The sequence below is a fragment of the Sphingomonas soli NBRC 100801 genome (assembly GCF_001591025.1).
In the GTDB taxonomy this organism is placed as follows: domain Bacteria; phylum Pseudomonadota; class Alphaproteobacteria; order Sphingomonadales; family Sphingomonadaceae; genus Sphingomonas; species Sphingomonas soli.
Genome location: NZ_BCTZ01000003.1, coordinates 280591 through 333575 on the forward strand (window position 1 = coordinate 280591; position 52985 = coordinate 333575).

Annotated in this window: 66 protein-coding genes and 2 tRNA genes (2 of these 68 only partly in view); 19 read left to right on the plus strand and 49 right to left on the minus strand. The window is 63.9% G+C overall.

Features of this window, described 5'->3' with window-relative positions:
- From SSO01S_RS03070 to SSO01S_RS03085, 4 genes are all read right to left on the minus strand, one after another.
- Positions 1 to 10 carry the beginning of a hypothetical protein gene (locus tag SSO01S_RS03070; RefSeq protein ID WP_066794946.1) on the minus strand. 770 nt of this gene lie to the left of the window's left edge, so 10 of the gene's 780 nt are visible here — the first part of the coding sequence; its start codon is at positions 8 to 10; its stop codon lies off the left edge, out of view.
- Positions 11 to 403: 393 nt separating this feature from the next.
- Complete coding sequence (cysS, locus tag SSO01S_RS03075) at positions 404 to 1843, minus strand: cysteine--tRNA ligase (protein ID WP_066794953.1); 1440 nt, start codon at positions 1841 to 1843, stop codon at positions 404 to 406.
- Positions 1844 to 2219: 376 nt separating this feature from the next.
- Complete coding sequence (locus tag SSO01S_RS03080) at positions 2220 to 2483, minus strand: hypothetical protein (RefSeq protein WP_066794956.1); 264 nt, start codon at positions 2481 to 2483, stop codon at positions 2220 to 2222.
- Complete coding sequence (locus SSO01S_RS03085; protein WP_066794959.1) at positions 2480 to 2701, minus strand: hypothetical protein; 222 nt, start codon at positions 2699 to 2701, stop codon at positions 2480 to 2482. The genes SSO01S_RS03080 and SSO01S_RS03085 overlap by 4 nt, the downstream gene beginning before the upstream one ends.
- A 237-nt stretch (positions 2702 to 2938) precedes the next feature.
- Between SSO01S_RS03085 and SSO01S_RS03090 the strand changes: the two genes are divergently transcribed.
- Positions 2939 to 3337 carry a glycine zipper 2TM domain-containing protein gene (locus SSO01S_RS03090; protein ID WP_066794961.1) on the plus strand — a complete coding sequence of 133 codons (399 nt, stop codon included), beginning with the start codon at positions 2939 to 2941 and terminating at the stop codon, positions 3335 to 3337.
- A 68-nt stretch (positions 3338 to 3405) separates the two neighbouring features.
- On the opposite strand, the gene SSO01S_RS03095 is transcribed toward SSO01S_RS03090, so the two are convergent.
- A tRNA-Cys gene (locus SSO01S_RS03095) sits at positions 3406 to 3479 on the minus strand.
- Positions 3480 to 3645: 166 nt separating this feature from the next.
- On the opposite strand from SSO01S_RS03095, the gene SSO01S_RS03100 reads away from it, so the two are divergent.
- The 10 genes from SSO01S_RS03100 (at position 3646) to SSO01S_RS03145 (ending at position 17447) form a co-directional block, all read left to right on the plus strand.
- On the plus strand, positions 3646 to 4326 hold the full coding sequence (locus SSO01S_RS03100) for a protein-L-isoaspartate O-methyltransferase family protein (RefSeq protein ID WP_157073605.1): 681 nt from the start codon (positions 3646 to 3648) through the stop codon (positions 4324 to 4326).
- Positions 4327 to 4344: 18 nt separating this feature from the next.
- Positions 4345 to 5916: a TolC family outer membrane protein gene (locus SSO01S_RS03105; protein ID WP_066794964.1), complete on the plus strand. Its 1572-nt coding sequence runs from the start codon at positions 4345 to 4347 to the stop codon at positions 5914 to 5916.
- Positions 5917 to 5952: 36 nt separating this feature from the next.
- Positions 5953 to 6429 (plus strand): DUF2497 domain-containing protein, encoded by a 477-nt coding sequence (locus SSO01S_RS03110; protein WP_066794966.1) that lies wholly within the window; start codon positions 5953 to 5955, stop codon positions 6427 to 6429.
- A 144-nt stretch (positions 6430 to 6573) separates the two neighbouring features.
- A complete protein-coding gene (locus tag SSO01S_RS03115) occupies positions 6574 to 8601 on the plus strand; it encodes a S9 family peptidase (RefSeq protein WP_066794970.1) in 2028 nt (675 codons plus the stop codon).
- A gap of 485 nt (positions 8602 to 9086) precedes the next feature.
- Entirely contained in the window at positions 9087 to 11867 is a 2781-nt protein-coding gene (locus SSO01S_RS03120; RefSeq protein WP_066794973.1) for a valine--tRNA ligase, read from the plus strand.
- Between the two features lie 115 nt (positions 11868 to 11982).
- Positions 11983 to 13023, plus strand: coding sequence for a choice-of-anchor A family protein (locus SSO01S_RS03125; protein ID WP_066794977.1), 1041 nt, complete (start codon positions 11983 to 11985; stop codon positions 13021 to 13023).
- 39 nt (positions 13024 to 13062) lie between these two features.
- The gene (gene hemB, locus SSO01S_RS03130; protein ID WP_066794978.1) at positions 13063 to 14049 is read left to right on the plus strand and encodes a porphobilinogen synthase; all 987 of its coding nucleotides are present in this window, start codon (positions 13063 to 13065) and stop codon (positions 14047 to 14049) included.
- Positions 14046 to 14585, plus strand: coding sequence for a GNAT family N-acetyltransferase (locus tag SSO01S_RS03135; RefSeq protein WP_083942809.1), 540 nt, complete (start codon positions 14046 to 14048; stop codon positions 14583 to 14585). Before hemB ends, SSO01S_RS03135 begins: the two co-directional genes overlap by 4 nt.
- Positions 14582 to 15103 (plus strand): GNAT family N-acetyltransferase, encoded by a 522-nt coding sequence (locus SSO01S_RS03140; RefSeq protein WP_066794980.1) that lies wholly within the window; start codon positions 14582 to 14584, stop codon positions 15101 to 15103. Before SSO01S_RS03135 ends, SSO01S_RS03140 begins: the two co-directional genes overlap by 4 nt.
- A 58-nt stretch (positions 15104 to 15161) precedes the next feature.
- Entirely contained in the window at positions 15162 to 17447 is a 2286-nt protein-coding gene (locus SSO01S_RS03145) for a fused MFS/spermidine synthase (RefSeq protein WP_066794982.1), read from the plus strand.
- A gap of 12 nt (positions 17448 to 17459) precedes the next feature.
- On the opposite strand, the gene SSO01S_RS03150 is transcribed toward SSO01S_RS03145, so the two are convergent.
- Positions 17460 to 17951: a hypothetical protein gene (locus SSO01S_RS03150; protein ID WP_066794984.1), complete on the minus strand. Its 492-nt coding sequence runs from the start codon at positions 17949 to 17951 to the stop codon at positions 17460 to 17462.
- A gap of 84 nt (positions 17952 to 18035) precedes the next feature.
- Here SSO01S_RS03150 and SSO01S_RS03155 point away from each other — a divergent pair.
- Positions 18036 to 18112 (plus strand) — tRNA-Arg (locus tag SSO01S_RS03155).
- A gap of 111 nt (positions 18113 to 18223) precedes the next feature.
- Here SSO01S_RS03155 and SSO01S_RS03160 read toward each other — a convergent pair.
- From SSO01S_RS03160 to SSO01S_RS03175, 4 genes are all read right to left on the minus strand, one after another.
- Positions 18224 to 19045 carry an NAD-dependent epimerase/dehydratase family protein gene (locus SSO01S_RS03160; RefSeq protein ID WP_066794986.1) on the minus strand — a complete coding sequence of 274 codons (822 nt, stop codon included), beginning with the start codon at positions 19043 to 19045 and terminating at the stop codon, positions 18224 to 18226.
- Positions 19042 to 19497 carry a MarR family winged helix-turn-helix transcriptional regulator gene (locus tag SSO01S_RS03165; RefSeq protein WP_066794988.1) on the minus strand — a complete coding sequence of 152 codons (456 nt, stop codon included), beginning with the start codon at positions 19495 to 19497 and terminating at the stop codon, positions 19042 to 19044. Before SSO01S_RS03165 ends, SSO01S_RS03160 begins: the two co-directional genes overlap by 4 nt.
- Positions 19498 to 19613: 116 nt before the next feature.
- Positions 19614 to 20918 (minus strand): ATP-binding protein, encoded by a 1305-nt coding sequence (locus SSO01S_RS03170; protein WP_066794989.1) that lies wholly within the window; start codon positions 20916 to 20918, stop codon positions 19614 to 19616.
- A 73-nt stretch (positions 20919 to 20991) separates the two neighbouring features.
- The gene (locus SSO01S_RS03175; protein ID WP_066794990.1) at positions 20992 to 21204 is read right to left on the minus strand and encodes a hypothetical protein; all 213 of its coding nucleotides are present in this window, start codon (positions 21202 to 21204) and stop codon (positions 20992 to 20994) included.
- A 181-nt stretch (positions 21205 to 21385) separates the two neighbouring features.
- Between SSO01S_RS03175 and SSO01S_RS03180 the strand changes: the two genes are divergently transcribed.
- The 6 genes from SSO01S_RS03180 (at position 21386) to SSO01S_RS18055 (ending at position 24401) form a co-directional block, all read left to right on the plus strand.
- A complete protein-coding gene (locus tag SSO01S_RS03180) occupies positions 21386 to 21571 on the plus strand; it encodes a hypothetical protein (RefSeq protein ID WP_066794991.1) in 186 nt (61 codons plus the stop codon).
- Positions 21568 to 22269 (plus strand): hypothetical protein, encoded by a 702-nt coding sequence (locus SSO01S_RS03185; protein ID WP_066794993.1) that lies wholly within the window; start codon positions 21568 to 21570, stop codon positions 22267 to 22269. The genes SSO01S_RS03180 and SSO01S_RS03185 overlap by 4 nt, the downstream gene beginning before the upstream one ends.
- 118 nt (positions 22270 to 22387) lie before the next feature.
- The gene (locus SSO01S_RS03190; RefSeq protein WP_066794998.1) at positions 22388 to 22909 is read left to right on the plus strand and encodes a methyltransferase domain-containing protein; all 522 of its coding nucleotides are present in this window, start codon (positions 22388 to 22390) and stop codon (positions 22907 to 22909) included.
- 39 nt (positions 22910 to 22948) lie between these two features.
- Complete coding sequence (locus SSO01S_RS17460) at positions 22949 to 23344, plus strand: hypothetical protein (protein ID WP_157073606.1); 396 nt, start codon at positions 22949 to 22951, stop codon at positions 23342 to 23344.
- A gap of 289 nt (positions 23345 to 23633) precedes the next feature.
- Positions 23634 to 23774 (plus strand): hypothetical protein, encoded by a 141-nt coding sequence (locus SSO01S_RS17810; RefSeq protein ID WP_218000324.1) that lies wholly within the window; start codon positions 23634 to 23636, stop codon positions 23772 to 23774.
- 396 nt (positions 23775 to 24170) lie between these two features.
- A complete protein-coding gene (locus tag SSO01S_RS18055) occupies positions 24171 to 24401 on the plus strand; it encodes a DUF551 domain-containing protein (protein WP_157073607.1) in 231 nt (76 codons plus the stop codon).
- A 434-nt stretch (positions 24402 to 24835) separates the two neighbouring features.
- Here the strand turns inward: SSO01S_RS18055 and SSO01S_RS03200 are convergent, their stop codons facing one another.
- From SSO01S_RS03200 to SSO01S_RS03260, 13 genes are all read right to left on the minus strand, one after another.
- Positions 24836 to 25264 (minus strand): hypothetical protein, encoded by a 429-nt coding sequence (locus tag SSO01S_RS03200; RefSeq protein WP_066795005.1) that lies wholly within the window; start codon positions 25262 to 25264, stop codon positions 24836 to 24838.
- A complete protein-coding gene (locus SSO01S_RS03205) occupies positions 25261 to 25527 on the minus strand; it encodes a hypothetical protein (RefSeq protein ID WP_066795012.1) in 267 nt (88 codons plus the stop codon). Before SSO01S_RS03205 ends, SSO01S_RS03200 begins: the two co-directional genes overlap by 4 nt.
- The gene (locus SSO01S_RS03210) at positions 25524 to 26102 is read right to left on the minus strand and encodes a lysozyme family protein (protein WP_157073608.1); all 579 of its coding nucleotides are present in this window, start codon (positions 26100 to 26102) and stop codon (positions 25524 to 25526) included. The genes SSO01S_RS03205 and SSO01S_RS03210 overlap by 4 nt, the downstream gene beginning before the upstream one ends.
- Positions 26099 to 26515 carry a hypothetical protein gene (locus tag SSO01S_RS03215; RefSeq protein ID WP_066795015.1) on the minus strand — a complete coding sequence of 139 codons (417 nt, stop codon included), beginning with the start codon at positions 26513 to 26515 and terminating at the stop codon, positions 26099 to 26101. Before SSO01S_RS03215 ends, SSO01S_RS03210 begins: the two co-directional genes overlap by 4 nt.
- On the minus strand, positions 26515 to 28635 hold the full coding sequence (locus tag SSO01S_RS03220; protein WP_066795018.1) for a right-handed parallel beta-helix repeat-containing protein: 2121 nt from the start codon (positions 28633 to 28635) through the stop codon (positions 26515 to 26517). The genes SSO01S_RS03215 and SSO01S_RS03220 overlap by 1 nt, the downstream gene beginning before the upstream one ends.
- A complete protein-coding gene (locus SSO01S_RS03225) occupies positions 28632 to 28991 on the minus strand; it encodes a hypothetical protein (RefSeq protein WP_066795021.1) in 360 nt (119 codons plus the stop codon). The genes SSO01S_RS03220 and SSO01S_RS03225 overlap by 4 nt, the downstream gene beginning before the upstream one ends.
- Positions 28984 to 29616 (minus strand): hypothetical protein, encoded by a 633-nt coding sequence (locus SSO01S_RS03230; protein ID WP_218000325.1) that lies wholly within the window; start codon positions 29614 to 29616, stop codon positions 28984 to 28986. Before SSO01S_RS03230 ends, SSO01S_RS03225 begins: the two co-directional genes overlap by 8 nt.
- Before the next feature lie 110 nt (positions 29617 to 29726).
- On the minus strand, positions 29727 to 30824 hold the full coding sequence (locus SSO01S_RS17815) for a hypothetical protein (RefSeq protein WP_066795026.1): 1098 nt from the start codon (positions 30822 to 30824) through the stop codon (positions 29727 to 29729).
- Entirely contained in the window at positions 30821 to 32737 is a 1917-nt protein-coding gene (locus SSO01S_RS03240; RefSeq protein WP_066795028.1) for a phage tail protein, read from the minus strand. Before SSO01S_RS03240 ends, SSO01S_RS17815 begins: the two co-directional genes overlap by 4 nt.
- Complete coding sequence (locus SSO01S_RS03245) at positions 32734 to 33114, minus strand: DUF6950 family protein (RefSeq protein ID WP_066795030.1); 381 nt, start codon at positions 33112 to 33114, stop codon at positions 32734 to 32736. The genes SSO01S_RS03240 and SSO01S_RS03245 overlap by 4 nt, the downstream gene beginning before the upstream one ends.
- On the minus strand, positions 33111 to 33674 hold the full coding sequence (locus SSO01S_RS03250; RefSeq protein WP_066795032.1) for a hypothetical protein: 564 nt from the start codon (positions 33672 to 33674) through the stop codon (positions 33111 to 33113). Before SSO01S_RS03250 ends, SSO01S_RS03245 begins: the two co-directional genes overlap by 4 nt.
- A gap of 42 nt (positions 33675 to 33716) precedes the next feature.
- Positions 33717 to 34094 (minus strand): hypothetical protein, encoded by a 378-nt coding sequence (locus SSO01S_RS03255; RefSeq protein ID WP_066795034.1) that lies wholly within the window; start codon positions 34092 to 34094, stop codon positions 33717 to 33719.
- 38 nt (positions 34095 to 34132) lie between these two features.
- Entirely contained in the window at positions 34133 to 36883 is a 2751-nt protein-coding gene (locus tag SSO01S_RS03260) for a tape measure protein (protein ID WP_083942810.1), read from the minus strand.
- 72 nt (positions 36884 to 36955) lie between these two features.
- Here SSO01S_RS03260 and SSO01S_RS17475 point away from each other — a divergent pair, with 72 nt between their 5' ends.
- Complete coding sequence (locus tag SSO01S_RS17475; RefSeq protein ID WP_157073609.1) at positions 36956 to 37294, plus strand: hypothetical protein; 339 nt, start codon at positions 36956 to 36958, stop codon at positions 37292 to 37294.
- A 156-nt stretch (positions 37295 to 37450) separates the two neighbouring features.
- Here SSO01S_RS17475 and SSO01S_RS03265 read toward each other — a convergent pair whose 3' ends face one another.
- From SSO01S_RS03265 to terL, 26 genes are all read right to left on the minus strand, one after another.
- Positions 37451 to 37915: a hypothetical protein gene (locus tag SSO01S_RS03265; protein ID WP_066795040.1), complete on the minus strand. Its 465-nt coding sequence runs from the start codon at positions 37913 to 37915 to the stop codon at positions 37451 to 37453.
- Entirely contained in the window at positions 37912 to 38508 is a 597-nt protein-coding gene (locus SSO01S_RS03270) for a hypothetical protein (protein WP_066795047.1), read from the minus strand. Before SSO01S_RS03270 ends, SSO01S_RS03265 begins: the two co-directional genes overlap by 4 nt.
- Positions 38508 to 38657 carry a hypothetical protein gene (locus SSO01S_RS17480; RefSeq protein WP_157073610.1) on the minus strand — a complete coding sequence of 50 codons (150 nt, stop codon included), beginning with the start codon at positions 38655 to 38657 and terminating at the stop codon, positions 38508 to 38510. The genes SSO01S_RS03270 and SSO01S_RS17480 overlap by 1 nt, the downstream gene beginning before the upstream one ends.
- Before the next feature lie 570 nt (positions 38658 to 39227).
- The gene (locus SSO01S_RS17965) at positions 39228 to 39350 is read right to left on the minus strand and encodes a hypothetical protein (RefSeq protein ID WP_281178667.1); all 123 of its coding nucleotides are present in this window, start codon (positions 39348 to 39350) and stop codon (positions 39228 to 39230) included.
- Between the two features lie 26 nt (positions 39351 to 39376).
- Positions 39377 to 39850, minus strand: a complete 474-nt coding sequence (locus SSO01S_RS03280) for a hypothetical protein (protein WP_066795053.1) — start codon at positions 39848 to 39850, stop codon at positions 39377 to 39379.
- Positions 39850 to 40362, minus strand: coding sequence for a hypothetical protein (locus SSO01S_RS03285; RefSeq protein WP_066795055.1), 513 nt, complete (start codon positions 40360 to 40362; stop codon positions 39850 to 39852). The genes SSO01S_RS03280 and SSO01S_RS03285 overlap by 1 nt, the downstream gene beginning before the upstream one ends.
- A gap of 12 nt (positions 40363 to 40374) precedes the next feature.
- Positions 40375 to 40818 carry a phage tail protein gene (locus SSO01S_RS03290; protein WP_066795058.1) on the minus strand — a complete coding sequence of 148 codons (444 nt, stop codon included), beginning with the start codon at positions 40816 to 40818 and terminating at the stop codon, positions 40375 to 40377.
- Positions 40819 to 40859: 41 nt separating this feature from the next.
- On the minus strand, positions 40860 to 41108 hold the full coding sequence (locus SSO01S_RS03295; protein ID WP_066795063.1) for a hypothetical protein: 249 nt from the start codon (positions 41106 to 41108) through the stop codon (positions 40860 to 40862).
- A gap of 39 nt (positions 41109 to 41147) precedes the next feature.
- A complete protein-coding gene (gp17, locus tag SSO01S_RS03300; protein WP_066795066.1) occupies positions 41148 to 41576 on the minus strand; it encodes a tail completion protein gp17 in 429 nt (142 codons plus the stop codon).
- The gene (locus SSO01S_RS17675) at positions 41458 to 41721 is read right to left on the minus strand and encodes a hypothetical protein (RefSeq protein ID WP_169798298.1); all 264 of its coding nucleotides are present in this window, start codon (positions 41719 to 41721) and stop codon (positions 41458 to 41460) included. Before SSO01S_RS17675 ends, gp17 begins: the two co-directional genes overlap by 119 nt.
- Before the next feature lie 3 nt (positions 41722 to 41724).
- A complete protein-coding gene (locus SSO01S_RS03305) occupies positions 41725 to 42141 on the minus strand; it encodes an HK97 gp10 family phage protein (protein WP_218000326.1) in 417 nt (138 codons plus the stop codon).
- Positions 42142 to 42203: 62 nt separating this feature from the next.
- A complete protein-coding gene (locus SSO01S_RS17820) occupies positions 42204 to 42398 on the minus strand; it encodes a YlcI/YnfO family protein (RefSeq protein ID WP_218000327.1) in 195 nt (64 codons plus the stop codon).
- Between the two features lie 867 nt (positions 42399 to 43265).
- On the minus strand, positions 43266 to 43613 hold the full coding sequence (locus SSO01S_RS03315; protein WP_157073612.1) for a hypothetical protein: 348 nt from the start codon (positions 43611 to 43613) through the stop codon (positions 43266 to 43268).
- Positions 43614 to 43648: 35 nt separating this feature from the next.
- Complete coding sequence (locus SSO01S_RS03320; protein ID WP_066795074.1) at positions 43649 to 44032, minus strand: DUF4054 domain-containing protein; 384 nt, start codon at positions 44030 to 44032, stop codon at positions 43649 to 43651.
- A 69-nt stretch (positions 44033 to 44101) separates the two neighbouring features.
- A complete protein-coding gene (locus tag SSO01S_RS03325) occupies positions 44102 to 44422 on the minus strand; it encodes a hypothetical protein (RefSeq protein WP_066795077.1) in 321 nt (106 codons plus the stop codon).
- Positions 44422 to 45516 carry a DUF2184 domain-containing protein gene (locus SSO01S_RS03330; protein ID WP_066795080.1) on the minus strand — a complete coding sequence of 365 codons (1095 nt, stop codon included), beginning with the start codon at positions 45514 to 45516 and terminating at the stop codon, positions 44422 to 44424. The genes SSO01S_RS03325 and SSO01S_RS03330 overlap by 1 nt, the downstream gene beginning before the upstream one ends.
- Positions 45517 to 45530: 14 nt before the next feature.
- Positions 45531 to 46244, minus strand: coding sequence for a structural cement protein Gp24 (locus SSO01S_RS03335; protein WP_066795082.1), 714 nt, complete (start codon positions 46242 to 46244; stop codon positions 45531 to 45533).
- A gap of 13 nt (positions 46245 to 46257) precedes the next feature.
- Positions 46258 to 47301: a DUF2213 domain-containing protein gene (locus tag SSO01S_RS03340; RefSeq protein ID WP_169798307.1), complete on the minus strand. Its 1044-nt coding sequence runs from the start codon at positions 47299 to 47301 to the stop codon at positions 46258 to 46260.
- 106 nt (positions 47302 to 47407) lie between these two features.
- Positions 47408 to 47593, minus strand: a complete 186-nt coding sequence (locus tag SSO01S_RS17485; protein WP_218000328.1) for a hypothetical protein — start codon at positions 47591 to 47593, stop codon at positions 47408 to 47410.
- Positions 47594 to 47621: 28 nt separating this feature from the next.
- Positions 47622 to 47792 carry a hypothetical protein gene (locus SSO01S_RS17490; RefSeq protein ID WP_157073614.1) on the minus strand — a complete coding sequence of 57 codons (171 nt, stop codon included), beginning with the start codon at positions 47790 to 47792 and terminating at the stop codon, positions 47622 to 47624.
- 420 nt (positions 47793 to 48212) lie between these two features.
- Complete coding sequence (locus SSO01S_RS03345; protein ID WP_066795087.1) at positions 48213 to 48455, minus strand: hypothetical protein; 243 nt, start codon at positions 48453 to 48455, stop codon at positions 48213 to 48215.
- 23 nt (positions 48456 to 48478) lie between these two features.
- A complete protein-coding gene (locus SSO01S_RS18060; protein ID WP_083942811.1) occupies positions 48479 to 49000 on the minus strand; it encodes an HNH endonuclease signature motif containing protein in 522 nt (173 codons plus the stop codon).
- Positions 49001 to 49192: 192 nt separating this feature from the next.
- Positions 49193 to 50044 carry a phage minor head protein gene (locus SSO01S_RS03350; RefSeq protein WP_066795089.1) on the minus strand — a complete coding sequence of 284 codons (852 nt, stop codon included), beginning with the start codon at positions 50042 to 50044 and terminating at the stop codon, positions 49193 to 49195.
- Positions 50044 to 50268, minus strand: a complete 225-nt coding sequence (locus tag SSO01S_RS03355) for a hypothetical protein (RefSeq protein ID WP_066795092.1) — start codon at positions 50266 to 50268, stop codon at positions 50044 to 50046. The genes SSO01S_RS03350 and SSO01S_RS03355 overlap by 1 nt, the downstream gene beginning before the upstream one ends.
- Complete coding sequence (locus SSO01S_RS03360; protein ID WP_066795095.1) at positions 50258 to 52186, minus strand: phage portal protein; 1929 nt, start codon at positions 52184 to 52186, stop codon at positions 50258 to 50260. Before SSO01S_RS03360 ends, SSO01S_RS03355 begins: the two co-directional genes overlap by 11 nt.
- A gap of 42 nt (positions 52187 to 52228) precedes the next feature.
- On the minus strand, positions 52229 to 52985 hold the 3' portion of the coding sequence (gene terL, locus SSO01S_RS03365; protein WP_083942812.1) for a phage terminase large subunit. Its footprint extends 734 nt past the window's final position; the window shows 757 of its 1491 coding nt (coding positions 735-1491); its start codon lies off the right edge, out of view — the gene reads right to left on this strand; the stop codon is at positions 52229 to 52231.

Sequence of the window (52985 nt, forward strand, 5' to 3'; positions counted from 1 at the left end):
GGGTCTTCATGGGCATGCTCTCCGAATGGTGATCGGAGTATGTAATGCACGAGTGTCTGGATTTTATCCGGCGCGTTCCGCGGCGGAGGAATGAGACTGGTGGCGGGAACGGGGTGCGGTTTCCTCATTCCACGTCATCCCGGACCTGTTCCGGGATCCACCTCTCGGCAAACGTGGAGCAGGCGGCTCGAGCGGCGCGCGGGGTGCCTGGTGGACCCCGGCACGGGGGCCGGGGTGACGGGTAGAGGGAGGCGTTGTATCTCCTCCTTCGTCATCCCGGACCTGTTCCGCGATCCACCGCTCGGCAAGCGTGGCGCAGGCGGATCGAGCGGCGCGCAAGGTGCCTGGTGGACCCCGGCACGGGGGCCGGGGTGACGGTGTGGGGTTGGGGTGCGCGCTGGGGCTAGAGCGCGGGTTTCCAGTCCCAGCCCAGCGGATCGCCGTCCATTACCTCGACACCGGCCAGCGCGAGTTCGTCGCGGATGGCGTCGGAGCGGGCGAAATCCTTGTTGGCGCGGGCTTCCTTGCGCTCGGTCAGGCGGGCTTCGATTTCCTCGGCGGTGATGCTCGCATTTGCGGGGCGCACGCGCAGATCGCCACGGCCGATCGTCAGCAGGTTGAGCCCCAGCACCTCGTCGAAGCGGGCGAGCGCGGCCAGGCGGTCCTCGACCGAAGTGCGCTTGTCGGCGAGCAGTTCGTCGAGGATCGGCAGCGCCTTGGGCGTGTTGAGATCGTCGGACACGGCTTCGTCGAGGCGATCGAGCCAGGTCTGCGGGGCGCTGCCTTCGCCGTTCGCGCGCGCCTTGAGGTTGGCGACGGTCATGACGAGGCGCTTGAGGCGGGTGAGCGCGGCGGCGAGGTTCTCGGCTGAGAATTCGAGTTCGCTGCGATAATGCGCCTGGATGCACAGCAGGCGATAGGCGAGCGGGTGCACACCCGCGTCGATCAGCGACTGGAGCGTGGTGAAACCGCCCTTGGACTTCGACATCTTGCCGCCGCGATCGACCAGGAAGTTGTTGTGCATCCAGAAATGCGCGCCGCTGTCCGAGCAGCCGCAGAATGCCTGGTTCTGCGCGATTTCGTTGGGATGGTGGATCTCGCGGTGATCGATGCCGCCGGTGTGGATGTCGAACGGCGCGCCGAGATATTTGATGCTCATCACCGAGCATTCGAGATGCCAGCCCGGTGCACCCATGCCCCAGGGCGAATCCCATTCCATCTGGCGCTGCTCACCGGGGGGCGATTTGCGCCAGATCGCGAAATCCTGCGGATGGCGCTTGCCGGCGACGGGATCGATGCGGCCCTCGCGAACATCGTCCTGCGCGCCGGCGAGGCGGCCATAATCGGCGACCGTGCTGGTATCGAAATAGAGGCCGCTATCGAGCTCGTAGCAATGTTCGGGCGCGATCTTCTTCGCGAAGTCGATCATCTCCTCGATATGATCGGTCGCGACCGACCAGCGCGTGGGCTGGCGGATGTTGAGATCGGCGATGTTCTGCTTGAACGCGGCGGTATAATGCGCGGCGATATCCCAGATGCTCTTGGCCTGCGCCTTGGCAGCGGCCTCCATCTTGTCGTCGCCGGCATCGGCGTCGCTGGTGAGATGGCCGACATCGGTGATGTTGATGACATGGGTGAGGGCGCCCCAGCCGTTTTCTTTGGCCTTCCAGGTGAGGACGCGGCTCAGCGTGTCGGTGAAGACATAGGCGCGCAGATTGCCGAGATGGGCGTAGTTATAGACCGTCGGCCCGCACGAATAGACGCGGACGCCTCTGGCGGGATCGAGCGGCGCGAAAGCCTCGAGGCTGCGGGAAAGCGAATTGTAGAGCGTCAGCGCGGTCATGCGCGCGCAATAGCGGCTGTGCGCGGCGGTGCAAATGCGATGCTTTGGGAGCGGGGGCGGGCGGTGTGCTTGGGGCGCCCCCTCCACCACGCCCTTCGGGCGCGGTCCCCCTCCCCAGTTGGGGGAGGAATGGGTTTCGCACACCCCCGATCGTCATCCCGGCCTTGTGCCGGGATCCACCGGGTTTCGCGTGGAAGTCTTGCGGTTCTTAGCACCGCTTTCGCGGGGATGACGGGCTGCGGGCGTGGCTTCCGATCAACGCGACAGCTTTTCCTGTGTGGCGCGGTGGACCCCGGCACAAGGCCGGGGTGACGAATTGGAGGAGTTGGCGCTCCGCGTTGTTTGGGCGGCGGAGTGAGTCCCGCGCGCTCCGGGGCTATTCTTTCAAAGCGACCTGGATCATGGCGCTCCAGATTTCGGCGGGGCTGCTGCCTGCGCCCTGGCCGGCATGCACCATCGCGGGGGTTGGCTCGCGGAGGGTGCGGAGGACGGCGCGGGCGCGGTCGATCTCTTCGCTCCATACGGCATCGACCATGCCGCTGGCGCTGCTATCCTCACCCTGAGCGTTGGCGCTCAGGGCTTCGGCTGCGATCACGCGGGCGACGCGCTCGACGGGCGAAGTTACGGACAGGTCGGTCATGCGGCGAGGGGCACGCTGCAGGGGCGGTTGCGCAGCGCGCTGATCCCGGAGACGCCACCGGCGATCAGGGGCAGGGCGGTGGCGCAGAATGCGCATTCGGCGGTCATGCGCCCGAGCATCCACTGCGAATTTCCGCAGCCGGGACAATGGTTGGTTTCGTTCGGACGATAGGCGACTCGATAGCCGGAATGGGCTTGGCGGATTCCGAAATCGTACATGGGCCGTCTCCCTTACCAATCGTGGAATCAACGGGCGGGAATCGTGGTTTGTTCCGCAGACGGGTCGTAACGGGATCGGCCAAGCGTGGTTTCCGGGCGGCGAGTGGCGCGGATGCAACAGCGGACGGGCGTTAGGTGAACGTTGGCTAACAGCATCGTTCAGGATCGTTGCACCTCCGCAACCCTAGAAGCGGTCCAACGGGCACGCCCAACGGTAGGCCCCGGAGGAGAATGACGATGAAGAAGCTTTTCGCAGCCGCACTGACCGCCAGCGTCGCCCTCGCGGGGTTTTCGGCTACTCCCGCCGCCGCGCAGGACCGCTATGGCTATTCGCAATATGACAGCCGCGGCTATCAGCGCGATTATCGCCGCTACGACAATTATGACCGCCGCTATGACGATCGCGGCTATCGCAACCATCGCCGGGCCCCGCAGCGTTGCGGCAGCGGCACCACCGGCGCGATCGTCGGCGGCGTGCTGGGCGCGCTGCTCGGCGGCGAGATCGGCCGTGGCAGCGGCTATTACGACCAGCGCAGCGGCACCGGCACGATCGTCGGCGCGGGCGCAGGTGCGCTGCTGGGCCGGGAGATCGATCGCGGCAATTGCAACAACAGCCGCCGCGGCTATCGCCGCTAAGGCGCTGGGGCCGAATCGAAAAGCGCCCGCGGATTGCTCCGCGGGCGCTTTTTCGTGTCCGGCATGGATGGAGGCCCGACCGGGAATCGAACCCGGGTGCAAGGATTTGCAGTCCTCTGCGTCACCACTCCGCCATCGGGCCATCCGGGCAGGCGGCGGGGAATGCGCAGGGCACTTGCCCGCTGTCAACATTGCACTGCAAAAATTGCGGCTTACTTTGCTTGGCGAGATGGTTCGGAGGCGATACAAGCGCCGAAACCAACAAGTGTATTGCATGGCTAACACGGCTGTGCGACAACAGCGGAGTTATGATGACCCCCTCGGTTGAATCCGCGCCCGTCGAAGCTGATCGCGAGGCGATGCGCCATGCCATGGTGGCAAGCCAGCTGCGGACGAACGCAGTCAGCGACGCGCGCGTCGTTGAGGTGATGGCGCGTACGCCGCGTGAAGCGTTCCTGCCGCCCGAGCACCGCGCGATCGCCTATCGCGATACGCTGCTTCCGTTGGGCAATGGCCGCAAGCACAACAGCCCGCTGGCGACCGCGCGGCTGCTGACCGAGGCGCAGGTGCGCGCTGAAGACCATGTTCTCCTGATCGGCGCGGCGGGCGGCTATGCTGCGGCGCTGCTTTCGGGGCTGGCGGCTTCCGTGGTCGCGCTGGAGGAGGATGATTCGCTCATCGCCGTGGCGCGCGGAGCGCTGGCGGGTTTCGCCAATGTCGAGTTGGTCAGCGGCCCGCTGAACCAGGGTTGGGCGGCGAAGGCTCCCTATGACCTGATCGTAATCGACGGCGCGGTGGAACAGCTTCCCGAAGAACTGGTTTCGCAGATCAAGCCCGGCGGCCGCGCAGTCTCCGGCATGGTCGATCGGGGCGTGACCCGGCTTGCCATTGGCCATCGCACGCCGGGCGGCTTTGGCATGGTGGATTTTCTGGACATCGAGTGCGCCATTCTTCCCGGTTTCGTACGCCTACGGACCTTTCAATTCTGATTTAAGAAGACAAAGAAGATGCGATTTTCCACTCTGCTTATAGGCGCGAGCCTGACCGCGATCGCCGCGCCCGCTGCCGCGCAGACCGTGACGACGCGCGCAGGCACCGAGAAGACCGTAACGGTGACGACGTCAGCGCCGGCCCCGCAGCCGACGACGACGCTGCGCGACGCGCTGGTCGCCACGTACAACACCAATCCGGATCTGCAGGGCGAGCGCGCCACGCTGCGCGCCAATGACGAGAATGTGCCGATCGCGCGTTCGCAGGGGCTGCCCGGCGTCAGTTCGTCCGCAGGATTCAGCAACGGCATCTATGACACCGATTCGAACCCGCTGGCGCCGTCGCGCCGCGGCACGCTGGGTCTGGATGTGTCGGTGCCGCTCTATAGCGGCGGATCGGTGCGCAATTCGGTGCGCGCGGCGGAAACCCGGGTCGAGGCGGGGCGCGCCAATCTGCGCGGCGCCGAAGCCGAGATCTTCACGCAGGCGGTGACCGCCTATGTGGACGTGCTGCGCGACGAATCGATCGTGCGCCTGAACCAGCTCAACGTGCGCGCGCTGACGGTGAACCTGCAGGCGACGCGCGACCGCTTCGAAGTGGGCGACCTGACCCGCACCGACGTGGCGCAGTCCGAAGCGCGGCTGGCGCTGGCCGAGAGCCAGCTCCGCCAGGCCGAGGCGCGGCTGATCGGCAGCCGCGAGAATTATATCCGCGTGATCGGCATGCCCCCCGGCGTGCTCGCGCAGCCGCCGGCGCTGCCCAACCTGCCCGACGACGTGACCGTGGCCGAGGATACGGCGCTGGCCAACAATCCGAACCTGGAAGCCGCGCAGAAGAACCGCGACGCGACCAAGTTCGACATCGACGTCGCCAAGGCCGGGCGCCTGCCCAAGGTAAGCCTGGGCGTGGGCGGCGACTATTATAATTATCTGGGTTCGGTGCCGAATCAGGCGGCGCTACCCGCGGGCTCGCGGACGCCGGCTGACGGCTTTTCGACCACGCTCGGCGCGAACCTGACGCTGCCGCTGTTCCAGGGCGGCCGTCCGGCTGCGCAGGTTCGCCAGGCGCAGGCCCGGCGCGCGGCCGCGATCGAAGGCGTGACCTTCGCCGAACGCGGCGTGATCGCGCAGGCCCGCTCGGCCTTCGCCACCTATAAATCGGCGCTGCGCGTCATCGAATCGTCGCGCGTCGCGGTCGAGGCCAACCGGCTTTCGCTGGAAGGCGTTCGCGCCGAGAACAGCGTGGGCACGCGCACGATCCTCGACATCCTCAATGCCGAGCAGGAGTTGCTCAACGCGCAGGTCAATTATGTGACCGCCGAGCGCGACGCCTATGTCGCGGGCTTCACCCTGCTTGCAGTGATGGGCCGCGCCGAGGCGGAGGATCTGGGGCTGGAAGGCGGGCCGCTCTACGATCCGGTCGCGAATTACAAGCGCGTGCGCGGCAAGAGCTGGGACTGGAGCGATGACAAGGACCCCCAGGCGGTGGGCACCAGCACGCGCGGAACCCCGACCCAGAGCCCGGCCGTGACCGCTCCGCTGGACCCGCTGTTGCAGCGCCCGGTTGACACGACCGGTACAAATCCCTGATTGAGCGCTCCGGGGCTATTTGGGAGTAGGCACCGGATGGGGGATATCAGCACCGAGCCGTCGATGGAGGAGATCCTCTCGTCCATCAAACGCATCATCGCCGAAGAGGGCGATGCGGCGGTGGCTACGCGTACCCGCAGAGGGCGCGGCACCGGCGCACCCGCGCCGCGCGCCGACGTGGACGAAGTGCTCGAACTCAGCGATCCGGTTGCCGAAGAACTCCCTGTAATACCGCAGGAAAAGCCGATGCCAATGGGTTCGCCGACGCCGCCGGAGCCCGTGCGGGCTGCGGAGCCGATCCTTTCGGACCGCACCGCCGAAGCGACGCGCGTGCCGCTCGAGGCGCTGTCGCGGATGGTCGTGAAGCCCGACGTTCCGGGATCGGATACGCTGGAGGGCATGGTTCGCGAGATGCTCAAGCCGATGCTGAGCGAATGGCTGGACGCGAATCTGCCGCGCGTTGTCGAATCGATGGTCGCGAAGGAAATTTCGCGGATTACCGGGCGGGACTGATCACAGTCCGGCATCCCAGCGAAAGCTGGGATCTCGTGAAGCAAGAACGCCCCAGCGGCTTGAGACCCCAGCTTTCGCTGGGGTGACGGTTGGTGGCCGCTGGTGGATTGTAACTCCTGCAACCATCTGCTTTAGCTGCGGGTCATGAAGCATCTCCTCCTTGCGGGCGTTGCGCTCGCCTTCGCCGCCGTTCCCGCCACGGCCCGTGACCTCACCATCGCAGACGTGGCGCAGCTATCGCGCGTCGGCGCGCCGACCGTGTCGCCCGACGGCAAATGGCTGGTGTGGCAGCAGCGCGAGACCGACCTGACCGCCAATCGCGGGCGCTTCGACCTTTGGAAGCTCGACCTGACGAAAAAGGGCGCGGTGCCCGAGAAATTGGTGGCCGAGGCGGACGTTAACGAAACCGGCCCGCAATTCGGTGCGGATGGCCGCATCTATTTCCAATCGGACAAGGGCGGTGATGACAGCGTGCGCGCGATCGCGGTCACCGGCGGCGAGCAGGCGGTGGTCGCGACCCCCGCGGGCGGGTTCAGCGGGTTCAAGCTTTCGCCCGATGGGAAGAAGCTGCTGGTCTGGGCCGATCGCAGGCCCGGCGCGCCTACGATCGTGCCCGCGCAGGTCAAGAAGGCCGAAAACGCCGGATCGGCGCGAATCTATGACCAGCTCTTCGTGCGCCACTGGGACACATGGTCGAATGGCGAGCGCTCGCAGCTTTTCGTGCTGCCGGTTTCCAACCCGACCCAGTCGATCGCGCTCGCGCCGCAACTGATCGGCGACACCCCGTCCAAGCCCTTTGGCGGCGGCGAGGAACTGGCGTGGAGCCCGGACAGCAAGACCGTCTATTTCACCCTGCGCGAGGCGGGGCGGATCGAGGCCATCTCGACCAATCTGGATATCTTTTCCGTACCCGCCGACGGATCGGCCGCACCGGTGAACCTGACTGCGGCCAATAAGGGCATGGACAATCTCCCCACCGTTTCGCCCGATGGCAAATGGCTCGCTTATTTCTCGATGGAGCGCGCGGGCTATGAGGCCGACCGGCAGGTGCTGATGCTGCGCGACCTGACGACGGGCACGACGCGCGCGCTGACCAGGGATTGGGACCGGTCGGTGGCGAGCATCAACTGGGCACCGGACGGCAAGACGATTTATGTGACCGCGCAGGACACGCAGGAAGAGCCGATCTTCATGGTCGATCCGAAGAGCGGCAAGGTAACGCGGCTGACCCAGCAGGGCGTGGTATCGGCGGTGGTGCCTACGCGGAACGGCGTTGTTTTCAGCATGAACAGCCTGACCGCGCCCGACGATTTCTATCGGCTGAGCGGCAAGACGCAGGAGCGGCTGACCTCGGTCAACGCGGCAAAGCTGGCGGGCGTGGACTTCCCCAAGGTGGAGCGCTTCAGCTTCACCGGCGCGAACAACGATCAGGTCTGGGGCTATGTCGCCAAGCCGGCGAGCCTGAAGGACGGCGAGAAGGCTCCGGTGGCGTTCATCGTCCATGGCGGGCCGCAGGGATCGATGAACAATAGCTGGTCGTACCGGTGGAACCCTGCGGTGTTCGCGGGCGCGGGCTATGCGGTGGTGACGGTCGATTTCCACGGCTCGACCGGATACGGCCAGAAATTCACCGACGACATCCGCAACAATTGGGGGGGCTGGCCGCTGGAGGACCTCCAGAAGGGGTTGGCCGCGGCCGAGCAGAAGTTCACCTGGCTCGACGGCAACAATGCCTGCGCGCTCGGCGCTTCCTATGGCGGCTATATGATGAACTGGATCGCGGGCCAGTGGCCGGACAAGTTCAATTGCCTCGTCCAGCATGACGGCGTGTTCGATGCGCGCGCCATGGCTTACGAGACCGAGGAACTGTGGTTCGACGAATGGGAGCATGGCGGCAAGACCTATTACGAAGATCCCGCCGCCTATGAGAAATGGAACCCGGTGAACCATGTCGACAAGTGGAAGACCCCGATGCTGGTGATCACCGGCGAAAAGGACTTCCGCATCCCCTATACCCAGGGGCTGGCGAGCTTCACCGCGCTCCAGCGGCGCGAGATCCCGTCGAAGCTGGTGGTGTTCCCGGACGAGAACCACTGGGTGCTCAAGCCCAAGAACTCGATGCAATGGTATGGCGAGGTGCTGGGCTGGATGGGGAAGTGGACGGCGAAGTGAGCGTCGCGCGGGCGTCCTCGCGGCATGAGATCCCAGCTTTCGCTGGGATGACGGCGGGGTGAGGGGAGCGAAATGCTTCGTCGCCCCGGCGGAAGCTGGGGCCTCGCGCCGCAAGTGCGTCCTCGTGGCTTGAGATCCCAGCTTTCGCTGGGATGACGGATGGGGGAGGCGAAATGCTTCGTCGCCCCAGCGGAAGCTGGGGCCTCGCGCCGCAAGCGGGTCCTCGTGGCTTGAGATCCCAGCTTTCGCTGGGATGACGGGTGGGGAGGGCGAAGTGCTTCGTCGCCCCAGCGGAAGCTGGGGCCTCGCGCCGCACGTGCGTCCTTGTGGCTTGAGATCCCAGCTTTCGCTGGGATGACGGGTGGGGGAGCGAAACGCTTCGGCGCCCCAGCGGAAGCGGGTCCCCACGGGCTGAGATACCAGCTTTCGCTGGGATGGCGGTGGGTGGCTTGTGCATGTCGTGCACACCTCGCTAAAGCCGCCGCATGTCCGAGCTTCCGAAAACCTTCGACCCCGCCGAAATCGAATCCCGCTGGTATGGCCATTGGGAAGACAAGGGCCTGTTCGCGCCCGAGCGGCCGGGTGCCGATCCCTGGACCCTCGTAAATCCGCCGCCCAACGTGACGGGCAGCCTGCATATCGGCCATGCGCTCGATAACACGCTGCAGGACATTCTGGTCCGCCATGCCCGGCTGAAGGGCAAGGATGCACGCTGGGTGGTGGGCATGGACCATGCCGGCATCGCGACGCAGATGGTGGTCGAGCGCCAGCTTAACGCACAGCAACAGAAGCGCACCGATTTCACGCGCGACGAGTTCGTCGCGAAGGTCTGGGACTGGAAGGCCGAGAGCGGCGGTGCGATCATGGGCCAGCTCAAGCGGCTCGGCTGCTCGATGGATTGGGCGAACGAACGCTTCACCATGGACGAAGGCTTTTCGAAAGCCGTGCTCAAGGTGTTCGTGGATCTGTACAAGCAGGGGCTGCTCTATCGCGACAAGCGCCTGGTGAACTGGGATCCGGGCCTGGGCACCGCGATCAGCGATCTTGAGGTCGAGACGAGTGATGTGAAGGGCAGCTTCTGGCGGCTGCGCTATCCGCTGGCGGACGGCAGCGGGCATATCGAGGTGGCGACGACGCGGCCCGAGACGATGCTGGCCGATATGGCGGTGGCGGTTCATCCGGACGATGCGCGATACACGGCGCTGGTCGGCAAGCAGGTGAAGCTGCCGATCACGGGCCGCCTGATCCCGATCGTCACCGACGAACATGCCGATCCCGAGTTGGGTTCGGGCGCGGTGAAGATCACGCCGGGGCATGATTTCAACGATTTCGAAGTGGGCAAGCGCGCGGGCTTCAAGCCGGCCGAGATGCTCAACATGCTCGATGCCAAGGCGCATGTGACGCAAACCGCCGACGGGATGATCCCCGAAGAGTTGCTTGGCATGGAACGCTTTGCGGCGCGCAAGGCGGTGGTCGAGCGGCTCAAGGCCGAGGGCTATCTGATCCCGCATGTCGACAAGGATGGCGCGGAGCATGACGCCGAGCCGCGCGTGATAGCGACACCCTTTGGCGATCGTTCGGGCGTGGTGATCGAGCCGTGGCTGACCGATCAATGGTATGTCGATGCGGCGACGCTGGCCAAGCCGGCGATCGAGGCGGTGCGCTCCGGCGCGACCAAGATCGTGCCGAAGAGCTGGGAGAAGACCTATTTCAACTGGATGGAGAACATCCAGCCATGGTGCGTCTCGCGGCAGCTTTGGTGGGGGCACCGGATTCCGGCTTGGTTTGGGCCCCACACCAACAACGGCGCGTTGATCCCTTCTTTCGACACCAAGCACTTCGTGGCGAATGACGAAGCCGAACTAATCGCTCTTGCTCGCGAGTATTATGGTGATCGTGAGATTGTGGTCACGAGTCGTGACGAAGCTGCCGCCTATGCCAGCAACATAGACCAGAAGAAGGTCCTCCTCTGGCAGGACAATGACGTCCTCGATACCTGGTTCTCCTCCGCGCTCTGGCCGTTCGCGACGATGGGTTGGCCTGACGAGGGCGAATGGCGGAACCGTTATCCCAATGACGTCCTGATCTCCGGTTTCGACATCCTGTTCTTCTGGGATGCGCGGATGATGATGCAGGGTTTGCATTTCCTGAAGGAAGTGCCGTTCAAGACTTTGTATCTCCACGGTCTTGTCCGCGCGCCGGACGGGGCGAAGATGTCCAAATCGAAGGGCAATGTGGTCGATCCGCTGGGTCTGATCGACCAATATGGCGCGGATGCGCTGCGCTTCTTCATGGCGGCGATGGAAAGCCAGGGCCGCGACATCAAGATGGATGAGCGGCGTATCGAGGGATACCGCAACTTCGCGACGAAGCTGTGGAATGCGGCGCGCTTTGCCCAGTCGAACGGGATCGGCGCGAGCAGCACGATCGAGCCGCCCGCGGCGGAGCTGGCGGTCAATCGCTGGATCATCGCGGAGACGGTGGCGACCGTGCAGGCGCTCGATCTCGCGCTGGCCGACCTGCGCTTCGACGAGGCGGCGAACACGATCTACCAGTTCACCTGGAGCCGCTTCTGCGACTGGTATCTGGAGCTGATCAAGCCGGTGCTGCAGGGCGAAGGCGCGGAAGGCGCTGACGAGACGCGCGCGGTGGCAGGCTGGGTGCTCGACCAGATATTGGTGATGCTCCACCCGTTCATGCCCTTCATCACCGAAGAGCTTTGGTCGAAGATGGGAACGCGAGAGCGCGAGCTGATCGTCGCGAAGTGGCCGATGGCCGATGCGCGCGCGCTCGATCCGGAGGCGGCGAAGGAGATCGACTGGCTGATCCGGCTGGTAAGCGAGATCCGCGCGGCGCGGACCGAGCTCAACGTGCCGCCAGGGGCGCGGCTGCCCATCCATGTGCGCGATGCTTCGGCGGAGACTTCGGCGCGGCTGGTGCGTCAAACGGCGGCGCTGGCGCGGCTTGCGCGCGTCGATCAGGCCGAAGGCGAAGCCCCAGCCGGCGGGTCGCTCCAGATCGTGGTGGACGAAGCGACCTTCGTGCTGCCGATCGCGGGCGTGGTCGATCTCGAAGCCGAGCGCGTGCGCCTGACCAAGGCGATCGCGGCGGCGGAGAAGGAGCGGGATGGGCTGGCCGGGCGGCTGAACAACCCCAGCTTCGTCGAGCGGGCCAAGCCCGAGGCAGTGGAGAAGGCGCGGGCCGACCATGCGGAAAAGGCTGCCGAAGCGGAGCGCCTGTCTGCGGCTTTGAGCAGGCTTGGCTAAACGGAAACGGATGTGTCCGGCAGCGGGACGCTGGTTAACCATTTTCGCGGATTACACTGTTGCTTACACCGGTGTAAGCGGCGGTCGATTTTCAATAGATCGAGTGCCGCGTACCATGCGTATCAAGACCCTTCTCGCCATCGGCGGCGCGTGCATCGCGCTCGCCGCCAACCCGGCGTCCGCCCAGATTACCGGCGTCGATGCGTTGAAGGAGTGGAACCTGATCGTGCTGGGCGACCTCCAGTCCTCGTCCGAGGTGGAAGGGCGCACGTTCGTGGGCGGCAATCTGAGCGGCAATTCGTCCAACTACAACATCAAGGAGCCGGCGAAGTCGCAATATGGCACGCCGGGCCTCACCGTGGTCGGCAATGTCGATGGCGGGCACAAGAACCTCAACAACGGTTCGGGCGCGGTGATCGGCGGCAACGTCAATAGCGGGTTCAACCTCAACGGCGCGCCCCAGACGGTGAAGGTCGGGGGCACGATCTCGAACACCAACGTCAACCAGAACACGGTGCAGTCGGGCCTGGGCACCAGCGACCCTGCGTTCCGCATCGGCCTGGAGCAGCAGAAGAGCCTGCTGACCTCCAGCATGGGCAACCTTTCGACCGACATGAAGGGGCTGGATGCGAACAGCCAGCTCACGATCAGCGGCAATCGCGGCACGTTCAACGCGCAGCCGGACGCGAAGGGCGTCGCGGTGTTCAACATCAGCAGCGCCGATCTCGACAGGATTGGCGAGATCCAGTTCAACCTGAATGGGGCGGACACCGCGATCGTCAACGTCAGCGGCACCAATATCAACCTGAACGACAATTTCCTGGGCGGCACCAAGGGGCTTGGCGAGCACGTGATCTGGAATTTCCCGGACGCGACGACGCTCAAGTCGAGCACGGCCTGGGGCGGCTCGGTGCTGGCTCCAAATGCGGCAGCCAATACCGGGAACTATATCGAGGGATCGGCGGTGTTCGGCAGCCTTGTCCAGAACGGCGAATTCCATCTGGGCACCTATACCGGCGGGTACACCCCGCCGGGCACGCCCCCGGGCGGCGGGACGCCCACGCCGGTTCCGGAAGGCACGGTCGGCCTGTTCGCACTGGGCGCGGCCGGGCTGGTCGCGATGCGCTGGCGGCGCCGTCGCAAAGCCGCCGCCTGAGGCTTGCCTAGCCGGGCAGCGTGCCGCAAAAGCCGCGCGATGAGCCAATATCCTGCACTACGCCTTCGTCGCACCCGCGCTTCCGCGTGGAGCCGCCGGATGCATGCCGAGACCGTGCTGACCCCTGCGGACCTGATCTGGCCGCTCTTCGTGACCGAAGGCGACGCAGAGGAGCCGATCGGATCGCTTCCGGGCGTCTCGCGCTGGTCTGTGGCGGATATTGCGAAGCGGGCGAAAGAGGCCGCGGCGCTGGGCATTCCCTGTGTTGCGCTGTTTCCGAACACGCCCGCCGGGCTGCGCAGCGAGGATGGGCGCGAGGCGCTTAACCGCGATAATCTGATGTGCCGGGCGATCCGGGCGATCAAGGATGCCGTGCCGGAGATCGGCGTGCTCACCGACGTGGCGCTCGATCCATATACCGCGCACGGGCATGACGGGCTGGTCGATGCGAACGGCTATGTGCTGAATGACGCGACCGCCGAGGTGCTGGCGCAGCAGGCGCTGGTGCAGGCGGAGGCAGGATCGGATATTGTTGCTCCGAGCGACATGATGGACGGGCGGATCGGCCTGATCCGCGAGGCGCTGGAGCAGGGCGGGCACGTCAACGTGCAGATCATGGCCTACGCCGCCAAATATGCGTCTGCATTCTATGGCCCGTTCCGCGACGCCGTCGGGTCGCGCGGGCTGCTGAAGGGCGACAAGAAGACCTATCAGATGGACCCCGCCAATGCCGAGGAAGCGCTGCGCGAAGTGGCGCTCGACATCGCCGAGGGCGCAGACAGCGTGATGGTGAAGCCCGGGCTGCCCTATCTCGACATCATCCTGCGCGTGAAGAGCGAGTTCCAGGTGCCGGTGTTCGCGTATCAGGTGAGCGGCGAGTATGCGATGATCGAAGCGGCGGCCGCTGCAGGGGCGAGCGAGCGCGAAGCGCTGGTGATGGAGACGCTGATGGCGTTCAAGCGCGCGGGCTGCTCGGGCGTGCTGACCTATCATGCGCCGCTGGCGGCCAAGCTGCTGGGGGCATGAGCCAGCCCGCAGCGATCCGCACCGAACGGCTGATCCTGACGGCGCCCGAAGCGCGCCACCGGGACGCGCTGCTGCGCATGCTGAGCGATGCCGATGTGATGGCGCAGCTGGTGCGCGATCCCACGATCGAGAGCGCGCGGGCCAGCCTCGACCGGCATGAAGGCTATCGTGCGCAGGGGCTGGGCTTCTGGGCGGTGGAGCATGACGGCGCGGTGATCGGGCTGTGCGGCCTCAAGCCCGGAGCAGAGGACCTGCCGATCCGCGGCGAACTGGAGATCGGCTGGATCTTCGACAAGCCTTATTGGGGCAAGGGGCTGGCCGGAGAGGCCGCGCGGGCCGCGCTCGACTGGTCGTGGGCCAACCGCCCCGAGAAGCGCGTCGTGGCGATCACCAGTTCGGAACATGCCGGCAGCCGCGCGCTGATGGTGCGGCTCGGGATGCGGCATCTGGCCGATATGGATTTCGAGCATCCGCTATATGCGGCCGACGATCCGATGCGCCGCACCGTTGTCTATGCCGTGGATCGCCCGGCATGATTCAGAGCGAGCGGTTGATCCTGCGCGGTTGGGAAGATCGCGACCGCGAACCCTTTCATGCCATGGGGCAGGACGAGCGCGTAATGGCGACGCTGGGGCCGCTGCTGTGGCGGGAGGAAACCGACGCACTGATCGATCGCTTCCAGGGCATATTGGCCGCGAATGGCTTCACCTTCTGGGCGATGGAGCGGCGCACGGACGGCGCGTTCCTGGGCTTTTGCGGGCTCAAGCCCGGCGCGGCCGATACGCCGATCGAAGGCGAGGTCGAGATCGGCTGGCGGCTCGCCTTCGAGCATTGGGGGCAGGGTTATGCGCGCGAGGCGGCGCAGGCGAGTCTCGACTGGGCGTGGGCGAACGGCGTCGAGTCGGTCGCCGCGATCACGCATAATGGCAATGTGCGCAGCTGGGGCCTGATGGAGCGGCTGGGCATGACCCGCTGCCCAGAAGATGATTTCAATCATCCGCTGGCGATCGACCGGCTGAAGCCGCACGTCACCTACCGAATCAGGAAGCCTTGACGTTCATCGCGGGGCAAGCCAGCGCGGCTAAGCCTTAAGGGCGGGGGAGTATTTGCGCATGATCGACGAACGCGAAGCCGAGGCCCCACCCCGTAACCGGCTTCACTGGCTGTTCGTCGTCGCGATCCTGACCGGGTCCTTCCTGCTCTTCCTGGTCCAGCCGATGGTGGCGCGGATGGCGCTTCCCAAGCTCGGCGGCGCGCCGGCGGTGTGGAACTCGGCCATGCTGGTCTATCAGGCGCTGCTGCTGGGCGGATATGCCTATGCGCACTGGCTGGGGCGGGTACCGCCCCGGATGCAGGCATGGATCCATCTGGGCGTGCTCGCGGTTGCCGCCTTCTGGCTTCCCATCGGGCTGATTGCGATGGACCTGCCCGCCGATGCCGAGCCGGCATTTTGGGTACCGTGGCTGTTCGGTGCTTCGATCGGGCCGCTTTTCTTCGCGATCTCGGCCCAGGCGCCGTTGCTCCAGCGCTGGTACAGCGTGGCGACGGGGGGGCGCGACCCGTATGCGCTTTATGCGGCATCGAACATCGGCAGCTTTGGCGGGCTGATAGCCTATCCCGTGCTGGTCGAGCCTGGCTTCGCGCTGAAGGGGCAAAGCTGGCTGTGGACCATCGGCTATGTGCTGGTCTTCCTGCTGATCGCGGGCTGCGCAACCATGTTGCCGCGCGGTGCGGCAGGGGAGAAGCACGTTCCGCACGACAGCGCACCCCCGTCGCGGTTGCGGGTGCTGCACTGGATCGCGCTCGCCTTTGTGCCGTCTGGCCTGATGCTGGCGACCACCACGTTCCTGACCACCGATATTGTCGCGGTGCCGATGCTGTGGGCGCTTCCGCTGGGCCTGTATCTGCTGAGCTTCTCGGTCGCGTTTTCGGACAACCGCACCTTCCCCGATCTGCTCGCCAAGTTCGCGCCGGTGACGATCCTGATGTTCGGCGCGACGATGATCGCGGGGCATCAGGGCCTTGCTTACATGAACGCGCTGATCGGGCTGCTGCTGCTGTTCATGGTGGCGATCTCCTGCCACGCGCGAATGTATGAGCTGCGGCCCGCGCCGGATCGGCTGACGGGCTTTTATCTGGCGATGTCGGTGGGGGGCGCGCTGGGCGGCGTCTTTTCCGGACTGCTCGCGCCGATTATCTTTGACTGGACCTATGAATATCCGCTGCTGATCCTGGCGGCAGGTGCGCTGGTGCCGCAAATATTCCTGGTCCCGGCGATCGGCCGTCTGTGGCGCGGCACGCCGCAGCAGGTGCGGATGAAGTTCTTCGCGGCTGCTCTGGCGGTGATGCTGATCGGGTGGATCGGCATCACGAACCCAGGCGGCATGCTCGGCGAAAAGCACGAGCAGATCGCGTTCCTGGCAGTGGCGGTGATCGGCCTTCTCGCGACCGGGAAGCGCGCCCCCTACATGGTGGCGCTGGCGGGTGCCCTGTTCCTGTTTGGCGGGTATCGTTCGATCCAGATGTCGCTCAGCGACGCGCGTACCCGCAGCTATTTCGGCGTCTATACCGTCACCGATTCGCGCGAAGAGCGCACGCTTGCGCACGGCACCACCGTCCACGGCGTGCAGCTGAAGGGAGAACGCTCGCGCCAGCCCACCACCTACTATGTCGCGGGATCGGGCGTGGGGCAGGCGATGCTGGCTGCGCCGGAGCTATATGGGCCAGCCGCGCGTATCGGCGTGGTCGGGCTGGGGAGCGGTACGCTCGCCTGTTACGCGCAGCCAGGCCAGAGCTGGCGCTTCTATGAGATCGACCCTGAGGTTGTTTCGCTGGCGCGAGATTCGGGCAAGTTCACCTTCATTCCGCAATGCCTGCCCGATGCGCGGATCATCATCGGTGATGCCCGGTTGCGAATCGCGCAGGCGCCCGCCAACGAGTTCGACCTGCTGGCGCTGGACGCTTTCTCGTCCGATGCGGTGCCGATGCACCTTTTGACGCGCGAGGCCTTTGCCACCTATGGCCGCGCGCTAAGCCCCAAGGGGCTGTTGCTCGTCCATATCTCCAACCGCTTCATGGCGCTGGCGCCGATCGTTGCGGCGGCGGCGCGCGACGGCGGCTGGCACGCGATGCGGATGTCGTACACGCCGGATCAGGAGTTTGTCGCCACGGCAACGCTCGACGGCAAGACCGCGATCGAGCAGCAGGACATGGACGCGGGCAGCGAATCGGAATGGATCGTACTGACGCGCGACCGGGGCACGCTGGACAAATTGGTGATGCGCGGGGGTGGCTGGCGGCGGATGAAGCCCTATCCGGGCTTTACGCCCTGGACTGACGACTATGCCTCTGTGCTGCCCGTCATGCGCGCGCTACACCCGTCGCTGCGGAACGATTAGGGCCGCTTTCGGCTAGGCGCCCGCCAGCGCCGCTTCGAGCGCTCCCGAGCGATCCTGCTGCGCGGTCGACAGCGCCTCTGCGCGCGCTATCGCGGCATCGAGCGCGGGATAAGGTGGCAGCCCGGCCACGCCGCGATCGATTGCCATCTCCTCCAGGTCAGAAAGAAGGGTGAGCGCCGGTGCGCGCAGCGTATCGAGCGTGGAGAGCGCCGCCTGCGCGTCGAGCCAGCGTTCCGACCCCTCGGGCAGGCCGCGCGCCACGGCGATCTTCGCCTCGGCATCCTGCGCGCCGGCATTGAACGCCGCAGCCAGCGAATCGAGCTGCCCGACCAGATCGGCGATCTTCTTGTCGAGCGCCGCGTCCGGCGTCGCCACCGGCACCGGGCGCACCGGCTCGGCAAGGCTTTGCGATTCGGCCGCGCGGGGCAGCAACGAGGGGTGGCGCGTGGCGCTCTGGGTGCAGCCTGCAAGGGCGGCAAGGGCGATCAGGACAAGGCTGCGCATGCCCGTTCGTCTATGCCCATGCAAAAGGTCGCGCAACGGGGTTGCACTATCCGATTTCCGCTTCTAATGACGCCCCTCCAATGCGCGCCCGTAGCTCAGCTGGATAGAGCATCAGACTACGAATCTGAGGGTCGGACGTTCGAATCGTTCCGGGCGCGCCAATTGGAAAACAAAACCCCCGCCGGGCAAATCGCCCGGCGGGGGTTTTGTTTTATGGCCAATGCGCTGTGCGACATAGCGGAACGCTTCCCCGGTACCGCGCGGCCGGGACGCTAGAAAATGTTCTGCATTTTCGCGTGGTGAACGGTGGGAATGGTCGGGTAGAAACCCAGACTACGCGCCCGGCTATTGTCCATATGAAGGTGCCATGGGTTGGGCAGAGGCTCCGACGATGGTTGCATTTCCACGCCAATCAGTTCGAACAGCTCGAAAAATGAGGTCGGGGCATCGTCGGAAATATTGACGACATGACCGTCCAGTGCGCCCGCAAGCGCGAGGTTTGCCGCCGTTGCGATGTCGCGGTGGTGGACCAGGCTCATACGGGCGGCGGGGTGGAATGCTGCCTGGCCGGAGGCGACATATCGCGGGAGCGATTCCAGATGACCGTCCGCCTCGCCATAGACGAAGCCGAATCGCAGAATTGACCAATTCAGCCCGCTTTGACGGAGTTCGCGCTCGGCTGCGAGCTTGCTGGCGGGGTAGGCGAGCTGGGGATCCACCGGATCATCCTCCCGCCCGGGACGCGGCGCGTTCCTGGCGTAAATGTTGCTGGTGCTCGCCATGATAAAGCGCGCCGCTGGAGCATGCTCCTTTGCGGCATGGATCAGGTGGCGGGTTCCGTCGAGATTGGCTCTCCAGATCGCGTCGTTATCGGGGGTTCGAAACAACGCCGCCAGATGAAGAATTGCGGAAACACCCTGCACCGCGCTGACCAGCGAAGCGGGATCGGCCAGATCGCCATACGCGGCCTCGACCCCTGGCGGCGCGCTTTTTCCCCGACGCATAAGGGTGCGGCAGTTCCATCCCGCCTCTAGCAATCGTGGAAGCAGCCGTGTTCCCACGAGGCCCGTCGCACCGGTCACCAAGATCGTCATGTCCGATCTCCTTTCAATGAGAGGTTGGTCAAACGTTCGGTGGCGATGCTGAGCACGCGAATGGCGGCGGCGATGTCGGCTTCGGGGATCTCTCCAAAGGCTGTTGCGTGGATCAGCGTCTCAAAGTTGGGAAGTTGGTCCCAGAGTGCTTTTCCCGCGTCTGTCATTTGCAACATCTTGCGGCGCGCATCCCGCTCCACCGGAACTTGCTCGACAAGGCCTTTACGGACCAATTCGCGGATGATGACGCTCAGCGTCGCCCGCTCGACTTGCAACAGGTCGACCAGATCGCGCTGCATCATGGGCCCGCTCAGCGCGAGATGATGCAGGACAAACCATTGTGTTGAGCCGATATCATGGGCCCGTAGTGCGGCGTCCATGACGGCGCGGCCAGCGAAGTAGCAGCGCTTGGTGAGGCTTGCGAGCAAGCTATGATCATGTTTGTTAGGCATCAAACAAAGATGTTTGGTCCCTAACAAAGAGTCAAGCGCCCAACGAGGCAATGCAAAGCAGAACCCCCGCAGGGCGCTTTGCCCGGCGGGGTTCGGCTTTCTGGTCTTCCCGGAGATCAGGCGGTGGGCGGATTTGCCGGCAGGATCACCGTGACGCGCAGGCCGCCGATCGGCGAGCGGCTGGCTTCGATGCGGCCGTGATGCGCTTCCACGATGGCGCGCGCGGTGGCGAGGCCCAGGCCGGACGCTGCGGCTGATTCCTCCGGGCGGCTCGAGCTGCGGTAAAATGGCTCGAACAGCCGCTGCGCCAGCATCACGTCGATTCCCGGGGCATTATCGTCGATGATCAGGCGCCACGCATCGCGCGAGCTTTCCAGGCCGAGCACGATTCGGCCGTTGCGCGGCGTATAGCGCAGCGAATTATCGATGAGCGCGCCGAACAATTGCTCGATCCGCGCGCCATCCCACTTCACCAGGATCGTATATTCGGGAAGCGTGCTGGTCTCCAGGCGGACATGCAGCCCCTCGGCGCGCGTCTTGTGGGTCCAGATCGCATTGTGGATCAGCGCGCGGGGATCGACCTGTTCAAACGTAACCGGCAGGCGGCCGAGATCGGCGAGGGCGATGGCGCTCAGATCCTCGGCCATATGAATCAGCCGGTGCGTGTCTTCCTCGATGCCGGTGAGGAGTTCGGGCGGGAGTGGCGGCTCGACCTTGCAGAGTTCGATGAAATGCTCGCCCATATTCTCGGCGGGGCGCTTGAGCTCGTCGGAGATCGAGACGAGCCAGGTGCGGCGTGCGGTTTCGAGGCGATTGAACTGGCTGGCGATGCGATGGAGGTTGCGCATCGTGGCCACCGTTTCGGGTGGGCCCTCCTCTTCGAACTCGATTTCGTGATCGCCGTGCACGACTTCGCGGCTGAGCCGATAGAGCTCAAGCTGCGGCTTGGTCCAGCGTCGCGCGAAGACATAGGCCGCGACCAGCATCGCGGTGAATAGCGCGAACACGATCAAGCCGATGCCGCCATATTGGATCGCGAGATAGCGCCGGTCGGCGTCGGTCAACTGCGCCGGGCTGACAAGGCGGGCAGTCGCGATCGTGCGGCCTTCCACCTGGACCGGGCGCTCCATAATGGGGGCGCCGCCGGGGCCTGCGATCAACTGGCCCTCTGCGTTCACCAGTGCGACGCGGCCGCCAAGACGCTGCGGATCCAGCTCATTGACCAGTTGATCGAGCGGACGGCCAGCGCGGGCCGCCTGCGCGGCGGCGAGCGCGAATCCCTCCAGCCGGTCGCGGTCGCGCGCTTCCACCTGGAATGCGCTGGTCTGATGCAGGAACAGCACCAGCGCGCCGCCTGGCACCACCGAGACAAGCAGTGCCTGCGCGGCGAGTGTCGTGAAAATTCCCGGAAACAGGCGCAAAATCTACTCCCCATCGCCCATTGGGCCGCCCATCAACCGGGTAGCGCCCCGCGTGACCCGGCACAATCGCGGATCATTCCACAACATCGAAGCTGTCCAAAATCCTGCCCCCTGCCATGAACACCGCAATCGGGCACAATGCGAAGAACACGAGTCCCAGCGTGCCTGGATAGAGCTTCATGTAATGCACCCCCCGCTCGGTGGCACCGACGGCCAGGCCATAGATGATCAGATAGGCCTCGAACTTGGTCTTGATCGTGAAGAGGCGGGTTATGCGAGAGAACATGCGCGAGTGTTACGCAAGCGCCGGGCCAATCGCAGATTCGCGCGATTCCGCGTTAACCGGGATGGTTACCTGTAAATTTACCCGACGGCACGGTTTTCCGCCGTTTCTTGTCGCTGGGTGTGGAAAACGCGCGTCCAAACGCACTGAGGGCGCGGGCTGATTGGAAAACCGGGGTGGGGCTGTGACGGTCGCTTTGGACGTGGAGCGGCTGCTCCTGACGGCTGCCCGTAGGCACGCCCTCGCAGACGAGCATGAGGCCAAGGCCGTCGAGATTATCGAGGCTGGCGATCCTGCGCTGGTTGAGCGCGCTGCGGCCCATTTCACGATTGCAGCCAGCCTGCGCGGCCGGGCCAGGTTCGTCTCGTGATGGCGCTCGTCTATCACGGCACCCCTCTGTCGCCACGCGAGGCGCTTATCGCAGCGGGCGCACGCGCATATTGCGTCAGCTTCTTCCGCCCCGATAGCGTCAATGACGTGGAGGCAATCGCGCCCTTCATCATGTACGACAACGGGGCGTTTTCCTACTGGATGCAGGCTGTTCGCGCGGGCGTAGATCCGATGGACGCCGGCCGCTTGGATTGGACCCCGTATTATGAATGGCTGGCTGATCGCCTATTTCGTCCTGGTCGCTGGGCCGTTGTCCCTGATCGTCCCGCGGCACCTTCGCAGATTAACGATGGCCTCCTCAACGAATGGCCGTTCGGAACGTCTCGCGGCGCGCCTGTTTGGCATATGGACGGGCCTCTGGATCGTCTCGCTCGCCTATGTGAGCGGTTTGATCGCGTCTGCCTTGGCTGGATAGGCGACACGAAGCGAGAGCCGGTGGGTTGCGATGCCTACCGCCGGCGCATGGACGAAGTGGCCGCCCTTATGGGCAATAGCTGGCACCCATTGCACATGCTGCGCGGCGTCGCAGTCGGCGGGGACTATCCGTTCCTGAGCTGTGACAGCACCAGCCTTGCCCAGAACCACCATCGCTATCGCCTGCGCCTGTTCGCCGGGACCGCCGACGAATGGTCGGGCGTGCGCGCTTACGCCGACAAGCTCGAAAGGCTCGCAGCATGACCGCTGTCCCCATCATGACGCCCGCTTCTCTCAGAGGCGGGGTGAAGTGGAAAACTTCTGACGCGCCCATGGCTCTCCCTCCCCAGGCCACTGGGCGCGGTTTCGCGCGGGGGGATTTGTGAGCCACTGGGAGGCAGCCAAAGGCGCGTCCGACGAATGGTACACGCCGGCCTATATTTTCGACGCGCTGGGCGAAATGTTCGACATGGACGTTGCAGCACCACGCCTGATCCCCTCGTGGGTTGGCGACAGGCTGGTTTGCCAAAACCCAAAAGGCGATCGCCGCTGGCTTTGGAAGGACAGCCTTGAATCTTCATGGAACGGCTTCATCTGGATGAACCCGCCATTCGGTGGGCGCAACTCTGTGGTTCCTTGGCTCGATAAATTCTTCGCACACGGCAACGGCATCGCACTCACGCCGGATCGTACGTCGGCAGGCTGGTTTCAAGGCGCATGGGCGCGCGCCGATCTGGCGCTGTTCATGCCTAAGGTCCGGTTCATCCGGCCCGATGGCTCGACAGGGGACCAGCCAAGCAATGGTACATGCCTTTGGGCGGCTGGCGAGCGCGCGTGCACCGCTCTTCGTCGCGCGGCGCCTGCGCTCGGTATTCTCGCTGCCCCCGTGAAAGCAGCAGCCTAACCCTCCCTCCGGCATTGGCCGCGCTTGGGAGGGGAATGAATGAAGGAGAATGATGTGAGCCGCTTCTCAGACTTGCCCGTGGATGAGCTTGAGCGGCGGCGCCTCAAGTCGATTGGCGTGATGGAAGAGCGGGCTCGCAGTGATTTCGAGCGCCACTATCAAGAGCGATGCGACCGCTTTTACTGGGGACATGGGCGATGCTGCGCGGGATGCGATCATTGGTCTAGCGAAGCCGGTGATTTCGGAGAGTGCATGTCTGCACCACCAGTTTCCGGGGCAGATGTAGTGCGTAGCTTGGGTTTCACCTTTTGCAGCTACACACCGCCACCAGGGCAGCCATTCACGAAGCGCGACCACGTGTGTGGGGCGTTCAAAGACGACTTCGATTGGCAAACTCTTGATCCTGAATATCGCCAGCGGATCGGTGCGCCATGACCGCGCAAGTCGATGAGCGCGCGGAGCGCTGAGACCGCTCGCGGGCTCAGTCCCGCAGGGACGCCAGCGCGGTGCCCGTCAGGGCATGCGTCCGAACCCCCAACCCTAGCCTTCGGGCTATGAAGCTGTAGGATATGGGAATGAGTGGATTAGCCAATCAGTGCGTTATGCTGTTTGCGCCGTCATTGGCGTTCGTCGGTCTGATAATGATCGGGATATTTGTCGCTGGGTTTAGCCTGGGAACCCTCTATCGATCGCATCGCTACAATCGCCGCGACGCAGGCGATACATGACCCGCGCCGGCGAGAAGCTTTACGGAGATTGGAACCGCCAGATGAACCGAGAGGGTGTATTATCCTCGCGCCGGTTCTGGATTGGGCTCGGGGTGATGCTGGCGGTTATGGCTGCTGTGTTTGGGGTGGTGGGTTAGTCGCCGCCCCAGCCTTCGATCGCGTCATAGTATGGAAATGCCATTCCCGTTCTCCTGTTGCTCCAATCGAACTATTCGGAAACTCCGAATAGTTGCTCCATGGGGAGCGATGCTGCGGCGGCCAAATCGGCGATCTTGCCTATCTCTCGAAGTGCCCAGGGGCCCTTATCAACAAGCAACGCCGCAGCACCAGTGCTATCAACCGTTACGCGGACCAGTCGTCGGGCTCTCCCAATCTCTGGCAACCGGGGCGGATTTTCCCGGCCTCTTACTTCCGCGCTCGCAAAGCATTGACCAACTGCGACGGATGCGCCCGCCGGAAGGTTGCCTGACAGCCCCGCACAATATGCCAGAAGCCCGCTCGACTCGCAACCGAAAACATGGTAGCCGGGGTGCATGGCTGACTGGCAACCAATCGACACCGCACCAACGTGGCAGCCTGAGCAGGGTGCTAATATCGCGCTTGGGAGACCGGAAGTTATCCTCGGCTGGGCAGGGTCGACGACAGTTCTTCTGGGGTATTGGCACCCCGATAGAAAAGGCGGCGGTTCTTGGGAGACTTGCGGGACGGGCTTAGTTGCGGCGCATCCTACACATTGGATGCCGATGCCTGTGCCACCGGCCTAACCCGGCCCACAACTACTCCATCAACCACTGCTTAGCTCTCGCCTCACTCCACAGAGGCCGAAATACCGGGGAACAGTAGTAGAACCTGTTCCACCCCTTGCACCCCGGCGAGATCCGGCAAGCACACCGCCGATCGATAAGCGAGTAATCCCGCCCCAGCGCGTCACACAGTGCTGCTATGTCCAGATCCCGGAAGCCGCATGACTTGGTGCAGAGCGCGCGGACCTCAGTGCCATGATCGAGCATTGCGCCGAGGGTCAGGGTCCATGCGGGGAAGCGAGTCGGCATCTGGCATGGGTAGAACGAAAGCGGAACGCGGGGCTAGCTACTTCGGCCAGCTCTCGACCAGCAAGCGGCGCTTGCGCTCACACGCAGCCAGCGCGATATCGCCTTCACGGATAGCACTCTCAGCCTGTGCAGCCGTCAGAGGCCCATCAGGGAGCGGGGAGGGCCTGCACGGCTCCAGCGCCACGCTCGGCGGCGCTGGTATCGTCGCCGGCAAAGAGAGCTTCCCGGTCCCTCCGCACGCCGTCAACGCGATCGGTAGCAAGGCAGGGAGCAGCACCAGCAGGGGTTTCAGCATATCGGGTCACCGTTTCGCGGGAGTGGAGGATGATGGGCTCGGCGGCGGCGGCGCGGGCGGCATAGTCCGCTGTTGCTTCCGCCAAGCGCTTTTCGTTCGCGGCGTATTGTTCGGCGGCTGCGACCTTGGCGCGTTCAATAAGCGCGACCTGCTGGAGATAGCGCTTTTCCCAATGCCGGGCATTGCCCCACTGGATAAGCGCGAAGATCAGCGCTGCCCCTACGCCAAGCAGCCACCATTTGCCGCGCATGAAATCGAGGGCGGCGCCGAGGGGGATCATGGCTGCACCGGTTCCACGCTCACCGGATCGTTCGGGGTGCCAGTGGGCCGCGTGTCCGTATCCTTGGCCTTTCCGCCCGAGCTGGAGCCGAGCCAGAAGCCAAACGCCAGCACGGCGAAGCTCTTCCATGTGCCGATCACATCGCCCTTGAGCGCGGGGTCACCGGACGCCACCGCCCAGACGCTGAAAACCATGTAGCCGAGAATCGCCGCCACACTGGCCGAGACTACGATGCGCTGGTGCGGGATGATCGGACCCGTCATGCCCAGCCCCCGTCACGCAATGCGCGCTCGAACCACTGCGCGTAATCCTCGATCAAGTCGGCCTTGTCGCGGCCGTTGATGATCGTGCGCGCGTCCATGTATTGCTTGCGGGTCGCGACGCCCTTGCTCGGCAGCACGTCGCGCAACCTGACGCCGGTGAACCAACCCTCCTCCATCCCGCGCCGCATGATCTTCGCGGCGATAGCGGGCTCCATGGCGGCGTCGGCATCGGCAAGCAGGCGTCCGCCGAGCCCGAGCTTTTCATCGGCGCGCTTGTAGTTCGGTTCCCAGGTGAGCTGCACGTAGCCCCGGCCATACCAAGGCCAGTAACGGAGGTGCTTCTTGCGCCAATCCTCGGACAGCCAATAGGCCTCGCGGACGGGCTGCATCGTTCGCGCCGTCTCATGCCATGCCGTTGCCAGCATATAGGCGGCGTGCGCGAGAGGGGAGCCCTCTGCGGCTTGCAGGACTTCGGTGAAGCCCTCCACCTGCACCGTCTTGAGCGGGCCGCATCGGGCGGGATTGCGCACGGTGCAGAAGAAGCTGGCCGCGTCGAATACTGCTGCACGGGTCATTGTGCCCCTCCCAATGGTGCGGCTGCGATGATCGCCTTCTCTTGCGCCTCTGCCATCTCCATCGCCGCCAGTTCGGTGCGGATCGATACCAATGCCACCTTCCGGCGCGCGGCAGGCATGTCGAACAGATGCAACAGCGCGTAGATCATCGTGCGCTGGTTCTTGTTCACGTGCCGATGCACGCCCAATTCGGCGTCACAGCGCGCCCGCTCTTTTTCGAGGTCGCCTTCCAGCTTCTCGACGCGCGATTCCAGACGGTTGACCAGAGCGAGGGCAACGTCGTCGGTCTGCTTCCGCTTTCCGCGCGAGTGGTCCAGCCACGTCTTAAGCATGCCCCCGATGCCAGCGGTGCCGACAAGCGCCATGATGCCCGACACGATCCAAAAGACGTTCGAGTACATGAGTGCGGGCATCACAGGATGACCGTTCCGCTGACCGTGTTGCCGGTCGGGTTCTCCACGTCCTTTGTCTTGAGGACGTTTCCGATGACGACGGCACCGGCGTTCGCGGTCAGGCCCAATGTCTGCAACCAGGCGTCTCGCACGATATTGCGGGTTACGATCAGCTCCGGGGTCGTCGTGCCTGTGAAGAGCATGGCATAGCGCGAGCTGCTGCCGACGCTGTTGTAGAACAGGTTGTCCTCGACGGTCACCTTGTCGGACCTCACGACGACGCCGATGAATTCGGCGTCCGAATCCGCGCCGACATGCACGGCGTTGCGCGCGATGCTGAAGCCGCTGACCGGGATGCTTGTGAAATCGACATTTATTGCGCGGTAGACCTGGTTGACGAGGACGTTGTCTTCCACCTCAAGCCCAGAATAGCCTGCGGCGTCGTCGGTGAAGTTGATGCCGAAGAGACCGCCGGTTACGGTGTTGCGATTGAAGCTATTGCCGGCGTACGCGGTGCTGGCGATAAACCGGACTGCCACAACGCTGGTACCGACTGTGATGCGGTTACGCGAAAACGAACTGTTGGTTGCCGCACCGATAGTCATCTGGCCGAAAATCGTGTTCTCGCTGAAGTCGGTGCCCAGCATCCCGGCGACCTCCACCCTCGCATCGAGCGTGTTGCGCATCACCTTGAGGTTTGCCGCTCCAGCCTCCTGCGAGATGGCCAGGGCGTAGCAGTCGCTATCGACGTTCGTGACTTGGTTCTCGGATATCGTAACGTTCTCCCCAGAGAGCCCGACCAGAACCAGACCGCCATAATAGGGAATGCCGGGCTTCTTGGTCAGATCGCTGCCAACGCCATCGATCCGGTTGCGCGCGATGATGTGGCCAGAGGTATCGCCGCCGCCCTCCACGCCGAAACAATACATGTTCTTGAAATCATTGTCGGTGATCGTCGCCGCGGCATCGGTGTCGTTGATCCCGCCCACGCCCGCGATGAACGTGTCGGCGATATTGCCACTTACGACTATACGGCTGTTGTCATTGCTGAATGATACGAAGCCATCGCCATGGCCAACCGCGATGTCGATGTTCCCGTTGGTGCCGCTGTTTCCGGTGATCGTGGCGCCGACTACCCCAGACAGGTGGATCGCGTTGCCGCCGATCGTGTCGAAGCGGTTGCCGGTGATCGTGATATCGTCGCCATAAGGCAGGATGCCTTCGCCGGGAGCGTTCACGAATACGTTGTTCCGCGCCGCCTGAGCCGATCCTGTGCTGAGCATCGAAAGCTCGGTGGTGGTTTCCCAGCGCGCAAAGGTCCATTTCGCACGGTTGCCGTCGAAGGTCAGGCCTTCCACCGAAGCGCCATCGGCCAGCGTCAGCGAAGCGAAGGTGAGGAAGCAGGTCCCGCCGATGCCGATATTTGCGTTGACCGGCTGATCGAGCGTGATCGTGTTGCCGACCTTGTCCGCGATTGTGCGCACGTCGGTAAGCGTGCTGTTGAGCACCAGTGCCGAGCGAGCCACGCCCTGTTGCGCAAACGCCACCTGCATCCCGATCGTGAAGGCGCTGGCGTCGGCGAGGGTGACCGCCTTACTCTCGCCCGTGGTCATCGCCGTGGTCGTCGTTGTTTTGATCTGGTCGCGCCGCTTGAGGGTCGCACCGTTGCCGATGATCTTCTGACGGTCCAGCGAGAGCAGACCGTGATCGATCGTGTAGGTCACGCCGGGCTGAAGCACGAGTGTGCCGCCCACGCCGGCTGCGGCGATTGCATCGTCAAGCGTGGCATAGGCGCCCGCGTAGGTGGGCAGGAGGTTGAGCGACGGCAGAGGACCGGGCTTTTCCACCGCCACGCCGGCCACTTTCTCGAAACGACGGAACGCTCCCGCCTCATAGGCCCAAAATCGTTCGCCATTTGCGACCGTCGCCAACCCGTCCGCGACACTGTCCTTGATCCCGAGCGAAGCGACGAACATCAGCGTGTTGAAGCCTGCCGCCGCCTCCTGCGCGATGGCATCAAGCACCTCTTGGTTGCTGGCGTTCGTCGGAACCGGGGTGCTCCCGATCGCCCCCTCGCGGCGCGCGATGTCAGCGAAGCTATCACCCCGCGCGTTGTTCACGACGATACGCTCGACGGTCATGCCGTTACCTCCGGGAGTAAGATGATTTGCCCCCGGACAGGCACGTCGATGACGCCGTTGGGGTAGATGTCCTTCAAGTCGTGCGCGACGCGGACAATCTCGGTGGGGCCTTCGACTTCATCGAAGTCCGGCCCATGCCATTTCGCCTTGAAACGTCCGGACGACGCCTCGAGGATCGTGATCGTAGCCGAAGCCAGCACGGCGCCGGTTCCCGCAGTCTTGCGGGCTTGCCAGGTAAGCGTATGCCCAGTGATATCGACCGGCACGCCCGCCGTGTCGGTGAATTGGTATTCCTTTACGAAATCGCCCTGCCGGGGGAGAACGATATTCAGCTCCGGAAAGTTCGGATCAGCCATAGGTGATATGCTCGACAAAACTGATCGAGGTGGTGCCGAACATGCCCATGGTGATGGCGCTGGCGAGGTCCTGCCCAATTCCCGCGCGACACTCGACCACCGGCCAATCGAAGTTCACCGCGTCACCGGTTTCGATTGCCTCCCGAAGCGGGGGGCTTATCTTGCACGTCGCCGAAAGCCCGTCGCGCGCAGTTACCCGCCCCACCTTGTAGCCGCGCTTCCCGATGCTGAATTTGACGCCGTGCTGGATCATCGCACCCTGCGAGATCACAATCTCGACCGTGGTTGCCCTCAGCGCGGCATCCGCGCCCACCACGGCGACGATATGCGGCGAGGCGAAGCGAACCTCGGTTGGGAAAACATCGTCGTCGGCATAGATGTCGGAGGGGCTGGCAAGGCCTGAGCCCGCGAAGGGGCGAGGCGCGGTTTTAAGCGAGAGGATCGGCACGAGCACCGATTGCGCGCCGCCTGCCAGGTGGGCGGTCCACGCATCCCACGCTCGTTGCAAATCGATGTTGTCGAGGTCCATCTCGCCGTAGCTGATTTCCCAGCGCCCGCCTCCATCGGTCGAGATGACATCCTCTTCCCCACTGAGCGCAGTCCCCCCGCTGAGGACGCGCGGCACCACGTCCGCCTTGACAGGGTCGGGGTTGAAACGGTGCGCCGGGAAGATAAACATGCCCGCGACGCTAGATGCTGGGCCGGTCTGCGATTACCGCCGTCAGGCGTGCCCGATCAGGCCGGTGCGATGGTGGTAACGGTGCCGCTAGACCCGCGATACTTGAGCGCCCCCGCCTCGACATAGAGCACACCGCCGCCGGTGGGATTAGTGGTCGGTGCCGTGGTGCAGTTCGCAATTCCCAGAACGCGGGCACCCGATCCGAACTGAGAAGTGCACCCGAACAGCCCGACATTCTCGCTGCTGCTGATCATGATCGAGGAGGTACTGACCACGCCAAAAAACAGTTGCGGTCCTCGAAGCCCAAGATCCATCGTGCTCGCGCCAAGGAATGACGCAGTCGCCCGCCCCAGCGTGGCGCTCCCCCCGGTGCCGCTGAAGGTCAACGCCGGGAGAAAGGCCCCGCCGCTGTTCATCGTCAGCGATGTGATCCCCGCGATCACCCCGCCGGTGATGTTCACATTGCTCGCGGCTTGGGTGGCCATCGTGTCCAAGCCGAGATTTACTCGTGCCGTCGAAGCGTTGGCGACATCGGACAAGTTATTCGCCGCCACCAGCGCCCCGGCGAGATTATGCTCCTGAGACCACCATGATGCGCCGACCGACGCCTGCGTACCGCCTGCGTTGTCGGCCTTGGCGATGATGGTGTCACCGATATCAACGCTGACCCCGGACGCGCCACCGATCCTGCCGGCGACCGATACGACATAGGCGTCGCCCTTCGATGCTGCCGGATAGTTCGGGTTCGCCGAGCAGTCGATATCGCCCTTGAGATCGAAAAGGCCGGTCGTCGCCAGCGCAACCAGCGCAGCGACGAACGCGGTTGTGGCGAGCTGCGTGTTGTTCGTGCCAGGCGACGCGGTTGGGCCGGTAGGCGTTCCGGTAAGCGCTGGTGATACGAGTGGGGCCTTGGCGTCCAGCGCCGCTTGCAAATCGGTCTGGTCGCTCAGGGTTCCGGTGATCTCGCCCCACTCAGGGGCCGGCAGGGGGGCGGGGGGCAGGTCGATAAAGTGCGTTACGCCATCGCCCCACCTCTGCTCCCCTGTTTCCTCAATGATCCCGATCTCGCGCTCGAGCAGGATCGGATTCTCCGAGGCCCAAAGCGCAGCCGGATAGATATTGTAGATGAAGCGCACTTTTTTGGTCGTGGTCACGACAGGATTCCCCCGTCGTAGATGACCTCGATCCCATCCGTGGTCGTGTCGACAGTCACGGTATCCGACCAAGCGCTGCGCCGACCGTCCCCCGTCGCGTAGGAAACCTGCGCGTCAACCATCGCGTCGGCGGGCACGTATTCGGTATTGATGGTCACCGACGTGCCGGGGTCGATGTCGGAATATTGCCGCTCGCCCCATACGCTCGCCGTGGACAGCTTTGTGCGCGCGAACCAGGTCAGGTCGCTGCGGTCCGGGCCCGTTGCGGTCAGCACAAGATAGGCGCCGGGTGCGCCCGCTCCGCTATCGGTGTCGAAATTGACGACCGCGTCCGTGATTTCGGGGTCATCGAGCGGCTCGACGTCGGGCACCTCGCCAACAGGAGTCGCGTCGCCGGTCTCTTCCGACGGGTCCCAATCGTCCATAGCCGGGTCGGCAGCTACCCATTCGAAGCGAACGCCGCCGGTCTGCATGTCGCGCTCGGGCGAGCCGACGATCTCGACCGGGCCATCATAGAATACGGCGCCGGCCTCCTCGATGGTCAGGTTGATGTAGCGCTCGCCCAGCACCTCACGGCCCCCGAAGGTGGTGACGATGCTGCCGCGATACGGCGCGTTTGCGCGGATCATCTTGCGCTTGGCGAGGCGACGGCCCTGCGTCGGTGACGGGATCTGCGCATCGAGCCCGATCGTGACCGGCTCGCGCCCACTCGCATCGATCGCCGCCTGGTCGCGCCACGAAGCGGCATCGACGGTCGCATAGTCGTGCTCTGCCGAGACGTAGGTGATCAGCACCTCGTTGACCGCGTCCTCGGCGGCGACGTGCTGCTGGATCGAATAGGAGGCGATCTTGTCGGGGCCGATGCTCACCGTCGGCTCGTAGAAGCGCCCCGAATAGATGATCAGTTCGCCGCGCTCATTCTCGCAATACCAGCCGTCGAAGGTATTGAGGATCGCCAGACGAACGGCGGCGGGGGTTTCGGTCGCCTTGTAAGCGAGGGCAAGGCGATAACGGGGCTCGGTGCCACCGGCTGCCAGGGCCATCGCGGCATCGCAGTCATTCGCAGCGGCGGTCCATTTGTCGATCTGCGGGAGGATCTGTGTGTTGAAATCGACGCCCCCTTGCGTGATCTCGCGATGGAGGAACGCAAGGACGGGGTTGTCGCGATATTCCCATGTGGTCTGGTCGTAGGCGTCCTGAGCTTCGTCGCGGAAGTCGAACACCAGCGACCATTCACCGGCCAGCGACATCTGGATATCGTCGCCGTTCGGGTAGGTTTCGAGGAACTTGTCGGCCTTGGTGAGGAACTTGATCAGGAATCCGGTGACGATGCCGTCACCGCGGTGATCGGTGGTCCAGATGCCCGGAAGCTCGGCTACTACGTCGGCAAACGCAGTCTCGGTCGGGAGCCCAAGGTTGAAGCCGCATTTGACCCGGCTATCGCGGTATCGGCCATCGGGGAGCGCGTTGACGGTGGTGCCGGTGAGGGTGACCTTGTCGTCGTTCAGATAGACTTGCGTGATCGCGTTTGCGCGACCGTCGTGGAAGGCGCCTACATCGATCGGCGTGCCGTCCGACTTGTTGCCGAAGAATAGAGCGTCCCAGTAGAGGCGCAGCGCACCATAGGCGCGGGTGCGGACGGGGATGGGCGACTTGCGGCTGGTTTCCGTGGTGTCGGCGCGCTGGGCGGGGCGGCCGGCGATGACGGAACCGGCAGCGCTGAGGCCGGCCGAGATGCCCGCGAGGGTCAAGCCGGTGGTGAACGAAGCCGAGAGCGATACCGCAGTTGCGACGGAGCCGATGCCAAGGCCCGAGCTCAGGATGGCGGCGCTGATGAACTGGCCGGCGCCGGGGATGACGTTGACCGCCACTGCGCCGGCGACAAGCAAGATGGAGCCCAGCGTCCGACTCATGGCCGCCACGCCTTGAGAACGCGAATATGCGTGCCGGACTCGATGAAATGCAGGCGCCCTCCACTGGACCGCAGAGACCAGCGCTTGCCAGTCCAGATTGCGCCAGCCTCCTCCCCGATCGCCGTGATGACGGCGATATCTGCGGCCTGCGGCGTTTCCACGACGGGCAGTCGTCCTGCTATTCCGCGCTCCCACAGGGGCAAAAGTCCGCCTGACCGCTCGACCGTGGCGCGAGCGGCTTCGTCATCCGCGACGCCCCGCCATTCCGCGGCAAAGTCCGGATGCCCTAGCTCGAGGCACCAATCCGCCGCGAGCGTAGAGCAATTCCACGGCCCGAAATCTGCCATCGCGGCCTTGAGGAAGCTGCCCAGCGTCATTTGCTGGACGGCCCAAAGCGACGTTTCGCACCGGCGGTGATCAGCGAGACATGGCTGGCGATCGCGTCCGAGGGCGATTTACGCCGCACGTCCTGGTCGGTGTAGAATGCGGGCTGAGGATTGGAGCGGAACGTGTCGGCACTGCGAACGGACAGCCGAATCGTGCGCTGGCGACCGTTCGGCACATCCTGGCTCTCGGTGACGAGAATATCCGCGAAGCCACGCCATACCCAGCGCGGCGGGCCGTCGTTCTGCCAGTCAGCGTCGAAATCCTGCTCGCCGATAAGGACGAGCGCGTTCGGGATGCTTGCGGCATCCTCTTGGGCTAGGCGCAGCGTGTAGCCCGAGACGCCGGACAGCACGAAGTCCAGACGATCCGCGGTACCGTTGACGAGCTGCTTCAGGGCCGGAATGTCGAGAAGGGCGCCGGCACCAACATAGGTTGCGCCGCCAGGGTCGATGGCGTCGGCTTCTACGGGTAGGTCGCCGTGCCCCGACCAAATCCATGCGATAGGGTCAGCCGCCAGCCGGAAAAGGATCGAGCGGCGATAGGTTGCCATACCCATGGAGGTATGGCTTGGGCTGGTGCGGGATTACCGCCGTCAGGTCTTGGCGGGCTTCACCACCGCCGGGTTGTTGAGTTCCGGGAAGCACTTCTTGGCGGTGTTGTTCCAGAATGCCTTGATCGCACCACGCCACGCTTTGAAGCCGTACATCACCAGCGTTCGCTTTTCGCCTTCGTGGACCTCCATGGTCACGGATGGGCTTTGGACCGCACCGCCGAGATTGGAAAAGCGAAAGTCGACCTTGGTGCCGTACGCGGTCACTGTTTCGTCACTCACGCCCTCATCTTCCCATTCCACATCAAGGCAGCGAACCAACTCGGCCATAGTCCGCTCAGTGGTGGCCAAGATGTAAGAGCGGTCCGTCGGCGTCGAGATGACGGCCTGGGCAAGCAGTAGCGGAATAATCATCGGCATTCTCCCCGCCTCAGGTTATGCGCGATCCGGCATCGTGGCTAGCCGCCGTACCGGTTCTGCTTCGACAGCATACCGGGAACGGCGCGCAAGGTGGAGCCCAGCGTCTGCGCGTCCATTTTCTGCGCTTCGCCAAGGATCTGAGCGGCGAGCCCTCGCGCGAACCCGGCGGGGGTCACGGAATTGTCGGCGCTGACGTTGATGTGGTAGTTTTTGACTATCGTCCCGCCACCGCCCGCCGCTTTGGTCTGGCCTAGCGGGATCACCGTGCCCCCCTGGCTACCCATACGGAGCAGTTCGACACCACCGCCGCGGTTCTCGTTGACGCGGGTCACCGAATGCGGGGCATTGTAGCCGCCGCTGGCCCTGCCGAAGATCGAGCCCACTACGCTACCGAGAAACCCGCCTATACCTCCGCCCCCAGCGCCCTTCGCACCGGCAAGCGCGTCGGCTATCGGCTTCATCAGGACCTGCTGAATGAGGATATCGAGAAGACTGGCGATAAGCGGGTCCTTGACGCCAAGACGCTTGGTAATGGCGTCCGAAATAGCGTCGTCGACTTGTTCAAGACGTGACACGACGGCCTCCTCGACCTGTTCGGAAGGGTCGTTGAAGCTACGGCGGTAGCGATCGATGGGGGATTCGTATTGGCGGGCGAGATTTTCCCGCCCTGCGGACTGCTTGCGTGCCAGTAGCGCACGGGCCTTCTCCGCATCAGCAATCTCGCCAGCGGCAATAGCTGCCTCCAGACGAGAGGATTCCTCCTGCTCCGCGATATCAAGGATGCGCCGCTCAATTTCGAGGCGGGCAACCCGGCCTTCGACAAGGTCAGCCTGCGCTTCCAACGTCTCGCGCTGCATCTGGAGGTCGCGCTCGGCAATGGTTCGCTGTGCTCGCTCCAGATCCCGGTTAAGGGAAATCCCTTGCGGTGCGCCGGATACCAGCCCGCCGCTTTCATCCCGACCGTATAGCGCGCGGGTGGCTGCCCGGAGCCGCGCCTTCTGCGCCTCGCTATAATCCTTTGCGGCATCGATTTCAGCGATCTGGTTCTTGTATTCCAGCTCGTAGAGGTTGCCCTGCAATTCGGCGCGCTTTTCGGCGTCTAGCGTGATGTCGAGACGAGCACGGATTTCCTGTTCGCCGAGTTCGCGAATTTTGTCTGCAACTTCGCGCTCGATGTCAGCGGGATCGCGGCCTTGGCGGCCCTTCTTCTTTTTCTTATCCTTCGTGTCGATCTTCGGGGGCGCGGTTTCCGGTGCCGCAATGCCGCCGCGCAGCTTCTCCGCAGCGCGCATTAGCGCGACGACGGCCTGTTCGCCCGCCTTCATCCGGTCCTCTGCTGCGGAGATTGCGCCTGCGTTTACCCCGCCGGGTACCGCGAACCCGCCACCGGCATAACCCGGCACGCCCGCAGCCGCTGGGTTACCGCCGGCGCCGGTCGCCCGCAGCCGCGAATATTCGGCGCTGGCCAGCATTAGCGAGGCCTGCGCGCTGGCGAGCTTCTGCTTCACCAACTCGTATTCGGCCTTCGCCGCCTTCAATGCCTCCTGACGGGCCTTGCCGTGCGCGGTTGCGAGCTTGTCGACGGCATCGCTCGCGCTTTTCGTGGTATCGCCAAGTATCTGCTGAGCCTGCGCATTGATCCGCGCAGCCTTCGCAGCCTCATCATTGCGCGTGGCGAGATAGCCGATGCCGAGGGCCAGTGCCGTGACCGCCAGCCCAACCGTACCGCCGAACGCCGCAAGAAGCGTGCGACCGGCTGTCGCGCCAGTGAGCGCCAGCGCCTCCATTGTCGTTGCCGCACCGATCGCGCGGGCCTGCATCGCGAAGATTGCCGTCGATACAACACCGGTCGAGGCGGCTGCTGCGACCATCCCGGCAACGTAGCGGCCAAGCATGACGGTGGCGATCACGGCCAGCGCGTCGGCGACCGTATCGAGGTTGTCAGCAAGTATCTCCAAGCCGCCAGCAACTGCCGTAGTAGCGCCGTTCGCCTGCGCCGCCTCGCCGATATAAAGACTGAGTTGATTTCTTAGCTTGGTGAATGCACCGGAAAGGGTGAGGGTAGCCTTTGCCGCCTGCGATTCCAGAGTGTTGGATCCGCTTTTGAGCAAATCAAAGAACTGCTGGCTCGTGACCTTTCCGGCCACGACCTCAGCCCTCAACTTTCCAATACTCCCGCCGAACCGCTCAGAGGCCGCTATCACCTGAAGCAACGGTCGCAACCCGCCTTCATTGACCTGATTATAGTCTTCCGCTTGGACCTTTCCGGATGAAAGTGCCTGCGTGAGACCGAGTATGGCACCGGATGCCTGCGCAGTTGTAACGCCGGTGATCTTTAGAGCTTGCGCCGTGGCCTTTGTGATCGCCAGAAGGTCTGCTTGCGTGGCGCCTAAATCTCGTTGTGCTTGAGAGGCCCGGCCATAAAGTCCGCCGAGGGCTTCAAGCTCAACACCGTACTGCTGCGCGACGCCGAAGAGGTTTCGCTGCACTTGGGCTAGGCGCTCACCCTCTAAGCCAGTGACCCGAAGCTGATTTTGAAATCGGGTAAAGCTGTCGATAATTCCCGTGACCTGCTGGACCGACAACGCGCCTGCGAAAGCCCCTGTCAGCCCTCGAAGTGTCCCGCCAATGTTTGCAGACGATGCCCGGATTTGCCGCTCAAGATGCAGGATGGCCCGCTCTTGGCGGGTAAACGATGAGGTGACCAGCGCTGTACTGTTGCGCAGTTCGACCTTGTACGCGTTCATGTCCGCGCGGATTTGCAAGATAATTGGATCGATCTCGGCCACGGCGCGCCTCAGGATTGCGCATTGGGGCTACGTTGTGCGATGTCCGTGCATTACCGCCGTCAGGGAACGCCAATGATCCGGCTCTTTATCGCTATAGCTTTTGCGGCTGGATCCTGCTCGGCGCCCGCAGACCAAAGTGGCCCAAGCGATGCCGCAATATGGACAGTCGCTCAAACCGACATAAAGGCAAAGTTGCGCGACCCCGGGTCGGCCGAATTCTCCGAATTACATACCATTCGCCGCGACGGGAAAGCTCTAGGCACCTGCGGGAAGGTAAACAGCAAAAACGGGTTTGGCGGGATGAGTGGCCCAACCCGTTTCATCGCAGGCGGCGACATTTCGGCGGTCGAAGGCGACGGCACGATGGATCAAAAGAATTTCAATGAGGCGTGGTCGATGATGTGCCTCTAACAGCCGAGGGCGGCCATTGCTGACCGCCCTCCCGTGCGTTGACCCGCCTTGCCGCGACTCGCCGCGCCGCACCTGGCCCCGCCATGCCTAGCCTGCCATGCCCCGCCACACCCGGACACGCCATACCTCGCCTCGCCTGCCTCGTTTCGGACCCTTTCAGGCGGTCCGAGCCTCACCAATCAGCGAGAATATCTTCGCAAATTCGGTGAGCTCTGCGTACTTTTTATGGAACGCCTCCAGTTCCGACCATGCCTGCGCTACGACTTGAGCGCGAAGCTCTTCATCCGATAGCGCGTGCTGGACGCTCGTATATGACCGATCCTCGTCGCGCATCACAGAGACGAAGGCTCGGATCGGTGCGGAGCCTTCCCCCTTCTCGATCACCACATCCACGGCGCGGATCAGATCGCCGGCTTGGTCGAGGCGATAGGCTGCCGCTGCCTTGCGGTCATCCCATTCGAACGCCGGGTGGAGCGGGTTGAGCTTATCGCGCGCGGCCTCCACCACCGTCGCGTTGTCGAGCCTGCCGTTGTGGAAAACGCGGAGTCGCTCAAGTTCCTCGCCCACGACCTGCGCCTCGATTTTGGGAGCGTGGCTACCCTGTTTCCATTTATAGATCATGCCGCCAGATCCTCGCTGGTGCCGACATGGAAGCGGCCATACTGTCCGTTCTTCTCCGGCCTCCATTCGCCAATCCCGATGCCGAAGCCGGCGGTGTTGAGCAGGTTCGCGATCTGCTCCGCGCTGATCACGGCGGCGTTGAACTTCACCGCAACCGGAATGCGCCACTGCTTGAACTCTGGCCGGTAACGGATATCCGCGGTGCCCAGCCCAATCCTGACCATGTCCTCGCGTGGATTGGGTTCGCCGATCACCTCAAGCATCTCGCAGTCGATATGGAACGCGCCGCGCGCCATCGTCATCTTGGCATCCACGAACCGGCACGCGCCGACCATCGCGGCCTTTACGCCGATCGCTGGGAAACCATAGGCGCCGGTCGGGGTCCGATAGAAGCAAGCTTCATAATCGGCCTCGGGATCCTTGGCTTCGCGCGCCTTGGTTGCCTTCTTCATCTGCTTATCGAGCATCTGGCGCTTGGCCTTTTCGCTCCACGCATGGACGATCAGCGGGCTGTCACCGACGAGCATGAACTGCACGGTCTGGATGTTGAGGGCGGGCAGCTCGATGGTCGAGCTCTTTGCTGCGGCGGCCATCAGATCCGCCCTCCCTTGAGATAGGTGGGCAGGTCGCGCAGGTGCTTTGCCTGGGCGAAGCTGGCGACGTTACCACCGATAGGCGCGGCGTGCGGATTGTGAGCGATGGTGACGCACGCGGTTTGCGTGCTAAGGGTCAGTACAGCCATGATCGATCTCCCGAGATCGGTTTCGGTTAGGGCCGGGGAGAGGTTGCCGCCTCTCTCTGGCCTGTCCGTTATGTACGTACAGTTGACCATGGTGTCAATGGGGTGTACGTCATTTTTATGGACGACACTGGTTCAACGCGTTTTGAAATGCGCGCTCCGAATTCTTGGCTGGCAAAGGTCGATGACTGGCGCGCGCAACAGCGTCCCGTTCCTCCACGCGCAGAAGCTATCCGCCGCCTAGTGGAGCGCGGACTCGACTCCCAATAGCTTGTGCTCCAGCTTGGCCGCTTAGGTCAGCAGGGGGAGTATATCGCATGGGCTCAGCAACGACGGGACGAACGGAAGTCGCTCGGGTGTTCGGGCTAGCGCACAAGCAATTATATCCTGCGGCGCGAGTTGATCTCGAATATCGAACGATAGACGAAGAGGGGCGCACCGACGGGCCTCTGCACACGCTGAAGGTTGTTGTGAGCAGCGACGAAGCTCGACAGATCGCAAAGGCGTTTCTGGATGCGGCAGCATCTCTTGAGGGCGCTGGCGGGACAAAACAATAACTCCTTTGCCGTTTTCCTAATGCGCCCGCGCCGCGCTGAACCGCTTCAACCGCTCCATATCGGGCTCGGCATCGCCGCCTTCCCCGCTCGATTCGACGCAGGCGAAATACTCGCCCAGCGACACCGCACCCCAGTCCAACCCGAGCTGCCCGCAATTTGCCAGGATCAATCCTCGGGGGAAGGGCTCAGGTCGCTTTCCGGGTCCGAGACGGCTTTTTTTTTAACCTCGACGCCGACGATAGCCGCGTTCAGGACGGCCCAGGCGATATATTGGCCCTCGACAATAGGCCGGTGCGGAAAGAGGTAATCGTCGCAGAGCTGGCTGGCTTTTGCCGGGCCGACCTTGATCTCCTCGCCGCTGCCCAGAAGCCCGTTGTCACCGCCGATGAGCGCCAGACGGATCGTTTCGCGGATATCGCTGGGCCGCGCGGCACCGCCACCGAGGTAGACCGGCGCTTCATCATTGAGCCCGAGGCCAGCCCCAAGCTCTTCGTGGATCGCGTAAATCGATTTCGGGAACAGTTTGCCGTCGCGATCGGTGACGCCGCAGTTCCGCTCAAGCTCAATGATCTGCTTGAGGTTCAGGGCGAGCGAATATTTGCCGTCGCCGAACTGGACCGGCTTGAGGCGCGTCTCCATTACGCGGCGACCGTGCGGCCCACGATGATGATGTCATACGTGACGCTGGTGCCCGAGCCGCTGTTGCCAATGGTCAGGATATCACCGGTTGAGCTGGTGACCGCCCAGCCCGACTGCGATACGAACGCCTGCCACTCACCCGGCTTGACCGCAACACCGTCACCAGCTGCCAGGAAGGGGCCGACAAAGCCGGTATCGGCCACGCGGGTGATGTTGACGTTGTTGGTGTTGCCTTCCGCCGCGCTGACGAAGATCGCCACGACTTCTGCGGCGGTGATGGTCGCTCCGAAAGCGTCGGACAGCACGCCTGCAAGATCGAGACTGTCGCTTGACGACGACGCGATCGTGCGCGTGTCGGCGAACAGGATGTTGGCCTGATTCGTCGCCGCCGTGCCCGATGCGAGCGTGAGCAGCTTGTCGATGCTGACATTGAGCTTGGGCGTGCCAAGGTCGCCCGCTCCGGTCTGGGTAAGGTTGATGCGAACACCGATATCGCCACGAACGCCTGCCATTTCCGTTACCCCTTATGCCGCCACGTAGGTGAGATCGCCCTCACCCTCGAGCGTGATTTCCATGCCGGTATCGCCTTCGCGATCGATCGAATAATTGCGCGCCGTCATCACCGCCTGCCCCGACCAGGTGCCGATTTCCTCGCCGGCATCGGTGCCGTCATCGCGGTAGCCGACAATCTCGTAATTCTTGTGCCTGCCCACAGCGGCCTTGAGCGTGGCGATCTGGTCGGCGCTCGAAAGGCCGGAGCCGGTCACATCCCAAGCGGTGCCGAGGACACGCGAGCGGCGCCCGGCCGGCTTGTTCGGCTTGGTGCAATCGCGAACCCGGCGGGTGCTGGTCTCGGCGGTTTCGTTGATGCTGACACTGGTGATGTCGCAGATGACGGTGAAGACTTCGGGGTCTGCAGCGTTGCCCATCTTGATCTGGGCGAAATCGATCTCGACGGGAACGGACATTCTACGGGTCTCCGCTAATTTAGCGGCGACCCTAGTTGCGGTCAGTCGTGCGCTTTACCGCCGTCAGCGGGGACTACGTGGAGGCGTGCGCGGCGTTCGTCTATTCGCCTGCCAGAGCGCTCGGCTTCCCATTCGGATTGCGATGGTGCCAAGCCCTCAACGAACGACGCGCGAGCCATGTGCGCCGCGGTAGCCTCGTTGCGGGCATCCAGATCGGCGGCAATTGCGTCAATATCATCGGCATCAAGGTCGCCCTTGCGGACAAGCTGGCGCACCAGGGCGCGGATCATGGCTTCTGCCGACACCGCAGCATCATGCCACAGGTCGGGCTATCCCGCCATAACCCGCGCGCGGAATTCGATGTTCGCCTCCATCGCATCCGCCTCGCCATCGACCATGCGGCGGATGTCGTTGATCAAGACGAACTTTGCCGTGCCGCCGGGGACGGGGAGGCGGGCGCGATAGAGGCTGTCCATTATGGCAGCGGCACAGCGGCTCATATGATCCTCGGCCTCTTCGACTATAGTTGTTCCGATCTTGCGAGCGTCGGCGCGGATGTAGATCGGCAAGCGGATGTCACGGCGCTTACGATGCCCCGTGAGTGGGCCCGAGATCGCGGTACCAGGCTTCGCAAACGGCTTAGTCGGGCTCGCCGGAGCCTTCCGATAAAGTTGCGCTGCAGGGATCACCGCCGTCACCGCCGGGTCCGCTTTCAGGTGCGTCAATGCCGCCTTTCTTAGCTCGAGCACGAGATCCACGGGCTTTCTCCTTCAATGCGCCGGCAGCGCGCGCGGCCAACTCGACTTCGGGGGTGACGGTGTACGAGTTGCCGCCGCGGTATGTGACCGACGTGAGCGCATCGATCGGGTGTGAATAGTCGCGGGCGAAGGTGACGCGGGCCATGGGCTATCCTTTGCTGCGGGATTGGCGGACGGCTTGGTTCATGGCGCGCTCGACCAACTTGACGATGCCGGGCCTTTCCGCGTCACGCGCGGGGCGGATGTGGGGACGCGCAGCCGTGTTGCCCCAGTCAAATTCGATCATGGCATGATCTGAATTGCTCGACACCTCGACCAGCAATGGCGCCTTCTGCACCGTCTCGATTCCGTTCGCCAGATCGCCCATGTCGTTGTTCGGAGCCTCCCCAGGCAAGGAGGCGACGTGGCCCTTGCCCGATACTGCGCCGGTAGTGATCAAGATTTGCGCAGTGGTCTGAATACGCTCACCGCCCTCAAAAAGCGCGGCACCGACAAACCGCGTCGGGCCGGCGCCGGACAGCTTCTTGAGCCGCGCGATATGCGCTTTGTGGCCTCTCAGCGGCATGGCGGGGCACTCCTGTCCATGCCGGCGGGTATCTGTTGCGGTGCCGGGGAGGATTACCGCCGTCAGGGTTCGCTGCGGTCCGTCTTTCGCCGCTCAATCTCACGTTCAACCGCCTTGCGGAGAAATTCAGACTGCGGCTCTTTCTGGACTAGCACGCCCTTGATTCGCGCGAGCGTGCCGGTCGGAAACCGCGCCGTCACCTTCTCTTGGGGATCATTGATGCGATTCCTGCCCACGCGCGCCGGGCTATCTGCCACCAACAATAGAGTCGAGTCCGTGAAATTAGGTGCCACCATCTATTGACATATAGATGCCACCAACTATTCTGGCAACATCGTTCGAGAGAACCCCTGACCTTAACCGGGAGGCGATCATGATCGGCGGGGCCAACCACCCCTGGCAGCCGGGAAAGACCGGCAACGAATTTCGAGATAGCTCGCTGTGGGAGGCGGGAGGGTCGGATTAGATACCCGATCCTGGGATAAGGCGGTCGATCACGGCGCGGTGCGAAAACCCCAACTGATCCCAGAGCGAAAGCTCGGTGTTGATCCGACCAAAGTTGCCGGTGGAGGCCAGCGGAGTGCCGTTGAAGCCGGAAAGCTGAGGAAGTGGAGCCGAGCGAGTAGGGGCCCAACGCGCTGCGGTGTCGCGGAAAGCCCGGCTTTAGACCGTAGGACAACGGGAGGTGCGGCCGGTCACGGGCGTTCCTTGAGTTCGGCGAAAGCCTGGGCCTCCCGACCAGTTTCTGAGGCAGCGGTGCGGGGCCACCCTCACCAGTCGTGGTACCCGATAGCGCGTCGGGCATGGGGCTAATCGACGAACACAGGTGGCAAGTTTGGCGGAGTTCTCACAACCGCCGCTGAATTTGCCCCACGGGCATCCGAAACCCGTTCCTCCGGGGCCGAAAGGCAAGAGGCGCATGGGCTCCGCGACATGGGCTTGTTGTGCAGCAGGTAGCCGGTAATCGCTGCACTCCGAATGCTCCGGTCGGGAATGTCCCCCGCTAGAGGGATCGGGAGCCGCCGTTAAGGCTAGGGTGTGGTCGCAGGCGGTGCGTGTCCGTATGCGAAGCCCATGACCGGGGAAGCGATAGGTTGTCCCGGCGCGATGTGGCCACACCTGCTCTACCCCGCCAACCGCCCCCGCCCCCGCCCGTCGAATGCGAACCCTAGCGTGTCGAGGGACTGCCCCGCGATCGTGTAGCTGCCGGTATGGGGTCCGGCGAGCACCTCAAGCGCTGCGTCGGTGTCCACTACCTTGCCCAGCCCAGGCGCCAGGATGATCAGGCGCACGTCCTTGTCAGTGTAACCCGCCTCCGCGCGCATAGCCTCGGTGACGCTGTCGATCTGGACCATGCACTCGAACTCAACCGGGGTTCCCGGATCGATGATGCTGCCCCCGTCGTCGTAGACGGCCTCGCCCTGCCAGATCAGCTTGCCCGCATGATATGGCCCGCCGAAACGCGCGGACACGGCCCCAGCGATAGCGGCATAGCGTTGGGCCAGCATCAGATACACCCAACTAGGCGCACGGTGCCGACATTGCGCCGCAGATAGATCTTGAACCGCTGGCCATACTTCGATGCGGCGTAGCCGCCATCGAGACCAGCATTTGCCGCGCGTTCGGAAAAGGCGATATCCATCGACGCCGAGCGGAATCGCGTGACGCCGGCCAGATCGCCCGCGTCGCCCCCGCTCGCCGGCAGTTCGCCGTTGACCACGATGTTGTGTGCCGTCAGCTCAAGGATGGCGTCCGCGTAATCGACTTCATCCCAACTGGTGGTCACCGGGGCATGCTTGCCGAGCCAGTAATTCACGCGCGCATCCGGCACCGCGGCGAGGGCAGGGAAGCGGTCGCGGAATTCGGATAGGGTGGGGGAGGTGTGGGGCATCTGATCCTCAAAAAATGGGCCGCCGCGTGCGAGACGAGGCGGCCCAATGCTCTTCACGGGGAGGAACGGTTACGCAGTGGGCCGCATGAACTCGGGTGCCGCTTCGTTGATCTCGGCGCGGGTCACGTCGCGACCGAGAATCGCCTTGACCGCATCGACCGCCGGCAAGCCTGCGCCAGTCCAGTGGTCGTCGTTGGCGGGGTCGAGAAGATCGATCGCCGAGCCGATATCGCCGGGCTCGCCCGCCTTCGGCGCGCCTTCGCTGACAACCTCGAACCATTCCGGCGCGAAGTCGTCGGCCTCAGTTTCCTTGCCGGGATCGACCATGACCAGCGCGGCGCCCAGATAAGCGCCGCGCGGGCCGGTCGAGATGTTACGGACGCGAGCCATCAGAACGAGTCCCGATAGACCATGGCCTTGGGCAGGCGCACGTCGAGACCGCCGACGTTCATGATGCCGCCGACCTCATAGACCATGCTCGCCTTCTGGAAGGCGGGCAGGAACTGGTGAGCACCGGGTAGCATGAACTTGGCGACCTGGGGGCTGTCGTCATATGCCACCATGCGGGTGCTGTTGCCCGTGCCAGCAGTCTCGAGCGCGCGGCTCTTGACGATGGTCAGGCGCTCGCCCGCCGTGTTGTTGTCCTGGAGATAGGACAGCACCGTTGCGTTCGTGTCACCGACGCGCTTGGTCGCGATATAGTTATACGCCGAGGTGGGCAGCGCCAGCTTGTTGGCGATGTGCGTCTCGCCGGTGCCGGTCTCGACCGCAGTGATGGCCTCGTTGATATCGCGGAGGATCAGATCCTCGTCCTTGGCCGTCCAGAGGCGCGAGGGGCCGGTGCCGTCGTTGGCGACCTGTGCGCTCGGCGCGTTGGCGTCGTTGACGAAGCCGGTCCAACCCTTCTCCGACACGCCAGCCGGGTTCTTGCCCGTCATGGCGATGCCGTAGATGAAGCGATCTGCGGCCAGCACGGCGGCGCCGGCCTTGTCCGAGGGCAGGGCCCGACCGAGCTTGGCGGCACGCTGCATTTCCTGCGTGTTCCACTCGTAGCCGATCGCGGCGAGGTGAAAGTTGCGGGTGGCCTGCGCCATCTTGGTCGACGCATAAGGCATATCGAACGCCCCGCCCGACATGAAGGCGGCCTCGCCAACCTGATCCATGGAATAGACCAGCGTGCCGATGTCCCACATGTCGCCGGTCGTATCGACCGAGAAGAATCGCGAGATATCGAAGCTCGGATACCGGTTCATGTAGACTTCGGTTTCGATGCGGTAGAGCTGCGGCGTCAGGAAGGCCATGCCGACCTGCGCGTCGCTCAGGAAGGCATCGACCTTGTCAGCGAACGTCGCGGCGAGCCGCGCATGATCAGCCGCCCAGAGCGACATGACTTGGCGCTTCAAGGCGGCATCGGCCACCATGAACATGGCAGGATCTGTGATGCGCCCTGCGGCTGCGTCGTAGAAATTGGTGATCGCGTTCATTATGCCCGCCCTCCTTAGCGCTTGGCGATCTTGACGAGGCCGTCGTCAGCGCCGGTCGTGTCGAATTTCCAGCCCGGGAGCGGGATGCCGCCCGAGGCCACGAAGTTACCGTCGCCGTCGACCTGCACCGCAGCACCGTCCGTGACAGAGCCGCCTGCCTCGACCCAGATGACGCCCTGCGTCATGATCGGCACGTTCTCGTAGCGGGCGTAGGTGTCGGTGGTCTGGCCTGCCACGAGACCGGCGGTCTGGCCGGCGATGACGATGCCAAGGGCCTCGTTGCCGGTCACGTCGACATAGGCCTTGTCGCCAATCGTCATCGTGCCGCCGTTCGCCCAGGTGAAGGCGAGGCCCCCGCCGGTGAAGGCGCTGGCGATGTTGCCGCTGCCCACAAGGACGCCGTCCGGATCGTGCACCGAATACTCGCCGGTAGCCGAAGTCTGGAGCAGGAGCAGCGTGTAGCGCCCGATCTTCGCGCCCGCCGAAACCGTGGGAGCGTCGGTAACCGTGCCGGTGCCGGTGTTACCGGCATCCTCGGAGCCCGCCGCTACGAGAGTCTGAGCGGCGACGCAGCCGTGGTCACCCGCACCGCGATAGGCCACGACGCCGAAGCCGATGCCACCTGCCGTTTCGATCGTGCGGGTGATGCGATTGGAGGTCTCACCATTCGCGACCAAGCCCTTATAGCCGGCTGCGATGGTATCCGAATAAGTGGACTGCAGTGCCATTGCTCAGGCTCCCTTAGTAACGGGCCAGGCGCGCGAAATCGCGGACGCTGGCGTTGTCGTTGGTGGTGACGATGCGGGGCGCGCCGAGCGACTGGACCTGCTGGTCCTCCACCTTCGCGTCCTTGGTCAGCACGGCGAACGAAGCGGCGATCTGCTCGTCGTTCCAGTCCTTGGCGGCGTCGCCCATCTTGGCATCGACGACCGCCTTCATGACTGCGGCCTGGTCCATGGCATCGGTGACCGTGACGCCGAGCGCCTTAGCCTTACCGACGACCTGGCCATAAGCCTTGGCAGCGTCGAGCAGCTGGGCCGTGGTGGGCTTGCTGTCCTTGAGCTGCTTGTTCTCCGTTTCGAGCGTCGCCTTGTCCGTGGTGAGGGTGGCGACCTGGGTTTCTAGGCCGGTCACCTTGCCCAGCGCAGCATCGCGAGCGGCGAGGATGGTGTTGATGGTCGCAATCGCCGTATCGGCATTGGACACGTCGACGGTCAGCCCGTCGATGAGCATGGTCTTCACGGGCTTCTCCTTGGTAAAACGGTCGAGAATGGAGGGATTGGAATCGCAGAGGGCAAATGCGCTCGCATCGGCGACGCGGCACTCCGAACCGGCGCGACCACGATCGACAACAGCCACATGGTTGCCGCGGATATTGCGCTGCACGGCATGATACGCGGTGCCATCGGGTGCGGTGCCATCCTCAAAGGCGAGGTCGCAGGCATAGCCGTTGCTCAGCTCACGCTTGCCGCTGTCCACGGCGTCAATCAGCGCGGCATCCATGAAGGCAAGATCGAAGGTGACGTAATCGCCGTCCTTGACCGCGCCGAACACGGTCCCGCGCGCATGATCTCGCCAGTTGGCGGACGTGACGGGCGTATTTGGGTGATTGTCGGTGATCGGCTTGGCGACGAAGCTGGCTAGCGACGCGGCCTTGAACACTTCCTCTGCCGGGCGATAGACCTTGACGATATCGGTCGCCTTGAACTTCGCGCCCTGCGGATCGACTTCGCTGCCGAGATAGTCGTAGACACCTGCGCGCGCCGAGCGTGCTTTGACGGCCATATAGCCATCACCACTCCGGCGTCGGGCATCCAGGGTCAGGGCATCATGCAGCAGCATGCCCCGTTGGGTAGCGGGGCTTGTGTTGGCGCTTTACCGCCGTCAGGTGTTAGCCGAACTCTCCGATGATCGGTGGAGGTCCTGCCTCAGCTTGATCGAGCGCAACGCATTCAAGGGCGGCGCAAAGTTGTTGCATCGCCGATGTTGCGCGCTTCGTTGCATGAGCGGCCTCAGCCAAATCGAGGCAGAGCATTTCCCTCGCGACCATGATGGCTTGATAGCGGTTAAGGCGCATCACTTCCCCTCCTCCAGCGTTGCGTCGATCACTCGCCCTCCGTTATGTGCTGAGCGAACAAGCGATCGATCTCAGCAAAAACATCCTCCCGCGTGCTGAAATCGTAGAACGATACCGGTTTCCGCCATCCGCACGAGCACTTCGCCATCCACTGATCAGCGATCGGTTGCGGCTCGCGGGTGAGGGTGTGGTCGGTCATTCGCCCTCCTCGAGCAGTGGATGGACCAGCGGAGGCTCCCACGGTTCCCAACGGATAAGGTTGCCGTATATGCGAGGCCTGCGCATCGCCTGCTGCTGGATAGCGATCCTCTGCCGGAGCAAACGGCAGTCATCCTCAAACAGCTTGTCGTGATCGATGATAGGCCCGCTCATTTCTCGCCCCAAGTGATCGGCCCTGTCGGCATTTCCACGCCCGGCTGCAACGCGGCGTCGGATAGGTGGGCGGCTTGGCGCGGGTCGATTGCGTCGCGATGCTCACAGCCTTCACCGAAGAACTGCATTGCTGACCGTAGCGCACAATGCGGGCACTCTCGCTCGTCTGATTGGTAGGTGCCGCCACAGTCCCGGCAGGTGAAGTTGCACACGCCATCGCGCTCGCAGTCGTTAACGCGGCAGGGCATCACTTCCCTTCCTCGAGCAGAGCGTCGATCATGGCTTGCCAAATGTTGCGAGGCTGCTGGTCTGCCGGCGTGTCACATAGCTCGCCTACGCTTTCGATCGAATGCTCTGCATCCTCGTATCCGGCCTGCACCATCCCATAGCTCGGCTCGCGGATCGCGGCGATGACGGCGCGGGCGAGTTGCTCGCATTCCGCTTGACCGTATTCGCTGGCAGGAACGTCGATTTTGAGAGCTTCATCCATTAGCGCCCGCGCGGCGCGTTCGATTACTGAATGTGAGCCCATTTCTCACCCCTCTTTATCCGACCAACGTGTACCGCCGAGATGCCAAACCTTTCGCCGCACACCGCATAAGTTTCGGCGGAACCCCTAATCGCCCTCACCTTATCGGCGTTCAACTTCACGCCTCCACCGTTGCGCTCGCCGCGAGCCCTGCGCTCAATTGGGCACGGGGTTAGGACGGTTCGCCCTTTGGCTTGTCGGTCAGCCGCATTATCCGCGTCCGTGCCGATAAACAGATGAGATGGATTCACGCACGAAGGATTATCGCAGCGGTGGCATAGCATTTTGCCCGCTTCGGGCCATCCGCCTGTTTCAAAGAACCATGCCACATGCGTCGCCTTCCGCATCCTGCCGAGAACCCGAATATGGCCGTAGCCCCTTGTGCCCTTCGCGCCGGTCCACAGCCAGCAACCCTCCGATCTATCAACGCGAGGCCAATATCGGTGGGGCAGCGTGACTAGCGATTGCGCCATACGCGGCGATAGGGGTAATTCAGTGTCAGCCATATTCGTTCCTCCAGAACGTTTGTGGTCAGAGTCGGGCCGGTGTTGATAGCGCCGGTTCGGCTCGTTGCTTCGGGCGGAGTGCCCCTAGCCGGTGGTGGGCAGAAACCGCAGTATTGTCCGATCTGTCCGCAGTGTAGCGAGCGGCCACCGAAGCGGCGAAAACCATACCACCGCCGCCACTCCCGACCAAGCCTAATCGAACACCACCACCCCCTGCTCGCGACACCCGCACCAAGGCAATTGCCCTGCCCGCTGCCCCGCCGCGATCGGCGCGTTGACCGTCTGCCCGTCTACGCTCTGCCCGGCATCGGCCGGCGTCTCGCCGTACAGCTTGCCATCGCGCGCACGATGATCCTCGCGCGGGTGCTTCTTGCCGCTATGCCGGTATTTGTAGATCGAGAGACCTGCTTCCCGGCGGCGTTCCGCGGCGAGCGAGCTGGTCAGTTTCGAAAGCTGGTCACTGGCGATTCCGGTTGCTCGCCGCCGCGACATTGCCACAGCCTCCCGGATTTCCTTCGCCACCTCGCGCGCCGGCCGCCGCTCGGTTAGCCCCGAGAACACCGCGTTGCCGATGCGCTGGCGGGCCTGGTCCGAGACATCACGGATTAGCGAGGTATTCCAGGCGATGATCTGGTCGAGCGTGCCACGCACATCCTCGGGGCCGATGAGGGTGTTCAGATCCACGCCGGTCGCGCTCAGAACGGCCCCGCGAAATTTCCCGCGCTGCCACTTCTCGGTACGCACCGCCCAGTCCTGCACCGCCGCATCGAGCAGGATGTACAGGCGCTCCATCTCGGTTTCAGCCGCGGCGAGTCGGGCTTGCAGGTCGCTGGGGCTGTCGGTGGTGAGCTGGGATAGCGACCGCTCGTACTCGGCGATGATCGTCTCGGCGTGGCGGGTCCATGCTTGGATGATCGGTGCGTACGCGGCGCGGAATAGGTCGGTTGCCAGCGTGGCGGGCGCCACAATATCCCGCAGCACGATCGCGCGGCGGCGCATGCCGGGGTTGGCGCGGCGGGTGAGAGTGGCGAGCGAGTAGCGCATTAGCGGCTCGGGCGGGGCGGCGGCGGCTTTCCCTTGTTTGCTGCGACGTTGACGGACGTGCCGCACACCGGGCAAGCGACGGTCAGGAAGTCGCCGTCACGCTGGTCGAACGTCAGCTTGCCGTCGCTGCGAAGAAACCGGAGCGTTGATTTGCAGTTGCTGCAGGATGCTTCGAACTGGTCGTTCTCGGGCAGATGGCCGCGGCTGATAACTTCAATCGCCACTGCGGATCTCCTCGAATATCTCAGGCCCCAGCACGATCTTGCCGCGGTACGGCTCGGCCTTCGTCAGATCGACAGCGCTCTTTGTTAGTGAGATATGGGGCTGATAATCCGCGTAATCATGCGACGCCCCGGCGCGGATGATGCTCTCATGTCGCCAACTCAGCGCCGATGACGTGAACAGCAGGACGGCCGCCTGGTTGCCCAACGGCTCGACGATGCGCACCCCGCCGGGCTGAATAGTGATTTCGCCCTTATCGTCCTGGTTCCACTCGCCCTCGATCTTCATCCAGTCCATTGGCGCGCGCGAATAGGCGATGGTGACGTGCAGGTCAGGGTTCAGGTCGGGGATACCCTGCGCCTTCGCCCATGCCACGATCTCAGCGGCGTTCACGACATCGCGGCGGACATAGAGCGTGCGCGGGGTCGCGTCCGCGAACCGCGCATCATTCGCGGCACGGCGCGCGGGGGCGCTTCCATCACCCCCGGCACCGCGAGATCTAGGATCACCTCCTTCCGTCAATGCGCTGGGATCAGTCTCGTCGGGCTCGGCGGTGAGGCCGAAGCGCTCTTCCTCGGGGATTTCCGCCAAGGCCTGATCGAGCCCGGGCATATAGCCACGCTCGGACATCAGGTTCTGCACGCCCTTGTTGAACGCGACCTCGGGAATGGCGTTGGTGTTGAGCAGCGCTGTCACGCCCTCCATGGTCGTCTTGAAGGTGTCCGCGTCCTCTTTCTCGGTCGGCACGTTCAGCGGCGCGAATTTCCACCATACCTCGGGCGGACGCGAGCCGAGCGCCGACGGGATCAGCGCGGCGTCGATCTGCTCAAGACACGGTTTGGTTTCGAGCTTCTGCCCAGTCTCGACCGTCTCGCGCCAGTTCTTCTCGTCGCCCTCGCCAGTGGCGTTCAGACCCTTTGCCGACGTGCCCCAAAGCCGGGTGACTGGGATGTCCGCCGCTGCCGAGAACGCCTCCGCATAGACGCGGATCACATCGGGAATGCCGGTCCAAGTGATCTGGTGACGATCGATCGATTCCCCGCCTTTGCCCTCGCCATCGCCGCTGTCATAGACCTTGGCATTGATGACGGACGAGCCCGCCGCCATCAGCGACAGGCGCTTGGTCAGCTTCGCCTCTCCGTCAGCCGTCGCGACATAATCAAGCAGTTTAGGAATGCCGACGTCGATGTTCAGCGCGTCCTTGATCATCGCCGAGAATGTCGCCAGCGCTTCGTCAAGGTTCTGCGCCGGCTCAAGCAGTGATGGGACGCGACCGCGGCCCCAGAAGCGGGTTTCGTAATCCGCACGCCAGATCGAGGGCAGGGGCTCGGCACGGAAGCAGGCTACGCGGCTCGGGTGGATCCGCAATTGCCCGTTGGTGCCGTTGACCTCCCAATATTCCGGCGTGCCGTAATCGGCGCGGGATAGGTCATCGACCCAGTTCTTGCCGGTCAGGTGCCAGCGCGAGACGACGTTGATCGCGACGAGGCCCTGCTTGCTCGTCACGTTTAGCGGGAGGGCAGGGTCGCCGGCCGCCACGAGGATCAGCGCGCCACCACCAAGCCCGCGCAGGACTTCAGCCTGGCGCACCTTGGCCTGTAGCTGGTGCCGCTCTTCCTCTTTCTCGATAAGCTCAATCTGCGCCTTGTCGGCTTGCCAGTCCCGCCATGCGCGGACGCGGTCGGTTGCGGGGATCGTGATGGCCTTGCGCAACATGGCGCTGGCTTCGAATGCTTCCTCGATTTGCTGGGGCGACAGGACTTGCGCGAGGTAGGCGCGGGCAGTGCGGGCGTCGCCGCGCATGCCGAGCCCCGTCACTACGTTCGTCAAGCCGTCGCGGGCACGCATTTGCACCACGGAGCCGCCGCTATCCATGACGAACCCGGGCTTCGGGCGTACGTTGACGATGCGACCGGACATGGCGGTGACATTGGCGGCTGGGAGTGGGCGGTATTACCGCCGTCAGAGGTTGTCGTAGCTGGGGGTGTAGGAGCCGCCCAAGGCGAGTTCGTTCAGTGCATCGGCCATTGCATCGACCTGGTCGTCATGCGCCGCAGCGGGGAACATCGTCACTTCATTCAGGAAGGGCTCGATCCACGCATCTGCATCGGCATCTCCAGTGCGCAGGAGCCGAACATTTCCAACCTCCGCCTGTGAGGCTGCCGGGGTTGCCCTTGTCGCCTTGTCGCCGGTGACGCGTTCGACTTTAACGGCGTATCCGGCGAGTTCCTTCACGAACGTCTCTGCCTGCGCCTTGCCGGCCTGCCCAGGATCTTGAGGAAGGCGAATAATTACGTCCTTGCCGTCGGTACCAGCCCGCGCGCGCACGATACCACTGACCTCGCTCGGGGACCCCTGCAAGCGCTCCACCCCTTCGATGATGAATACGCCGTCGTCGCCACGGGACATTAAAACCCCGGCGGTCCAGTCTGGGTTATTCGAAGTAGCTTTCTTCGTCGCGGCAAGATCCCATGCTCGAACTCGGCGTCGCCGTCCGGCTGGGATAGCGCCGATCTCGCCGAACCAGTGCCGTTTGAACAAGCCACCTTCGCGCGGTGATGGCCGCTGCTGATGCTGGCCAGCGGTCGCGTACGGACCCATCGTCCGCTCAAGTTCATCGACAATGTCAGATGGAAACCGGGCCGGAAAGAGCAATTCACCCGCATCGTTGCGCCAATCCTGCCCGACCTCGGTCACGCACTTGCGGTCGGGATCGAAG

Excerpts from the sequence above, each read along its gene's own strand:
- cysS (WP_066794953.1), bottom strand. The coding sequence starts at position 1,843 with ATGACCGCGCTGACGCTCTACAATTCGCTTTCCCGCAGCCTCGAGGCT.
- SSO01S_RS03080 (WP_066794956.1), bottom strand. The coding sequence starts at position 2,483 with ATGACCGACCTGTCCGTAACTTCGCCCGTCGAGCGCGTCGCCCGCGTG.
- SSO01S_RS03085 (WP_066794959.1), bottom strand. The coding sequence starts at position 2,701 with ATGTACGATTTCGGAATCCGCCAAGCCCATTCCGGCTATCGAGTCGCC.
- SSO01S_RS03090 (WP_066794961.1), top strand. The coding sequence starts at position 2,939 with ATGAAGAAGCTTTTCGCAGCCGCACTGACCGCCAGCGTCGCCCTCGCG.
- SSO01S_RS03100 (WP_157073605.1), top strand. The coding sequence starts at position 3,646 with ATGATGACCCCCTCGGTTGAATCCGCGCCCGTCGAAGCTGATCGCGAG.
- SSO01S_RS03105 (WP_066794964.1), top strand. The coding sequence starts at position 4,345 with ATGCGATTTTCCACTCTGCTTATAGGCGCGAGCCTGACCGCGATCGCC.
- SSO01S_RS03110 (WP_066794966.1), top strand. The coding sequence starts at position 5,953 with ATGGGGGATATCAGCACCGAGCCGTCGATGGAGGAGATCCTCTCGTCC.
- SSO01S_RS03115 (WP_066794970.1), top strand. The coding sequence starts at position 6,574 with ATGAAGCATCTCCTCCTTGCGGGCGTTGCGCTCGCCTTCGCCGCCGTT.
- SSO01S_RS03120 (WP_066794973.1), top strand. The coding sequence starts at position 9,087 with ATGTCCGAGCTTCCGAAAACCTTCGACCCCGCCGAAATCGAATCCCGC.
- SSO01S_RS03125 (WP_066794977.1), top strand. The coding sequence starts at position 11,983 with ATGCGTATCAAGACCCTTCTCGCCATCGGCGGCGCGTGCATCGCGCTC.
- hemB (WP_066794978.1), top strand. The coding sequence starts at position 13,063 with ATGAGCCAATATCCTGCACTACGCCTTCGTCGCACCCGCGCTTCCGCG.
- SSO01S_RS03135 (WP_083942809.1), top strand. The coding sequence starts at position 14,046 with ATGAGCCAGCCCGCAGCGATCCGCACCGAACGGCTGATCCTGACGGCG.
- SSO01S_RS03140 (WP_066794980.1), top strand. The coding sequence starts at position 14,582 with ATGATTCAGAGCGAGCGGTTGATCCTGCGCGGTTGGGAAGATCGCGAC.
- SSO01S_RS03145 (WP_066794982.1), top strand. The coding sequence starts at position 15,162 with ATGATCGACGAACGCGAAGCCGAGGCCCCACCCCGTAACCGGCTTCAC.
- SSO01S_RS03150 (WP_066794984.1), bottom strand. The coding sequence starts at position 17,951 with ATGCGCAGCCTTGTCCTGATCGCCCTTGCCGCCCTTGCAGGCTGCACC.
- SSO01S_RS03160 (WP_066794986.1), bottom strand. The coding sequence starts at position 19,045 with ATGACGATCTTGGTGACCGGTGCGACGGGCCTCGTGGGAACACGGCTG.
- SSO01S_RS03165 (WP_066794988.1), bottom strand. The coding sequence starts at position 19,497 with ATGCCTAACAAACATGATCATAGCTTGCTCGCAAGCCTCACCAAGCGC.
- SSO01S_RS03175 (WP_066794990.1), bottom strand. The coding sequence starts at position 21,204 with ATGTTCTCTCGCATAACCCGCCTCTTCACGATCAAGACCAAGTTCGAG.
- SSO01S_RS17460 (WP_157073606.1), top strand. The coding sequence starts at position 22,949 with ATGAAGGAGAATGATGTGAGCCGCTTCTCAGACTTGCCCGTGGATGAG.
- SSO01S_RS17810 (WP_218000324.1), top strand. The coding sequence starts at position 23,634 with ATGACCCGCGCCGGCGAGAAGCTTTACGGAGATTGGAACCGCCAGATG.
- SSO01S_RS18055 (WP_157073607.1), top strand. The coding sequence starts at position 24,171 with ATGGCTGACTGGCAACCAATCGACACCGCACCAACGTGGCAGCCTGAG.
- SSO01S_RS03200 (WP_066795005.1), bottom strand. The coding sequence starts at position 25,264 with ATGATCCCCCTCGGCGCCGCCCTCGATTTCATGCGCGGCAAATGGTGG.
- SSO01S_RS03205 (WP_066795012.1), bottom strand. The coding sequence starts at position 25,527 with ATGACGGGTCCGATCATCCCGCACCAGCGCATCGTAGTCTCGGCCAGT.
- SSO01S_RS03210 (WP_157073608.1), bottom strand. The coding sequence starts at position 26,102 with ATGACCCGTGCAGCAGTATTCGACGCGGCCAGCTTCTTCTGCACCGTG.
- SSO01S_RS03215 (WP_066795015.1), bottom strand. The coding sequence starts at position 26,515 with ATGCCCGCACTCATGTACTCGAACGTCTTTTGGATCGTGTCGGGCATC.
- SSO01S_RS03220 (WP_066795018.1), bottom strand. The coding sequence starts at position 28,635 with ATGACCGTCGAGCGTATCGTCGTGAACAACGCGCGGGGTGATAGCTTC.
- SSO01S_RS03225 (WP_066795021.1), bottom strand. The coding sequence starts at position 28,991 with ATGGCTGATCCGAACTTTCCGGAGCTGAATATCGTTCTCCCCCGGCAG.
- SSO01S_RS03240 (WP_066795028.1), bottom strand. The coding sequence starts at position 32,737 with ATGAGTCGGACGCTGGGCTCCATCTTGCTTGTCGCCGGCGCAGTGGCG.
- SSO01S_RS03245 (WP_066795030.1), bottom strand. The coding sequence starts at position 33,114 with ATGACGCTGGGCAGCTTCCTCAAGGCCGCGATGGCAGATTTCGGGCCG.
- SSO01S_RS03250 (WP_066795032.1), bottom strand. The coding sequence starts at position 33,674 with ATGGCAACCTATCGCCGCTCGATCCTTTTCCGGCTGGCGGCTGACCCT.
- SSO01S_RS03255 (WP_066795034.1), bottom strand. The coding sequence starts at position 34,094 with ATGCCGATGATTATTCCGCTACTGCTTGCCCAGGCCGTCATCTCGACG.
- SSO01S_RS17475 (WP_157073609.1), top strand. The coding sequence starts at position 36,956 with ATGATCCGGCTCTTTATCGCTATAGCTTTTGCGGCTGGATCCTGCTCG.
- SSO01S_RS03265 (WP_066795040.1), bottom strand. The coding sequence starts at position 37,915 with ATGATCTATAAATGGAAACAGGGTAGCCACGCTCCCAAAATCGAGGCG.
- SSO01S_RS03270 (WP_066795047.1), bottom strand. The coding sequence starts at position 38,508 with ATGGCCGCCGCAGCAAAGAGCTCGACCATCGAGCTGCCCGCCCTCAAC.
- SSO01S_RS17480 (WP_157073610.1), bottom strand. The coding sequence starts at position 38,657 with ATGGCTGTACTGACCCTTAGCACGCAAACCGCGTGCGTCACCATCGCT.
- SSO01S_RS03280 (WP_066795053.1), bottom strand. The coding sequence starts at position 39,850 with ATGGAGACGCGCCTCAAGCCGGTCCAGTTCGGCGACGGCAAATATTCG.
- SSO01S_RS03285 (WP_066795055.1), bottom strand. The coding sequence starts at position 40,362 with ATGGCAGGCGTTCGTGGCGATATCGGTGTTCGCATCAACCTTACCCAG.
- SSO01S_RS03290 (WP_066795058.1), bottom strand. The coding sequence starts at position 40,818 with ATGTCCGTTCCCGTCGAGATCGATTTCGCCCAGATCAAGATGGGCAAC.
- SSO01S_RS03295 (WP_066795063.1), bottom strand. The coding sequence starts at position 41,108 with ATGATCCGCGCCCTGGTGCGCCAGCTTGTCCGCAAGGGCGACCTTGAT.
- SSO01S_RS17675 (WP_169798298.1), bottom strand. The coding sequence starts at position 41,721 with ATGGCCCGCGTCACCTTCGCCCGCGACTATTCACACCCGATCGATGCG.
- SSO01S_RS03305 (WP_218000326.1), bottom strand. The coding sequence starts at position 42,141 with ATGCCGCTGAGAGGCCACAAAGCGCATATCGCGCGGCTCAAGAAGCTG.
- SSO01S_RS03320 (WP_066795074.1), bottom strand. The coding sequence starts at position 44,032 with ATGCCCCACACCTCCCCCACCCTATCCGAATTCCGCGACCGCTTCCCT.
- SSO01S_RS03325 (WP_066795077.1), bottom strand. The coding sequence starts at position 44,422 with ATGGCTCGCGTCCGTAACATCTCGACCGGCCCGCGCGGCGCTTATCTG.
- SSO01S_RS03330 (WP_066795080.1), bottom strand. The coding sequence starts at position 45,516 with ATGAACGCGATCACCAATTTCTACGACGCAGCCGCAGGGCGCATCACA.
- SSO01S_RS03335 (WP_066795082.1), bottom strand. The coding sequence starts at position 46,244 with ATGGCACTGCAGTCCACTTATTCGGATACCATCGCAGCCGGCTATAAG.
- SSO01S_RS03340 (WP_169798307.1), bottom strand. The coding sequence starts at position 47,301 with ATGGCCGTCAAAGCACGCTCGGCGCGCGCAGGTGTCTACGACTATCTC.
- SSO01S_RS17485 (WP_218000328.1), bottom strand. The coding sequence starts at position 47,593 with ATGCGCCTTAACCGCTATCAAGCCATCATGGTCGCGAGGGAAATGCTC.
- SSO01S_RS17490 (WP_157073614.1), bottom strand. The coding sequence starts at position 47,792 with ATGACCGACCACACCCTCACCCGCGAGCCGCAACCGATCGCTGATCAG.
- SSO01S_RS03345 (WP_066795087.1), bottom strand. The coding sequence starts at position 48,455 with ATGGATGAAGCTCTCAAAATCGACGTTCCTGCCAGCGAATACGGTCAA.
- SSO01S_RS18060 (WP_083942811.1), bottom strand. The coding sequence starts at position 49,000 with ATGGCTGACACTGAATTACCCCTATCGCCGCGTATGGCGCAATCGCTA.
- SSO01S_RS03350 (WP_066795089.1), bottom strand. The coding sequence starts at position 50,044 with ATGCGCTACTCGCTCGCCACTCTCACCCGCCGCGCCAACCCCGGCATG.
- SSO01S_RS03360 (WP_066795095.1), bottom strand. The coding sequence starts at position 52,186 with ATGTCCGGTCGCATCGTCAACGTACGCCCGAAGCCCGGGTTCGTCATG.